The following is a 54,057-nucleotide window of genomic DNA, read 5'->3' as shown; positions in this document are numbered from 1 at the left end:
CGTCGGCCTGTGGGAGTACGACACCGAGCGCGCCGAGATCGTCCACCAGCTGTTCGTCCCGCCCGACGACGCGCTGCGCGAGGCGGTCGCCCGAACCTCGGCCTTCGTCCGGGACGAGCTCGGCGACGCCCGCGGCTTCAGCCTGGACTCGCCGAAGAGCCGTGCGCCGAGGATCGCGGCGCTGCGGGCGGCGTCCCCGGGTGTCCGCGGCTGACCTGCCGGGTAGCGTACCGATCATGTCGACCACCACCACCGACGAAGTCCTGATCGTCACCGGCGCCGGCCGCGGCATCGGCGCCGCCACCGCCCTGCTGGCCGCCCGCCGCGGTTACCGGGTCTGCGTCAACTACCGTACGGACGAGGCCTCGGCGGCCGCCGTGGTGGACGCCGTCCGGGCCGAGGGCGGCACCGCCCTCGCCGTCCGGGCCGACGTCACCCGCACCGCCGAGGTGGAGCGGCTGTTCACCACCGTGGACACCGAACTCGGGGAGCTCACCGGGCTGGTGAACAACGCGGGCACGCTGGAGAAGCAGTGCCGGCTGGAGGACATCGACGAGGACCGGCTGAACCGGATCTGGGCCGCCAACATCACCGGCCCGTTCCTGTGCGCCGCCCAGGCCGTCCGCCGGATGTCCACCCGCTACGGCGGGCGCGGCGGCGCGATCGTCAACGTCGGCTCGGCCGCCTCCCGGATCGGTTCGCCGAACGAGTACGTCGACTACGCGGCCGCCAAGGGCGCGGTGGACTCGATGACCCGCGGGCTGGCACTGGAGGTCGCAGCCGAGGGCATCCGGGTCAACTGCGTCCGCCCGGGCCTGATCCACACCGACATCCACGCGCTCGGCGGCGAGCCCGGGCGGGTCGAGCGGGTCGCGCCGAACCTGCCGATGCGGCGCGGCGGGCAGCCGGAGGAGGTCGCCGAGGCGATCCTGTTCCTGCTCTCCCCGGCCGCCTCGTACACCACGGGGGCGTTCCTGGAGGTCGCCGGGGGCCGCTGAGCCCCCGCCGGGCAGGCCGGCACGGCGGTTCCCGGGGGCGGGGCTTCAGCGGACGGTCCCCTCCGGTTTCCTTCCGCCGATCCGTCCTCGCCCGTACGGTGGAGGCCATGACCGACGCCTTCATCGACATCCCCGGTGTGCGCAACTTCCGTGACGCGGGCGGGATCGGCGCCCTCCGTCGGGGCGTTCTGTACCGCTCCGGGTCCTTCCACACGCTCACCGAGGAGGGCGCCCGGAGACTCAAGGACCTCGGCCTGCGCACGGTGATCGACCTGCGCAGCCCGGTCGAGCTGGAGGTCTGGCCGGACCAGCGGCACGGCCTCGACCACGAGACCCTCAACCTGCCGACCCTGCCCGCCAAGCGCGGGGACGTGGACCGGCCCTGGCCCGAGGACCAGGCCGCCCTGTACACCTTCATGCCCGAGACCGCCGGCCCCTCGCTCGCCGCGCTCATCCGGCGCCTGACCGACCCGGCGGCGCTGCCGGTGCTCGTGCACTGCGCGGTCGGCAAGGACCGCACCGGCCTCACCGTCGCCGTCCTGCAGTCCCTGCTGGGGGCCTCCGACGCCGACATCACCGCCGACTTCCTGCTGTCCAACCTCGGCCTCGGCCTGGACCAGGGCCCCGTCCCGTACGTCGACGAGACCGGCTCCGAGCGGGTCTCCCGCCCGGTCAGCGCCGAGCTCATCGCCTCCTCCCTCGGCTGGATCCGCACCCACCACGGCACCGTCCCGGCCTACCTCCACGCCCACGGCATCACCGAGGCCGAGCTGGACGCCCTGCGCGCCAACCTCTCGGTCTGACCGCGGAGGGCCACCGACGACCGACTACCGACGCTCGAAGCGCCACCACTGGGTCGGTGCGTCGACGTCCTCCCACTGCTGGACGCCCGCGTCCGGCTCCGCCGGGGCGGTCAGCGGCTTGCCGCTGATGAAGCTGGTGACGGTGTACGTCCCCGGCGCGTCGACGTGGGCCTCCAGCAGCCACTCCTGGGCGCCGAAGGCGTTGGCGGACCACAGCTGAATCGGAACGCCGTCCTCCGGGGAGGCGCCGGTGACGTCCAGGCGCTTGCCGCTGGCGGCGCTCTCGATGTGGAACAGCGCGCCGCCCGGGTGCACGGCGGTGAGCTGCCAGAGCTGGGCGTCGGAGCCGTCCTCCGCGCCCACGCGGACGCGGGCGCCGCTGCGCCGGGAGCCCTCGGCGACCTCCAGCAGCAGACCGCTGCCGACGTTGCGGATCCGGTAGCGGCCGTCGGTGATCGCGGGGTCGGCCGCGCTGTCAGTCGCTCGGTCAGTCGCTCGGTCAGTCATGTCCGAAGTCTCCCACCGGGCGCCGACAGGCGGACTCGTACCCGAATACAGCGGCCAGCACGGCCACCACGGCGCCCACCTCGTCCAGCGCCGAGACCGCGGTGCCCAGCGGGACGGTCGCCAGGACCGCGGCGGCGCCGATCAGCCGGGGCAGGTCGGGGCGCAGGCCGAAGAAGCGGCGCACGGCGGTGTTCACCACCAGGTACAGCGTGATGCCCCCGGCCAGCGCGAGGGCCTGCGGGAGGGTGATCGCCGCGTCGGGGTGGGCGACCGCCGACTTCACCCCGGCGGCGAACAGCAGCACGCCGAGCAGCAGCCCGAAGTGGCCGAGGTAGTAGACGGTGACCGCGGCCCGGTTGCGCTCGGCGGAGGGCAGCGCGGCCATGTGGTGCTCGGCGCGCGCGTCGTCGTCGTATCCGAAGTACGCCCACCAGAGGCCGACGCAGACGGTCAGGCTGAGCAGTGCGACCGCGATCAGCTCGGGTCCGAGCTCGGTCGTCCCGGCGCCGACGCCGATGGCGATCACCGACTCGCCGAAGGCGATGATCATGATCAGCCCGTGCCGCTCCACGAAGTGGTCCGAGCGCAGCCGGAACTCGGGCAGCCCGGCCACCCGCTGGGTGACGAACTGCATCGCGAACGCGACCGTCCAGAAGGCGAGTTGGACCGTCCCGGTAAGGTAGCCGCCGGCCACCACCAAGGCACCGATGACCAGGTTGGACGCGCCCATCCGCAGCACCGCGACGGGCGCCACCTCGGCGACGATGAACATCCCGGTGTGCAGGGCGACCACCATCAGGTACGCCCAGCCGAAGGCGGCGCCGCCGCCCTCGAAGGCGTGCGGGACGGACAGCGAGATCACCAGGAAGGCGCCCATCGCCAGCATCAGCAGTCCGCCGCGCCCCCGGGTGCGCGGCGGCAGCGCGTTGGTCAGCCATATGAAGGCGTCGTACATCCACCAGATCAGCCCCAGCATCACCAGCACCTGGGCGAAGCCGCCGAGGGTGAGGTGGTGGACCAGGCTGCCGGTGAGCTGGGTGATGGTGAAGACGAAGACGAGGTCCAGGAAGAGTTCCAGCGGCGCCACCTTCAGGGCGGGCTCGGAGAACTCCTCGGGATCCCGGGCATCAGAAGCATCAGAAGCATCAGGAGCATCAGGGGAAACAGGGGACGCGGTCACCGCGCGAGTATCCCGTCACCGACCCGATGCCCGGGGGCGTTTCCGGCGGACGGGCTCCGCCGCCTATGCTGCGGCAAATGTCCACCGAGCAGAACCCCGAGCGGAACCCGCGGCAGATCCCCGGGCGGAGCCCCGAACAGACTCATGGTCATCTTCCGCCGCAGCGTCAGCAGCCCACCCTCCTCGACGCGGTGGCCGAGTTGGAGGCGGTGGTCGCGGCCGGGGACGACGAGCGCTTCGGCCCGGCCCTGGGCCTGGTCGGCGGGCTGTTCGGCCCCGCCGAGCCCGCCGAGCGGCAGGCGGCCGGACCCCGACTGGCCGCGCTGCTGCCGGACGCCCCGCCGTTCCCCCGGGCCCACCTGGCCATGATCACGGGCGCCTGCGTGGAGTACGGCGCCGACCCGGTGGCCTGCTCCGGCCCGGTGCTGGCCGGCCTGCGCGGGGCGCTGACCGGCGCGCAGCGGCTCGTCGAGCGCTGGGCGCAGACGGGTGGCGGCCCGCTGCCCGACTGGGAGGAGGACGATCCGGCCGAGGCGCACGCCCGGATCGAGGACCCGGCGCACCTCGACGAGTGGAACGCGCACCTGGCCGTGGTCGCCTGGTGGACGCTGCACCTGTGGCAGCAGGCCGCCTGGGCGGTCTACGCGCACGCGCCGGTCCGGGCCGAGGCCCGCGCCTCGGGCGTCACGGCCGTGCTGCTGGAGCTGGCGGGCCGGTACGAGGGCGGGCAGCACGACCTCAAGGGCCTGGCCCACCTGGCGCAGGTGCTCGACGACGAGCCACTGCGGGTGCTCGACCGCCCCACCGGCACCGGCTACCTGCTGCGGATGAGCGGCCTGAGCGACACCTTCCAACTGCACACCCTGCTCGCCGACCTGCTGATCGGCGGCGGTCACCTGCCCGGCACCCCGCAGGACCCGGAGGTGGTGGCGCTGGCCCGGACCGAGTTCCTGGACGGCCGCCGACTGATCGCGACCGGCGCCTTCAACCTGGTCGCGCCGGACGGCTCCTGGCTCTGGAACGAGGGGACGCCCGACGACATCCCGGTGCTGGACGGGGTACGCACCCTGGTGCTGGAGCCGCTGCCGTACGAGCGCACCTGGTCGGCCGGGCGGTTCATCCAGGAGATCCCGGGCGACCTGCGGCTGGAGCAGGTGCTCGACCCGGCGGAGGCGGCGCAGCTGCTGGCCCGGATGGTGCCGGGGATGTCGGTGGTGGGGGCCTTCGGGTAGGAGGCCCCGGCCGGCCGCCGCGTTCGCCGGGTTAGGGTCGGAAGCCGACGCAGCCCCTCCGGCCGCGGCCGTTACGAGTGACGAGTGACGAGTGACGAGTGGAGTCGACGATGGCGAAGGTCCCGAACGTGCTCTCGGCCGCCGCGCCCGCGGCGCTGACCGCGGCGAGCGGTCTGGTCGGCGGTTACGGCGTCGCCCGCTGGAGCGGCCGGCGCGAACTGGGCGGCGCGGTACTGGCGGTGGCCGGTGCCGGGGCGGCCGCGCAGTGGCGCCGGAGCGCGGGCACGGCCACCGCGGCGGCGCTGACCGGCCTGTACGTGGCGGCCTTCGGCGGCTCGCACCCGCTGGCGAAGCGGATCGGCGCCTGGCCGTCCGTCTTCGCGGTCACCGGTGTGGTCGCGGCCGCCTCCACGGCCGCGACGGTGCTGGCCGCCCGCAAGCGGTAGTCGGCCCCTGCCTACCGGACCGCCGCGCCGAACCGGGCCTCGAAGGCCGCCCGGTTCGCCGAGACCGGTGAGCGGTCCCAGACCGCGAACACCACCCGCTCGAAGGCGGCCCCGTACCGGGCCAGCGCGCCCTCGAAGGCCTCGGCGACCTCGGCCGGGTCGTTGCGGAACACCCCGCAGCCCCAGGCTCCGAGCACCAGGGTGCGGACCTCGTGCCGGGCCGCCGCCGCGAGCACCCGGACGGCCCGCTCGGCGAGCACCCCGCGGACGTCCGTACCGGGCGAACGCCGTTCCAGCTGACCGGCGTTGGGCGCGGGCGAGGTCAGGAAGGTGACCGGGTACGGCCGGGCCAACAGGGCCCCGCGCCCGTCCCGGATCACCGGGACGTCCGGCGAGACGATCACCCGGTGGCTGTACCGCAGGTCGGTCGAGGCCCGGTGCGCCTCGTAGTAGTCGGGCGCCTCCAGCAGGCAGGAGTACAGCAGCGCGCTGCGGCACAGGTCCTCCTCCTGGGCGCGGGCGCCGCGCAGGTAGCCGCCGCCGGGGTTGCGCGCGGAGGCGAAGTTCAGCACCCCGACCGGCCCGGCACCGGCCGCGACCAGCCGCCGGGCGGCCTCGATGCTCCCCTCGGCCGTCACCTCGATCCGCCCGGCGGCCGGAGCAGGCCCGGGCTCCCCGGAGGCCAGCAACTCGTCCAGCGCCCGCGGCGCGTACGACACCGTGCGAGCCTTCGCCGCCGTCAACTGCTCCCCCACCGACACGAGTTCGCCGCCGGCCGTCCGGTAGCTCCCCCGCTCGGCGATCTCCTCGTTCACCCGTGCCACTTCATGCAGTCTGCTGCTCATGTCCGTGACGCTACGGGACTACCGCCGTGCCGCGCCACAGGTTATTCTCACTTCCAGAACAACGCCTCGGGGGGCGTGCACACGGAGGTGTCGGGGGGGGTATCGGGGAAACGCGAAGGGCCCGCTCCGGGGGACGGAGCGGGCCCTTCGTGTCATCGGTCAGTCAGTCCGGCCGGCGGTCAACCACCGGCCGTACGACGTCAGTTCTTCCAGCGCGGCTTGCGGTCGTCGCGGCCGCCGAAGCCACCGCGGTCGCGGTCGAAGCCGCCACGGTCCCGGTTGAAGCCACCGCGGTCGGCCTGCGGACGGCCGCCGGAGCGGTGGTCGTCGCGGCGCGAGAACGGACGGCTGCTGCCGCCGCGCTCGTCACGGTCCCGGCCGAAGGACGGGCGGTCGCCGAAGGAGCGGGCCGGACGGTCACCGAAGGAGCGGCCGCCGCGGTCGTCACGGTCGCGGTTGAAGCCGCCGGAACGACGCTCGTCACGGTCGAAGCCACCCGAGCGGCGCTCGTCACGGTCACGGCCACCGCCGAAGCCACCGGACCGACGGTCGTCACGGTCCCGGTTGAAGCCGCCCGAACGACGCTCGTCACGGTCACGGTCACGGTCGCGGTCACGGTCACGCGCGAAGGCCGGACGCTCGGTGCGCGCCTCGCGGTACGACGGGGTGCGCTCCTCCGCCTGCGGCGCGGCCGCGGCGGCGGGGGCCTCGGCGGCGGCCGGGGCCTCGGTCGCGGCCTGCTCGCCCGCCTCCTCGGCGGCCGGGGCCTCGTCCTCGATGCCCAGCTCGGCCCGCTCGCGCGCCGCACGGGCGGCCAAGCGGTCGGCCTCCTCGCGCAGCTCGGTGGCGCGGCGCTGGGCGCGCTCCAGCTGGCGGGTCATGTCGGCGAGCTCACGCTCGGCGGCACCCGCGATGTTCGCGGCGCTCTCGGCCTGCACCTCGGTGAGCGAGCGGGCGCCGGTGATCTTGGCGACCTCGGCGTCGAAGGCGTGGTCCAGGATGTGGCGGCTGGCGTCGACGCCCGCGTCCTCCATCAGGCGGAAGACGCCGCGGCGCTGGTGCGGCAGCACCAGGGTGACGACAGCGCCGGAGCGCCCGGCGCGCGCGGTGCGACCGGAGCGGTGCAGGTAGTCCTTGTGGTCGCCGGCCGGGTCCACGTTGAGGACCAGGTCGATGCCGTCGACGTGGATGCCGCGGGCGGCGACGTCGGTGGCGACGACGACGTTGACGTAACCGTCCTTGAAGTCGCCGAGGACACGGGTGCGGGCGCCCTGGGTCATGCCGCCGTGCAGCGCGTCGGCCTTCACGCCGGCCTCGATGAGCTGCTCGGCGACGCGGTCGGCACCCATCTGGGTGCGGACGAAGATGATCGTGCGGCCCTTGCGGGCGGCGATCGCGTTGGTGATCGGCGCCTTGTCCTTGGGCTTCACCACGAGGATGTGGTGGGTCATGGTGGTGACCGCGCCGGCCGACGGGTCGACCTCGTGGGTGACCGGGCTCTTCAGGTAGCGCTTGACCAGGGTGTCGATCTCGTTCTCCAGGGTGGCGGAGAACAGCAGGCGCTGGCCGCCGGCCGGCACCTGGTCGAGGATTTCGGTGACCTCGGGCAGGAAGCCCATGTCGGCCATCTGGTCGGCCTCGTCGAGCACGACGGTCTGGACGTCAGCCAGCTTGGCGCTGCCGCGGTTCAGCAGGTCGCGCAAACGGCCGGGGGTGGCGACCAGGATGTCGACGCCGCGCTCCAGCGCGTAGATCTGGTTCGACATCGAAGTGCCGCCGCAGACGACCTTGAGCTTGAGTCCGAGCACCGAGCCGAACGGCTCCAGGGCGTCGGCCACCTGCATGGCCAGCTCACGGGTCGGGACGAGGATCAGGCCGCGCGGGTGCTTGGGCTTGGTGCGCTCGCCGTCGGCGAGGCGGGTCAGCAGCGGCAGGCCGAAGCTGAGGGTCTTGCCGGAGCCGGTACGGCCGCGGCCCAGCACGTCCTTACCGGCCAGGGCGTCCGGGATGGTCGCGGCCTGGATCGGGAACGGGGTGGTGACGCCGCGCTTGGCGAGGGCGCGCACGACGTCGTCGTGCAGGCCCAGGTCGCCGAAGGTGATGGTGGGCTCGGCGGCCTCGACGATCTCCTCGACCTCGACGGCGTCGGTGTTCAGCTCGACGTCGGCGGCGTCGGTGGTGGGAGCGGTGGTGTCGGTGACATCGGCGGCGGACTCGCTTGCGGGCATGGCGAAGCGGGCGTCGTCAACGAGAGACATGCAAAACCTTCCGGAAGTGGCACGCGCCAAAGTCCGGGGTTCTGTTTCACAACCGCCTCTATGCGGTCAGCCACGGATCGCCGGAACGCGCCAAGGGCGCCGATGGGAATGGGGCGCCAGTCAAATGGATCAAACGAACGATCTACCACCATAGAGCACCCTCGGGATCGGAGGCAAACGCCCAGGCCAGTTTGCTAATGCGTACCCGCACGCGGACTCGGGGCCGCGGAACCGGAGCTTCCCGAGGAGGGTTCCGGGACCGGCGGGACGGTCGCGGCGGGCGTGGTGTGCTCCGGCTCGGGGGAGCTGGACGGGCGACTGCTCGGGGTGGCCGACGGGGTCCCGGCCGGACCGCCGCCGGAGCGGCCCTCGCCGGTGCCACCCGCCCCGCTGGTGCCGCCGGGGCCCGCGGCGCCTCCGGAGCTGGCCGAGGTGCCGCCCGGGTGCGGCGCGGGGCTCGGCCCGCCACTCGTCGAACCGCCGCCGCCCGGCGCGCTCTCGGGAGCACCCGCCCCCGGCACCGGGACCACGCCGGCGACCGCGCCGTTCGCGCCCGGCGCGACCTCACCCGCCACGGTGGCCGTGGCCCCGGCGGGCGCGTTTTCTGCCTGCAAGCCCCCCGGGCGCTCCGGACGCCCCGAGACGCCCCCCGGGTGCCCGGCGCCCGGCGAGGCCGAGGGACCCGCCGTCGCCCCCGGCCTGCCCGCCGGACCGGCCTGCCCGACCGGGGCCACCCCGCCGTGCTTCTCCTCCGCCGCCGGACCGACCGACATGCAGCCGGTCAGCCCCAGCCCGGCGACCGCCAGCACCGCCGCCGCCCGTACCGCGCGCGACCGCCGCACCGCCGTCTCCCGCAGCACCGTCTCCCGCACCGGCGCGGCCACCCGCGCCCGAACCGCCCGCACCGCAGCCACCGAGCTCCCTCTCCACCGCCCCACCCGGGCCGCCCACTTGCGCGCGGCCGCTCTCGGTGCCCAACGCGCGCCGGGCGCGGCGGGACACGGGCTGTACGGCAGTTCTCGGGCGGCTCCCGGCGGCTCCCGACCGGGCCCGCTCAGCCCCAGAGCGCCGAGGCCAGCTCCGCCCCCGCGTAGACCGCGGCCAGGCCGGCCACCAGGCTGCCGGCCACGTTCGCCACCGCGTACCGCACGGCGCCGGACTCGGCCAGTCGCAGCGTCTCGTACGAGAAGGTCGAGTAGGTGGTCAGCGCCCCGCAGAAGCCCGTCCCGACCAGCAGTTGGACGTGCGAGGAGGCCGCACCGGCCGCCACCGCCCCGGCCAGCAGGCCGAGCACCAGGCAGCCGAACACGTTCACCGTGAAGGTGCCCCACGGGAACACCGAGTCGTGCCGGGACTGCACCGCCCGGTCGGTCAGGTACCGCAGCGGCGCGCCGACCATGGCGCCCACCACCACCAGCAGCCAGTTCACCGCGCTCCCCCGCCCGCGCCACGCTCCGCCGCACGGCCCGTGTACCGGACGACCTCGCAGTGGTCCAGCACCACCAGCCCCTCGGCCACCAGCTCCTCCAGCTGCGGCAGGAACGCCCGCAGCCGCTCCTCCTCGTCCACAATCACCACCGCCACCGGCAGGTCCTCGCTCAGCGACAGCAGCCGCGCCGTGTGCACCAGCGACGAGGCGCCGAACCCCTCGATCCCCCGGAACACGCTCGCCCCGGCGAGCCCGGCCGCCCGCGCCCGGTGCACGACCTCGCTGTACACCGGGCGGTGGTGCCACATGTCGCTCTCGCCCACCATCACGGTCAGCCGCAGCGCCGGCCCGCTCAGCCGGCTCACCGGGCACCCCCGTCGCGGACCGGGCGGTGGATCAGACGCCGGGTCAGCACCGCCGCCGCCCACACCGCGCCGAGCGCGCCCAGCAGGGTCAGCCCCAGGTACGCCAGCCCGGGCCCCGGCCGCCCCGCCTCCAGCAGCCGGCGGATGTCCACCGAGTAGGTCGAGAAGGTGGTGAACCCGCCCAGCACCCCGGTGCCGAAGAACGGCCGCAGCAGCGGGTGCGCCGGACGCCCCTCGGTGATCGCCACCAGGAACACCCCGATCACCGCGCAGCCGACCACGTTGATCAGCAGCGTCGTCCACGGGAACGCCGTCGGCCCGGTCTCCCAGCCCAGCCCGGCCGCGTACCGGGCCACCGCCCCGATCACGCCGCCCACCGCGACCACCGCCACGGCCGGCCCCTGCCCGCGCAGCACCGGCGGCCGGCTCCGCGCCGCCGCCGCGGCCGGCGACCCGGTCCGCACCGGGCCCTCCGCGGCGCTGTCCAACGCGTCCTCCGAAGTCGTCACAGCCCCATCAAACACCGGCGCCCGTTGTCTGGCACACCGTCACCCGAGACCCGACAATGATCCGGTGGAGATGACCCGGGAAGAGTTCGAAACACTGGTCAGCGACGCCCTGGACCAGATCCCCCCGCAGCTCGCCGCCATGATGGACAACGTCGCGGTCTTCGTCGAGGACGAACCCGACCCCGACGACCCCGAACTCCTCGGCCTCTACGAGGGCACTCCGCTGACCGAGCGCGGCGAGTGGTACGCCGGGGTCCTGCCCGACCGCATCCTGATCTACCGCGGCCCCACCCTGCGCCACTGCGAGACCCGCGAACAGGTGGTCGAGGAGGTCCGCACCACCGTCATCCACGAGGTTGCCCACCACTTCGGCTTCGACGACCACGAGCTCGACGAACTCGGCTGGTCCTGACCCGCGCGGGCCCCGACCCCCCCACCCGGCCCAAACCCGTTTTGGCGATCCGCCCCGCATCCCATATGCTTCTCGACGTCCCCGAACGCTGGAAACAGCGGGACAGGCCGCAAGCCCTCATCGTCTAGTGGCCCAGGACGCCGCCCTTTCAAGGCGGTAGCACGGGTTCGAATCCCGTTGGGGGCACGCAGTACCGTAGTAAAGTGCAGTGCCGCAAGACCTTAGTGGTTCGCCACTACAAGGTCCCGTGGAGCAGTTGGTTAGCTCGCCACCCTGTCAAGGTGGAGGTCGCGGGTTCAAGTCCCGTCGGGATCGCTCGTCTCGCAAGAGACGGTGCAGTACGGCCAGGTAGCTCAGTTGGTACGAGCGTCCGCCTGAAAAGCGGAAGGTCGCCGGTTCGACCCCGGCCCTGGCCACCACGCCTGACCAGGCACGATGCCCTCGAAGCAGCTCGCTTCGGGGGCATTTTCGTGTCGTTTGACGCCAACGGCACAGCGGACGGTCAGGACCTCCGCGTCTTTGCCGCAACTCCACCGCCCCTGCCGTCACGCCGCGTCGGCGTGACGGTGGGGCACGAAGCGCATCGTCGTCCTTCCGTCCAGGGGGGCCAGCCGGATGTCGAGGTCTGCCTCCAACGCCTCGGCGAGCCGCGCCAGCAGGGGAAGGGTCGGGGTCGTGTCCCCCAGTTCTACGCGGGAGATGCCAGGCTGCGTCATGCCGGCCCGCCGGGCGAGTTCGGTCTGGGAGATCCCCAGTTGCCTTCGCCTGTCCCGTAGAGCGGCCGACAACTGCTGCCCGTAGTCCACGGCTTCCTCCTGGCTATGCGGCGCGAGCGGCGAAGCTGACTGCTGTGCCCGAGGTCGCCAGATGGACGTCCACGGACACCTCCAGAGCCGCGGCAATCCGGAGAAGCAGGTCGGACGTGACCGGGAGGACTCCACCAACCTCGATGTGTTCCACCTCGTCAGCGGTGCTACCGAGGCGAACCGCCAGATCGTCCTCGCTCAGTCCCAGCTGGGTACGCCGGTCGTAGACGAGCTGGCCGAGTGCCATGGCCAGACGAATCTGCTCTCGCTCGGCGATGATCGCAGGGGGCTCGAACTCCCTGCGAAGCGCGCGCTTGTCCCGAGCCAGCTGCCAGCGTGCGTGGTTCACCGTTCCTCCTCCGCTGTGTTGCGACTGTAGATCTCATGAGCTTCCGGGTGCCCCGTCTCGCACGCCAGCTTGGCGGCCTTGGCTCGTTTGACATCCGTCTCCTCGCGCATCCGGGTCTTGCGAAAGACGGTGAGCAGAACGATGCGGCGTCCAGGCGCCAGCCAGTAGCTGATCCGCACCGCGTTCCCGCTCAGGCCGAGGCGCAGTTCCCGCACCCCATCACCCAGGTTCCGCGAGTGCGGTTCGTCGAGCGTGGTCGGGTACTCGGCAAGGAGATCAGCCTTCTCCTCGACCTGCCGATAGTGCTGCGGAGTGAGACTCGCAAGCCAGAGACGCACCTCCGGTTCCAGCTCGATGGAGTAGCGCTCGCCCATACCAACCACTGTATATCACGCAGATGGTATGGGCCGTCGGTTCGTTTCAAGCGTCCCGTGCGTGCGGGTGGCGTCAACCGCGCAGCACCCGGTCGTCGAGTCTGCGCAGCAGGCCGGGCAGGTGCCGGTGCTCCTCACGGAGCGCGGCCAGCCGCTGCCGGAACTCAAGGCCGCGTCCGACGTGGTCACAGGCGTCTCGGAGCTCGACCAGGAGGGCCACGGCGACGTCGTAGCGGGCCGTCTGCTTACGCGCGACATGGTTCTCGACCTCGCGCCAGATCGCTTCCTCGTTGGTAGCCAGGGCGGTCAGCTTCTTGGCCCGGGCCTCGAATCGAACCCGCTCGGCACCCTGCTGGCGCTCGGTAGCCAGCGTGTGCGCAGCGTCCAGCAACTCGGCGGCGGAGCGCTGCCCCGGCACGGTCGCGACGGGCGGCTCGCCGCGCAGGCGGCGCAAGAGTTCGGCTCCCAGCTGAGGCTCACCCCCCAGCGCGAGACGCAGTAGGAGGCCGTCCTTCTCCTTCTCAGGAAGCGCGGCGATCAGTGGTGCCAGCTCCTTCTTTCCGGGCCTCCTCCGAGGCTCTGGGGCAGGCGGGCTGGCTTGGGCGGCGACCGCGAGCAGGTCAGCGTCGACACGCAGGAAGTCCGCGAACGCTCGCTGCGGTGCGGTGAGCCGGTCGAGCCCAGCCGGGACCGGGGGCTCGACTACTTCCTGGTAAGCCTCCTCGTCGTCGTCCTGCAGCGCCCAGGCGCCGATGGCGGACAGCCACGCGAGGTACAGGGCGCGGTGATCCCCGGAGACCAGCTCGGCCCGTACCCCGGCGATGGCACCGAGCGAGTCCTCGGCGCCCTCCTCCCAGTCCCCACCCTCGTCCTCGCTGCGTAGGTCCAGGACGAGGTGGGTCTTGGTCGTCCATGCCTCGACGCACTCGTCGAAGCAGTACGGCTCCAGCGCCCGCAGCGTGAGCTGCCCCTTGGGCACGCGCAGGATCACCTGATGGGTGCCCCAGTTGGTCAGGTAGAGGTGAGCGTCGTAGTACTGCTCCACCATCCGCCTCGGATCACCGCGGAAGTTGCCCCACTGATATTCGTTGGTGAAGCTGGTCGCGGTGATCCGGGCTCGGGTGGACAGCGCCCGCAGTTGCTCCTGCTCGTCGCTGGTCAGCGGCCGGTCGATCGCCAGGAACTCGTAGTACTGGTACTCACTCATCGCTGCGACCCTAGCGGGACCCCCGACCCCTGATGATGAAATCCGCCAAGCCCGAGGCAGACAGGAAGCGCTGATGGAACCCGAGCAGCCACGCACCGTCGAGCAGATCCGAGGTCTCGTCAGCTGGATCGACCCGGGACGCAAGCTCACCCAGACGGGCAAGGTCACCCTCGCGGATGCGCGGGCCCTGGTCACTCTCCTGGAGACCAGCGACACCATCGACCCGGCCATCGGCGGCAGGACCTTCAAGACCAAGTCCAGCCAGGAGCTGTATCACCTGAACCTGCTGGTGGAATGGGCCAAGGCGGCCCGGCTGCTGCGGGTCGCGAGCGGCCGCCTGGTGCCCGTCAAGAAGAACGCGCGCCTACTGGAGGACCCCGAGCGCGTCCTCGACGCGCTGTTCGAGGCCCTGCCGCGCATCGGCGAGGCGGTGCTGCCCTCCGGGTGGCTCGGCTCGATGTTCGCGGAGGAGTACCCGGCCGGGCTGCGGGCGGTACTGACGAGCCTCTACGCCGCCGACCTCCCGGTGCCGGAGCAGAAGCTGCGGACTGCGGTGTGGGAGACACTGTCCGGGTTTTTCGTCCTCGACGACCTTCCCGAGGACCGTCTTCGCCTCCTGCGTCAGAGCAACGACCGCGACGTGGACCGCCTCCTCGCTGCGCTCAGGGGCCTCGGGGCCGCCCAGCAGACTGGCAAGTCCGTCACTCTCACCTCGGCCGGCCGTCAAGCCATGGCCCGGCTCCGCGGGGAGCTACGCGCTGGTGACCCGGTCTACGAACTCCGCGTCCAGCTCTCCGACGTGAATCGGCCTTCGGTCTGGCGTCTCGTCCAGGTACCGGCAGGCATCCGCCTCGACAGGCTGCACCAGGTCATCCAGGCCGCCATGGGCTGGCAGAACTGTCACCTGCACGCGTTCAGCGCGAACGGCGTCCAGTACGGACGCCGCTCCGGTGAACTGGACTTCGCGGACGAGACCACCGCTGTCCTGGACATCCTGGTCAAGGAAGGTGGACACCTCGATTACGACTACGACTTCGGCGACTCGTGGGAGCACCGCATCACCGTCGAACGCCGGATGACAGCCGAGGCCGACCACCACTATCCCGCCTGCGTGGACGGCGCCGGAGCCTGCCCACCTGAGGACTGCGGAGGCCCGGGCGGGTACGAGGACCTCAAGCGAACCCTCCTGGACTCCACCAACCCGGAGCACGAGGACCTGCTTCGCTGGCTCGGTCTCAAGACAGCAGCCGACTTCGACCCGGCCCACTTCGACCTGCACGAGATCAACCAGCAACTGCGCACCCTCGACTGACGAGCACAGCCTGATCCCGAGACTCCGGGTGACGCCAACGCTGACGCCAACCGCCGTGCACGATGACGTCCGAAGCCGCACTTCTGCGGACGGCGGAAGCGCTCAAATCAGGACACTCCAACGCCCCGGCTTGGCCTGAAAAGCGGAAGGTCGCCGGTTCGACCCCGGCCCTGGCCACAACCGGGAAGCCCCCGTAGCGAATTCGCTACGGGGGCTTTCGCCGTTCCGGACGACCGGGTCCCGACTACGCTGGGTGTCCGACACCGGCGGATTCGGTTCAGGAGGCTTCGCGCTCATGACCCCGGAACACTTCGAGTTGCTCGAGGAAGCCCGCAGGAGCCTGCCCGACGGCTTCAAGGTCGAGCTCTCGGGCGACACCATCACCATGATGGTGAGCCCCTCCGGCATCCACCAACGCAACCTCCTGGTGATCCGCCGGCAGTTCGACGCCCACGCCCCGGCCGGGCTGTTGCCGAGCGAGAACACCGATCTGGTCTCGCCCCAGGTCGGCAAGAGCCGCAACCCCGACCTGACGTACGTTCCGGACGAGGTGCTGGCCACGACCGACAACCAGCTGCCGGCCGAGCTGGCCGCGATCGCGGTCGAACTGGTCTCGCCCTCCAACCCCGAGAACGACTGGGTGGCGAAGCTGCGCGACTACCCGCTGATGCGCATCCCCCTGTACTTGCTGATCGATGCGAGGGAGAAGAGCGTCACCCTGTTCAGCCGGCCGGATGACACCAGGTACCACCGGCGCGAGGACGTCGCGTTCGGCGAGACGCTGCACATCCCGGACCCCTTCGACTTCGAGCTGGTCACCGGGGCCCTCCTGCCGTACTGACGCACTCCTGGGCCGTCAGGCCAGCCGGGCGGCGAGCCAGTCGGCGGTGGCGGGGAGCCAGTCGGGGAGGGCGGTGCCGAGGAGGTGGTTCCCGTGGGGGACGAGGAGCAGCTCGGCGTTCGGGGCCTCTGAGGCGAGGGCGGTGGCGTTGGTCACGCCCGGGATGCGGTCCTCGCCGCCCTCGACCACCAGGAGCGGGAGGGTGATCACCGGGGCGAGGGCGGTCAGGTCGACCCGGGCCGCGAAGGCGCGGGCCTCCTCGGGGCCGCCGCAGCGCTGGGTGAGGGTCTCGGTGACGAACGGCACCAGGTGCTCCCAGTCCAGCTGGTACGGGCCGCTGACCGTCACCGCGGCGCGCAGCCGCGGCTCCCGGGCGGCGGCCGTCGCGGCGTAGTAGCCGCCCAGGCTGAGGCCGATCACGGCGGCGCGGGCGAGGTCCAGGCCGTCGTGGTGGGCGATCGCGTCCAGGGCGCGGCCGACGACCCGGTGGTAGTCCGGCTCGGGCACGCTGGTGGCGGCCAGGACGCCCTGGCCGGGCCCGTCGATCGCGAGCACCGCGACGCCCCGGGCCAGCAGGGCCTCGGCGACCGCGTGGAACTCCTCCTTGCCGGAGTCCATCCCCGGCACGACCACCACCACCGGGGCTTCCCCCGCCGGGGCCGGGCGGCGCAGCCAGCCCGCGAAGCCCTCGCCCTCCACCCGCTCCGCGGTCGGCTCCAGCAGCGCCAGCGCCCGCCGCATCGCCGCGTCGGCCTCGGCGGCGAGCCGGGCGGCGCCGGCCCGGTCGGGGTGCGGCAGCAGCCCCGCGACGTGGAACCAGCGGGCGGCGTCGCGGTAGGCGGTACCGGCGGTGACGGTACGGCCCTCGGCGGCGGCGCGCTCGGCCACGGAGGCGTACCGGCGCCCGGCGGCGGCGAAGGCGGCCGGCCAGTCGTGGAGGGAGGTCAGCGGGGCGGTCACCCGGGCGTACTCGTACGGGTCCAGGCCGGCGCCGTGGGCGCGGGGGCGGTTCGCCTCGATGAAGGCGGGCAACTGGTCGGGGGTGTCGAGGAAGGACACGGTGGGGATTCCTTTCCGGAAGGGGGTTCAGGCGACGGTCAGTACGGCCTTGCCGCGGATCCGGCGCTCGCGCAGGTCGGTGAGCACGGTGGCGGTCTGCTCCCAGGGCGCGATCCGGCCGAGCTCCGGGGTCAGCCGGCCCTGCTCCGCCAGGCGCACCAGGGTGGCCAGGTCCTCGCCGTCGGACACGTCGGAGTCGGCGTAGTGGAAGTGCCGCAGGGTGGCCGACTCGGGGCCCTTGAAGAAGTCGAAGAAGTCGAGCGTGGCGGGCGTCCGGGAGGCCTGGCCGAACCAGATCAGGGTGCCGCGCCGGGCCAGCCGGGCCAGCGCGAGCGGCAGCGCGGCCCCGCCGGTGGACTCCAGCACCAGGTCGTACGGGCCGCGCGCCGCACCGAGCTCGTGCAGCACCTCGGCCGCCCCCAGCTCGGCCAGTCGCCGACCGCGTTCCGGGGAGGCGGTGACGACGGTCAGCTCGGCCCCGGCCGCGGCGGCCAGCTCGGTGAAGTAGTGTCCGACCCCGCCGGAGGCCCCGGTCAGCAGCACCCGCCGCCCGGCCAGCGCCCCGGCGGCCCGCAGCAGCCGCAGCGCGGTGAGGCCGGCCAGCGGCAGCGCGGCGGCCCGGACGGCGTCCAGGCTGTCGGGCAGCTCGGCGAGCGAGGAGGTCGGCACGCACACGTACTCGGCCCACCCCCCTGCCGGCGGATGGCCGACCACCCGCCGGCACGCCCCGGGCCCCGACCCGTCGGCGGCGGCCTGGACGACCAGCCCGGCGACGTCCTTCCCCGGCCGCCACCCGGGCCTGGGCGCCTCCAGCTGGAACGTCTCCCCCCGGTTCACCGAGAAGGCCTCCACCTTCACCAGCGCCTCCCCGGCCCCCGGCCGCGGCTGCTCCACCTCCGCGAACCGCACCGCCCCGCCCGCCGCCACCAGCGCCTTCATCCCCGCACTCCCTCCGCTCGATCGGATCCCCAGCTCACCGCGCCCGCCACCGACCGGTCCAACAACCGCCGACGGCCGACGACAACCGACGGTTGTCGGACCAGGAGGAAGGGGGTGCGACGCACGGCCGAGAGTCGCCGAACACCGCGAGCGCGCCACCCACGGCGCCTCCCGCTCCGCCCCGCCCCCGGCGGGCAACCCCCGCCCCTCCTCCACCGCCTAAGGTGCCCGGGTGGATCTGGATCTGGCGCAGGTGCGGGCGTTCGTCGTCACGGCCGAGGAGTTGCACTTCGGGCGGGCGGCCGGGCGGTTGGGGATCAGTCAGCAGGGGCTGTCGAAGCGGGTGGCCCGGTTGGAGGCGGCGCTCGGGGTGCGGTTGCTGGAGCGGGACGCCCGGGGGGTGGGGCTGACCGGGGCGGGGCGGCGGTTCCTGGAGCCGGCGCGGCGGGTGCTGGCGCAGGGCGAGCGGGCGGTGGCGTCCGTGCAGGGGGCCGGACGGCCGCTGCGGGTGGATGTGTGGGGGCACCTGTACGCGCCGATGCGGACGCTGGCGCGGGCGGTGGACGCGGCGCCGGGGCTGGAGGTGGAGCCGGTGCCGGGGCGGGATCTGCCCGCGGTGGCGGGGGCGTTGCTGCGCGGGGAGTCGGACGCCGGGTTCGGCCGGGTGCACGCCCTGCCGGACGGCGCCGACGCCGGGCTGACGCACCGGCTGGTCCGTCTGGAGCCGGTGGACGCCCTGCTGTCCGCCGACCATCCGCTGGCCGGCCGCGACACCCTGAGCCCGGCGGAGCTGCGCGGCAGTGTGCTGCGCTATCCGGCGGCGGTGGACCGGCTGGACTTCCTGACCCGCTTCGCCGCCCGTTTCGGCATCACCGACCGGGTCGGCTCGACCAATCTGGGCCTGGAGCACTTCGTCGAGCAGGTCCGGGCCGATCCGACCTGTTTCTCGCTGGTCCCCGCCGACGGCCCGCTCCCCGACCGCCCGGGCGTCCGTACCGTCCCGCTGGCCGGCCCGACCCCGCTCTACGCCTGGTCGCTGCTCTGGCGGGCCGACCCGGGCACCGACCCGCACCCCCGGCTGGAGCAGCTGCTGGAGGCGTTCACGACGGAGGCGGCCCGCAGCCGGTGGCTGGAGTACGATCCGGCCCGCGACTGGCTCCCGGACGCCGACGAGGCCGCGCTCACCCCGCCAGGGCCTGGTACGCGAGCACCTCGAAGTCCCGCGCCACCGCCGGTGGGGCGGGGTTCTCGAACATCCGCTGGGTGAGCAGGACACCGGTCAGCCGTTCGGCCGGGTCGTTGAACCACACCGTGCCGAGCCCGCCGTCCCAGCCGTAGCGGCCGGGCGCGGCGAGGCCGGTGCGACTGGTGGCGACGGAGACGCCGAAGCCCCAGCCGGTGAGCTCATCGCGCCCCAACAGCGGTGCGGAGTAAGCGAGTTGGACTGCGTTGAGGTGGTTGGTGGTCATCAGCTCGACGGCCGGCCGGGAGAGGATCCGGACGCCCCCGGCGCCCTCGCCGCCGGCCAGCAGCATCCGGGCGAAGGCGAGGTAGTCGTCCAGCGTCGAGACCAGGTCGCCGCCGCCGTCGTCGAGGCGCGCCTGCCGGGTCCAGGCACTGTCGGCCGGGTCGTCGTACGGGACGAGCCGGCCGCTCGCCCGGTCGCGCACGTACTCGACCGGGAGCCGGTGCAGCTGGTCGGCGGGGACGGTGAAGCCGGTGTCCCGCATGCCGAGGGGGTCGAGGACGCGCTCGCGCAGCACCTCGCCGAGCGGCTTGCCGCAGGCACGCGCGAGCAGGATGCCGAGGACGGTCGAGCCGGTGTGGTAGTGCCAGCCCGCCCCCGGCTGGTGCAGCAGCGGCAACTCGCCGAGGCGGCGCAGGAATTCGTCGGGCTCGGGGTAGTCCGTCCGGGGCGGCCGGACGTCGACGCCACGCTCGGCCGTCGCCCGGGCGATCGGCGCGGACGGCGGGAGCATCGCGAAGCCGTAGCCGAGCCCGAAGGTGAGCAGGTCGCGCAGGGTGATCGGCCGGACGGCGGCCTCGGTGTCGTCGAGCTCGCCGTCCGGACGGCGCAGCACCCGCCGGTCGGCCAGCTCGGGCAGCAGGTCGTCGACCGGGTCGTCCAGCCGCAGCCGGCACTCCTCGACCAGGGTGAGCGCGGCCACCGCGGTGACCGGTTTGGTCATCGAGGCGATCCGGAAGAGGGTGTCCCGCCGCATCGGGGCGCTGCCGGCCGTGTCCAGGCTGCCGAGCACCTCGACGTGGAGGTCGCCGTCCCGGGCCACGGCGGCCACCAGGCCGGGCACCTGGCCCTGTTCGACATGCCGGGACAGGACCCCGTGCAGCCGGCCCAGCCGGCCCTCGGACAACCCCTTCGCGCCGCTCATCGGCCACCGCCTCACCCGTCGTTGACGTCATGTCACCCACCGGCGTCCACTGTGGCGCACGGCACCGACAGTCGGGGGCGGGAAACGGCGGCGGCTCAGTCGGTGCGGAGCCACTGGTCGGTGGTCCGCACGACCGAACCGTCCGCGGCGTAGGCGGTGAAGGTCTTGGCGTCGGAACCCGGCTTCGCCATGATGCCGTACCAGCGGAGCGTGGAGTCCCCGACCGCGACCGGCACCACCTCGGTGGAGCCGCCGGCCTTCCAGGTGATCACGACCTTCGCCACCTCGGGCCTGACCCCTTCGATCACCACCGGTGGCAGGCCGGACTTCTTCCCGTCCTTGAGGCCGAGCGACGCGCCCGCGCCGGCGACTCCCCCGCCCTGCGGCCCACCGGGCTCGTCGATCACGTGCACGGAGTCGTCCGCCTGCCGCTTGCCGTCCACGGTGTAGTAGAGGTTGGCCAGGTCGTAGTGCGGGACCCAGTTGCCGGCGTCGTCCTGCGGGATCAGCGACGGCGGGTTCGGGTTGCCGGTGAGCCGCTCCGCGCGCACCAGCTCGTCCTGCCGGAGGGCGCCCTGCAGGGTGGTGGGGCCCGGCCACTCGGCGACCCAGGCCTGCCAGGTGTGGCCGTTCACGGTGCCCTCGCCGACCTTGACGCGCATCGGGGTGAACGGGTCCCGCGCGGCTCCGGCCGGGGCGCCCGAGGCGGCCGGAGCGGCTGCCGTGGCCGAGGCGGACGGCGTCTCCGAAGGCGTCCCGGGGGTGGCGGAAACCGCAGCGGTGGAAGGGACCGCCGTGGAAGGGCCGGCCACCGCCGCCAAGGAGCCGTCCGTCGCCCGCCCGTACCCGCCGAACGCCGCGCCCGCCCCGGCCACCGCGACGACCGTCGCCGCGGCCGCCGCCCCGGTCAGCAGCCGCCGGCGCCGCAGTCGGCGGCGCCCGCCGGCGACCAGCCGGTCGTACGGAACGGCCCCGATCTCGACGCTCCCGGCCAGGTCGCCCAGCCCGTACGACGCCGCGGCCTCGGCCCCGGCCATGTCCTCGTTGCTCATCTTCCGCCTCCGATGGTCGTCAGCCCGTTGAGTGAGGAAGCCTCCCGGAGCTTGGCCAGCCCCCTGGCCGCCTGGCTCTTCACCGTCCCGACCGAGCAGCCCATCGCCGCCGCGGTCTGGGACTCGCTGAGGTCCTCCCAGTACCGCAGGACCACGGCCTCGCGCTGGCGCGGCGGCAGGGCGGCGAGCGCGGCGAGCAGCACGGCCCGGTCGTCCGGGTCGGGCCCGCTCGGCGCGGGCCGTTCGGGGAGGGCGTCGACCAGGTGCTCGGTCGGTCTGCGCCGGAACCGCCGGGCGTGCTCGTTGATCAGGATCCGGCGCACGTAGGCGTTCGGGTCGTCGGCCGCCCGGACCCTGCCCCAGGCGACGTAGGCCCGCTCCAGCGCCTGCTGGACCAGGTCCTCGGCGCCGTACCGGTCCCCCGCGAGCAGATACGCCGTCCGCAGCAACCGTGACCACGCACTGCCGGTGAACGCCCGGAACTCCTCGTCCCGTGCGGTCTTCTGGGCTCCCATGAGCACCTCCTCAACCCCCCAGAGCCCGGAACCCCCGCCGACCGTTGCCCGCCGTTCGCGATTCCGCGCCGGCGGCTGTGACACTGGAGGGGCTCGAAAACCGAGGTGCGCTCCGCCGTGCCTCCTTGCGAACCTAGAGGGATGCCCGCAGTGAGTTCTCCCGTAGTCCAGTCCGCCCCCGCACCCGCCGAGGGTCCCGGAATCGGTGAGCTGGCCGCCCGCCTGCCCGAGCTGACCCTGCGCGACGAGGTGCGGCTCGGGCGCCGGCTGGAGGGGGCCCGCCGGGTCCGCAAGCCCGAGGCCCGGCAGAAGATCGCCGCCGAGATCGCCGCCGACATCGACCGGGCCGAGCTGCTGGTCGAGCAGCGCCGGAACGCCGTCCCGGAGATCAGCTATCCCGCCGAGCTGCCGGTCAGCCAGAAGAAGGACCACATCCTGGAGGCGATCCGGGACCACCAGGTGGTGATCGTCGCCGGTGAGACCGGCTCCGGCAAGACCACCCAGATCCCGAAGATCTGTCTGGAGCTGGGCCGCGGCGTGCGCGGCCTGGTCGGCCACACCCAGCCGCGCCGGATCGCCGCCCGTACGGTGGCCGAGCGCGTCGCGGAGGAGCTGAACAGCCCGCTCGGCGAGGCGGTCGGCTGGAAGGTCCGGTTCACCGACCAGGTCGGCCAGGACACCCTGGTCAAGCTGATGACGGACGGCATCCTGCTGGCGGAGATCCAGACCGACCGCGATCTGCGACAGTACGACACCCTGATCATCGACGAGGCCCACGAGCGCAGCCTCAACATCGACTTCCTGCTCGGCTACCTCAAGCAGCTGCTCCCGCGCCGTCCTGACCTCAAGGTCGTGATCACCTCCGCGACCATCGACCCGGAGCGCTTCGCCCGCCACTTCGGCGACGCCCCGATCGTCGAGGTCTCCGGCCGTACGTACCCCGTCGAGGTCCGGTACCGGCCCGTCCTGGAGGAGGACGAGGACGGCGACGAGGCCGACCGCGACCGCGACCAGGTCCAGGCGATCTGCGACGCCGCCCAGGAACTGCAGGACGAGGGCCCGGGCGACATCCTGGTCTTCCTCTCCGGCGAGCGCGAGATCCGCGACACCGCCGACGCCCTCACCAGGCTGAAGCTGAAGAACACCGAGATCCTGCCGCTGTACGCCCGGCTCAGCTCGGCCGAGCAGCACAAGGTCTTCCAGCGCTCGCGCAGCCGCCGGATCGTGCTGGCCACCAACGTGGCCGAGACCTCCCTGACCGTCCCCGGCATCAAGTACGTGATCGACCCGGGCACCGCCCGGATCTCCCGCTACAGCCACCGCACCAAGGTGCAGCGGCTGCCGATCGAGGCGATCAGCCAGGCCAGCGCCAACCAGCGCAAGGGCCGCTGCGGCCGCACCTCGGACGGCATCTGCATCCGGCTGTACTCGGAGGAGGACTTCCTCTCCCGCCCGGAGTTCACCGACGCCGAGATCCTGCGCACCAACCTGGCCTCGGTGATCCTGCAGATGACGGCGGCGGGTCTCGGCGACATCGCCGCCTTCCCCTTCCTGGACCCGCCGGACTCCCGCAACATCAAGGACGGCGTGCACCTGCTGCACGAGCTGGGCGCGCTGGACCCGGAGGAGAAGGACCCGCGCAAGCGCCTGACCCAGCTCGGCCGCAAGCTCGCCCAGCTGCCGGTGGACCCGCGGATGGCCCGCATGGTGCTGGAGGCGGACCGCAACGGCTGCGTGCGCGACGTCATGGTGATCGCCGCCGCGCTCTCCATCCAGGACCCGCGCGAGCGCCCCGCCGAGAAGCGCCAGGCCGCCGACGACCGGCACCGCCGGTTCAACTCGGAGACCTCGGACTTCCTCTCCTACCTGGCGATGTGGCGCTACGTCCGGGAGCAGCAGAAGGAGCTCTCCTCCTCGGCCTTCCGCCGGATGTGCAAGGCCGAGTTCCTGAACTACCTGCGGATACGGGAGTGGCAGGACGTCTACACCCAACTGCGCACCGTCGCGAAGCAGTTGGGTGTCACGATCGAAGAGGATCCCACCCGGACCGGCGGTCACGAAGGGGAGCCGGACGCGGACCGGATCCACCAGTCGCTGCTGGCCGGCCTGCTCTCCCACATCGGCCTGTTCGACGTGGAGAAGCGCGAGTACGGCGGTGCGCGCGGCGCCCGCTTCGCGGTCTTCCCGGGCTCCGGCCTGTTCAAGAAGCCGCCGCGCTGGGTGATGTCGGCCGAGCTGGTGGAGACCTCCCGGCTGTGGGCGCGGATCAACGCCAAGATCGAGCCGGAGTGGGTCGAGCCGCTGGCCGGCCACCTGATCAAGCGCAGCTACAGCGAGCCGCACTGGGAGAAGAAGGCCGGCGCCGTCCTGGCGTACGAGAAGGTCACCCTCTACGGGATGCCGGTCGTCGCCCAGCGCAAGGTCAACTACGGGCGGATCGACCCGGAGCTCTGCCGTGAGCTGTTCATCCGCAACGCCCTGGTCGAGGGCGACTGGGAGACCCACCACAAGTTCTTCGCCGAGAACCGCAAGCTGCTCGGCGAGGTCGAGGAGCTGGAGAACCGGGCCCGCCGCCGGGACATCCTGGTGGACGACCAGACCCTGTTCGACTTCTACGACGCCCGGCTGCCCGACGACGTCGTCTCCACCCGGCACTTCGACTCCTGGTGGAAGAAGGCCCGGCACGAGCAGCCGGACCTGCTGAACTTCGAGAAGTCGATGCTGATCAACGACGCCGCGGACGGCGTCACCGAGGCCGACTACCCGGACTACTGGCAGCAGGGCAAGCTGCGCTTCAAGCTGACCTACCAATTCGAGCCGGGCAGCGACGCGGACGGCGTGACCGTCCACATCCCGCTCCCGGTGCTCAACCAGGTCACCGCGGAGGGCTTCGACTGGCAGATCCCCGGTCTGCGGGAGGAGCTGGTCACCGCGTACATCAAGTCGCTGCCGAAGGCGGTCCGGCGCAACTTCGTCCCGGCACCGGACTTCGCCAAGGCGGCGCTGCGCCAGGTGAAGGACCGCCAGGAGCCGTTGCTGCCGTCCCTGGAGCACGCCCTGAAGCGGCTGACGGCGGTCACCGTGCCGCCGGAGGCCTGGGACGACGAGCGGGTGCCGGAGCACCTCAAGGTGACCTTCCGGGTGGTGGACGGCCGCCGCAGGCTCGCCGAGTCCAAGGACCTGGAGGAACTGCGGCTGAAGCTCAAGCCGAAGCTCAAGGAGACCCTCTCCTCGGCGGCCTCCGGCCAGGGCATCGAGCAGGGCGGGCTGACCGCCTGGCCGGCCGGGCTGCCGGTGCTCCAGCGCACCTTCGAGCAGCGCTCCCGCGGCCACTCGCTGCGCGCCTACCCGGCGCTGGTGGACGAGGGCGCGTCGGTGGGCGTCAAGCTGTTCGACACCCCGCAGGCGCAGGAGCAGGCGATGTGGGAGGGCACCCGCCGGCTGCTGATGCTGACCGTCAACTCCCCTGCCAAGTCGATCCAGGGACGGCTGGGCAACCAGGCGAAGCTGGCGCTCTCGCACAGCCCGCACGGGTCGATCACCGCGCTGTTCGAGGACGTGGTGTCGGCCGCGACCGACCGGTTGATGACCCTGGCCGGCGGCCCGGCCTGGGACGAGGCGGCCTTCGGCAAGCTGCACGACAAGGTGCGCGCGGACCTGTACGACCTGTCCGCGGACACCACGCTGAAGACGGCCACCGCGCTGATCGCCTTCCACAAGGCCTCGACCCGGCTGAAGTCGGTGAGCAGCCCGGTGCTGCTGAACGCGGTGAACGACATCCGGCTGCACCTGGCCTCGCTGGTGCACCCGGGCTTCGTGACGGCCACCGGCTGGCAGCGGCTGCCCGACCTCAAGCGCTACCTGCTGGCGGTGGACCGCCGGCTGGAGGCGCTGCCCAACCACCCCCAGCGGGACGCCCAGCAGCTGCTGAAGGTCCAGCAGGTGCAGCAGGCGTACGGGGAGCTGCTGGCGGCGGTGCCGGCCGGGCGGCAGCCGTCCGAGGAGGTGCGGGCGATCCGCTGGATGATCGAGGAGTTGCGGGTCAGCTTCTTCGCCCAGTCGTTGGGCACGCCGAGCCCGGTCTCGGAGAAGCGGATCATGAAGGCGATGGACGCCGCGCGGGCCGCGCTCTGAGCTGCAGGTGGGCCTTCAGGAGCCAGTTCGACCTGGGGGCCCACCATGGGCTACGATCTGTCTTGTTCGCAGCGCGGCAAGCGAGTGAACGAGATCAGAAAACTCTGGTCCCGTGGAGCAGTTGGTTAGCTCGCCACCCTGTCAAGGTGGAGGTCGCGGGTTCAAGTCCCGTCGGGATCGCCGCAGTGCGAGAGGCCCGGAACCGTCAGGTTCCGGGCCTCTCGCCTTTTCGTCGTCCGGTTCCTACCCCGGATTAGGCATAGACCACAAGTGACGGACCGTGTGACCGTCGTCACCCACTCCCTCCGGAGATCGGCCCCGGAGCGGCCTCTCGGAGACCGCACTAATTTAATATGTAAAATTGCACTGCTATTCACTGTAAATCCCCCCCGCCCCATGCGCATCAAATCGTTATGTGGAGTTCAACATTCCGACAGGCCTGAAGGGATCCGGAAGCCGACCCCCGGGCACGACAAAGGGGCCGCTAACCGGACCCGGCGGAGTCCGGTTAGCGGCCCCTTTAAAGAGCCTTTGGCCTATCAGGCCTCAGTGCGCTGAGCGGGAATCCCGGCCAGCAGAGCGCGCACCTCCGCCTCACGGTAACGGCGGTGACCGCCGAGCGTGCGAATCGACGTCAGCTTGCCGGCCTTGGCCCAGCGGGTAACCGTCTTCGGGTCCACGCGGAACATGGTGGCAACCTCTGCCGGCGTCAGCAGCGGCTCAGCATCAGGGGTACGAGCGGTCATGAGCGGCCTCCTCGGGAGAACCGAACCAGGGCGGTTCTATCCTTCAAATTCTGCACCTTGGCCCGCGATGCCCGAAATGGCATAGACGGGCCGAGTCGGTTATAGGACGAACGGCTTGTCCTGGTGTCTACAACTACACCATCCGTCCAGCCCTATCGACCAAACCGCCAAAATTGACCCCTCACGGGTTCAAGGCCGACGGATGGCGATGGACCACCCCATAACGGACAGTCACACGGCAGTGACGTCCGGTTACGAAGGGACCAGACCCTCCATTTCCCCGCAAAGCACGCATCGACTCCAGAACCACCCAAAAGTGGGCATGCTCGCGTGAAGTTGGGCTGGTTGTCCCATTTTTGCACATAGGGGTAAGTTCGCGTCAACGGTGAGTAGTGTCACGTTCGACAGCTATTGACCCGAACCAGGACCTTGGTCATCGGCGTCGTGGACCAAAGACCCCTCACAGTCATACACGGGCGATCGGACGTCAGTTCGCGTACCGCAGCGCCTGCACCCGGCTCCACCGCACCGTCAGCTCCCCGTACACGCGCAAGGCCTCCGCGGTCTCCCCCGCCCGCAGCGCGCGCAGCCCCTCCTCCAGTTCCCCCGCCGAACGGTCCGCCAACAGCCGCTCCGGCCCCAGCAGATGCACCAGCCCCCCGTAATCCAACTCCACCAGCGAGCGCGGGTGGAACTCCTCCAGCCACCGCCCGACCTGCTCCGCCCCCCGCACCAACTCCCCGTCCGGCACCCCCTCGCGCAGCGCCCGGAAGGCCCGCGCCACCCGCCGCCGCGCCTGGGCCATCGGCACCAAGTAGAACAGCGACGCCGGCCGCCCGCGCTCCCCCGCCGTCCCTTCCACACCCACGTCGCCCGGCACGAAGCACCGGTCCTCGTCCCCGAACGGCAGGAACCAGCGCACCGGCACCTCCCACCGGCTGGTCAGGATCCACGGCCGGGCGTCCGGGTGCTCGGCCCGCCAGTGCTCCCGGTCCGCCTCGGCGGCCGCCCGGGCCACCGGCGGCACCGCGGTGTCCAGCAGGGCCACCGGAGCCCCCGCCTGCAGTTCCTCCAGGGCCTGCCAGCTGCGCAGCCTGGTCGCCCACGGGCAGACGTACAGTACGCGGTCCACCACCCGCAGGTACGCCCGCCCGCTCTCCCGCTCCGGCAGTGCCCGGGGCGTCCGGGCGGCCAGCTCCGCGAGCGCCTCCCGCTGCTCCTCCAGCACCGCCTCGGCCACCGGCTGCGCCGCCGCCACGGCGTCCGGTCCGTGCTCCGCCGCGTACGCCTGCCAATGCGCCCGCTCGGGCTCCGGGTACGCGGCCAGCGGCTCGTAGACCCGCAGGTGGGCGGCGTAGGGCGGCTGTACGGAAGTGCGTACGACGGTCACGTCCTGCATGGTCGCACGCGCCGCCCGGCCCCGGGAGGGCGCGCCCCGGAACCGTTCGCGCCCGCACCGCACACCCCCTGCCATCTCACCCCTCGGACAACCGGCACAAGCTCGGACAAGAGGGCGGATCGGCGGCCCGCTCACGACTACTCTTCGCCTTAGGCGCCCGCACCACAGCAGCGGGCCTTCGATACTGGAGTCACCACAGTGACCGACGTACAGACCCCCGCCACGCACTCCGCACCCGGCGTGCTCAGCAGGATCTTCCGTACCGAGCAGGACGGCGCCCCCGGCGACGGCCACGAGCAGGTCGTCCTCTGCCACGACCGTAGCTCCGGACTCAAGGCGATCATCGCCATCCACTCCACCGCGCTGGGCCCGGCCCTCGGCGGCACCCGCTTCTTCCCGTACGCCTCCGAGGAGGCGGCCCTGGAGGACGCGCTGAACCTGTCCCGCGGGATGTCCTACAAGAACGCGCTCGCCGGGCTGGACCTCGGCGGCGGCAAGGCCGTCATCATCGGCGACCCGAACAAGGACAAGAACGAGGCGATGCTCCGGGCCTACGGCCGCTTCGTGGAGTCCCTGCGCGGCCGTTACATCACCGCCTGCGACGTGGGCACCTACGTGCAGGACATGGACGTCATCGCGCGCGAGACCGAGTTCGTGACCGGCCGCTCGCCCGAGCACGGCGGCGCCGGCGACTCGTCGATCCTGACCGCCTTCGGCGTCTTCCAGGGCATGCGGGCCTCCGCCCAGGCCCGCTGGGGCCAGCCGACCCTGCGCGGCAAGCGGGTCGGCGTCGCGGGCGTCGGCAAGGTCGGCCACTACCTGGTCGGCCACCTGGTCGCGGACGGCGCCACCGTCGTCGTCACCGACCCCTTCGAGGCCGCCGTCAACCGCGTGCGCGCCGCCCACCCGGAGGTGGAGGTGGTCGCCGACACCGCCGCCCTGCTCCAGGCCAAGCTGGACGTCTACGCCCCCTGCGCCCTCGGCGGTGCGCTGACCGACGCCACGGTCGCCGCGCTCGGCGAGTTCGGCACCTCCGTCGTCTGCGGCGCGGCCAACAACCAGCTGGCCCACCCGGGCGTCGAGAAGGACCTGGCCGACCGCGGCATCCTGTACGCCCCCGACTACCTGGTGAACTCCGGCGGCGTGATCCAGGTCGCCGACGAGATCGAGGGCTTCAACTTCGAGCGGGCCAAGAACAAGGCCACCAAGATCTTCGACACCACCCTGGAGATCTTCACCCGGGCCGCCTCCGACGGCATCCCGCCGGCGGTCGCCGCCGACCGCCTGGCCGAGAAGCGGATGCGCGAGATCAGCGCGCTGCGCACGGTCCTGCTGCCGCGCGCCCGCCGCGCCTGATCGGACCCGGTGCGGTGATCGGATGCGCGGGGGGTTCCACCCGATGGCCCCCCGCGCATCACGATGTGGAACCGGATTCTCACTTCTCCGCCCGAACGGGTGATCCGAGGTCCCCCTTGGGGGGATAATCAGTCTTGGAACAACGGACCTCAGACACCTCCGGACAGCGTGCAAATCGCCGCAAAACCTCCCCTGACCTGGGAAGACCTGGTCTCGGGTGCAGTCGGTGCGCGCCACGTCACACCGACGACGTACCGTCCAGCGGCGGAAACAGGTACCGTTAATGCTCCAAGGGACGGTCCTCCCATTCGGGCAGGCCGGTCCTGATCATGAACACGTGTCAGACTCGGGGCCGTGAGCCCCATCGTTGAGGGGGTCGACCCATGGGGCGCGGCCGGGCCAAGGCCAAGCAGACGAAGGTCGCCCGCGAGCTGAAGTACAACAGCGGCGGGTTCGACGCTAACCGTCTGTCCAACGAGCTGGGCGTATCGCCGTCCACGCCTTCGATCGAGCCGGAGCCGATCGAGGAAGAGGACGACGACCCGTACGCGGAGTACGCCGCCCGCTACGCCGTCGACGACGAGGACGACAACGAGCCGGGCACCGGGCCGTCGCAGGCCTCCCGCCGCTCGTAATCCACAGCTTCACCGGACCGGTCCGGGCGCCCTGGGCGCCGGGCCGGTCTTCGGCGTTCCCGAGCACCGTCCGTGCCTTCCCGCGTCCGGGGACCACGTCCGGGGCGCAAGAGGGCCCCTCCGGCGCACCGGAGGGGCCCTCCCACGGTCGGGGGCGGATCAAGCCCGCCTCAGCCCGCTCAGCCCGCCGTGAAGCCCTCGTAGGCGCTGTAGAGGGCCGCGCCGCCCTCGTGCTCGTCGGTGCGCTCGACGATGTCACCGAGCAGCCAGGCCTCGACGCCGCGGTCCTCCAGCAGCGACAGCACCACGTCCACCGAGTGCGGCGGGACGACGGCGACCATGCCGACGCCCATGTTGAGCGTCTTCTCGATCTCCAGGGTGGCCACCTTGCCGACCTCGGCGACGGTGCGGAAGACCGGCAGCGGGGTCCAGGTGCCGCGGTCCAGGCGGGCGTGCAGGCCGTCCGGGATGACCCGGGCCAGGTTGGCCGCCAGGCCGCCGCCGGTGACGTGCGAGAAGGCGTGCACCTCGGTGGCGCGGATCAGCGCCAGGCAGTCCAGCGAGTAGATCCGGGTCGGCTCCAGCAGCTCCTCGCCGAGGGTGCGGCCGAACTCCTCGACCTTGCGGTCCAGCTTCCAGCCGGCCTCGTTCAGCAGCACGTGGCGGACCAGCGAGTAGCCGTTGGAGTGCAGGCCGGAGGCGGCCATCGCGATCACCACGTCGCCGGCCCGGACGCGCTCGGCACCCAGCAGCGCGTCGGCCTCGACCACGCCGGTGCCGGCACCCGCGACGTCGTACTCGTCCGGGCCGAGCAGGCCCGGGTGCTCGGCGGTCTCGCCGCCCACCAGGGCGCAGCCGGCCAGCGCGCAGCCCTCGGCGATGCCCTTGACGATCGAGGCGACCCGCTCCGGGACGACCTTGCCGACGCAGATGTAGTCGGTCATGAACAGCGGCTCGGCGCCGCACACCACGATGTCGTCCACGACCATGCCGACCAGGTCGTGGCCGATGGTGTCGTGCTTGTCCATGGCGGCCGCGATGGCCACCTTGGTCCCCACGCCGTCGGTGGCCGAGGCCAGCAGCGGCCGCTCGTAGTTCTTGAAGGCGGAGACGTCGAAGAGGCCGGCGAAGCCGCCGAGACCGCCGACCACCTCGGGGCGGTTGGCCTTCTTCACCCACTGCTTCATGAGCTCGACGGCGCGGTCGCCCGCCTCGATGTCGACACCGGCGGCGGCGTAGGTGGCGCCGTTCTGGTTGGTGGTCACTGCGTGCGGCCCTCTCGGGTCTGGTGGGGGTGGTTCGTTGCAGCGGAGGGGGGCGTCGTCCGCGGACGACGTCCCGACCGCGTCCCCGGGGCGGGAACAGCGGTGGGGCCCCGGTTCGCGGGACCCCACCGTGGGCTCGTTACGGGCGGCGCAGCGCGTCGGCCGCGCCCGCCCCGCCGAGCAGCGACTGGACGCCGTCCAGGTCGCTGCCGCTGGTCGGCTTGCCGCGGACGGCGGGCGGCTGCTGGCCGCCCTTGATCTCGGCCTCCAGCAGGAGCTTGCCGAGCAGCGCCGGGTCCGGCAGCTCCATCGGGTACTCGCCGTCGAAGCAAGCCCGGCAGAGCCTGTCCTTGGGCTGCTTGGTGGCCTCGATCATGCCGTCGATCGAGATGTAGGCGAGCGAGTCGGCACCGAGCGTGCGGCCGATCTCCTCCACCGTCATCCCGTTGGCGATCAGCTCCGCGCGGGTGGCGAAGTCGATGCCGAAGAAGCAGGGCCACTTCACCGGCGGCGAGGAGATCCGGATGTGCACCTCGGCGGCGCCCGCCTCGCGCAGCATCCGCACCAGCGCGCGCTGGGTGTTGCCGCGCACGATCGAGTCGTCCACGACCACCAGACGCTTGCCGGCGATGACCTCGCGCAGCGGGTTCAGCTTGAGCCGGATGCCGAGCTGGCGGATGGTCTGGCTGGGCTGGATGAAGGTGCGGCCCACGTAGGCGTTCTTCACCAGGCCGGAGCCGTACGGGATGCCGCTGGCCTCGGCGTAGCCGATCGCGGCGGGGGTGCCGGACTCGGGGGTCGCTATCACCAGGTCGGCCTCGACGGGGGCCTCCTTCGCCAGGCGGCGGCCCATCTCCACGCGGGAGAGGTGCACGTTGCGGCCGGCGATGGAGGTGTCGGGGCGGGCCAGGTAGACGTACTCGAACACGCAGCCCTTGGGCTTCGCCTCGGCGAAGCGGGAGCTGCGCATGCCGTTCTCGTCGATGGCGATGAGCTCGCCGGGCTCGACCTCGCGGATGAAGGAGGCGCCGCAGATGTCCAGCGCCGCCGTCTCGGAGGCGACCACCCAGCCGCGCTCCAGCCGGCCGAGCACCAGCGGGCGGATGCCCTGCGGGTCGCGGGCGGCGTAGAGGGTGTGCTCGTCCATGAAGACGAGCGAGAAGGCGCCCTTGACCTGGGGCAGCACGACCTTGGCCGTCTCCTCGATGGAGAGGTCCGGGTGACCGGCCAGCAGGGCGGTCACCAGGTCGGTGTCGTTGGTCGCGGCGGTCCGGCCGGAGCGGGAGACGTGCTCCTCTCCGGGCAGTTCGGCGACCATGGCCGCCAGTTCGGCGGTGTTCACCAGGTTTCCGTTGTGCCCGAGGGCCAGCGAACCGTGCACGGTCGCCCGGAAGGTCGGCTGGGCGTTCTCCCAGACCGAGGAACCGGTGGTCGAGTAGCGGGCGTGTCCGACGGCGATATGCCCGTGCAACGACCCCAGCGAGGCCTCGTCGAAGACCTGGGAGACGAGGCCCATGTCCTTGAAGACGAGAATCTGGGAGCCGTTGCTCACTGCGATGCCCGCGGATTCCTGACCGCGGTGCTGCAGGGCGTAAAGGCCGAAGAACGTGAGCTTGGCGACCTCCTCGCCGGGAGCCCAGACACCGAAGACGCCGCAAGCGTCCTGGGGGCCTTTCTCGCCGGGAAGAAGATCGTGGTTGAGTCTTCCGTCACCACGTGGCACGCCTTCGAGTCTAGGGCAGTTGGCACAGGCTTCCGGAACCCGGGACTGGGGGTTTGTCCGGCGGTCTCGGAGTAACGCGCGTAGACAAAACGAAGTAACGCGCGTAGACAAAACCCCTTACGGGCTGGGGATTTCGGGTGGGGGGAATTCCGGCGGATGGCGGTTGGCCTTGTGGTTCGCGCCCGTTGGGGAGTTCGGTGCGCAGTTCCGTGCACGGAGCGGTGGTTGTCGGGGCGGGAGCGAACGTGAGCCTGCTCACCCGGGGTTCAGCCGGGGTTCACGCGGGGCCCCCTCGGCGGGTGCCTTGTCGCGAGCCTGTGCGCGAGCCGTCACTTAAGCCTTCACTTAAGCCTTCACGCGCGCCTGTGCGCGAGTCCTCACGCGGCCGGCAGCAGCAGCCCCCAGGAGCCCGGGTGCACCGTCCAGGTCCGGGCGCGGACCGGCCCGACCGGATGGCCGTCCGCCTCGTAGCCGAAGCCGCGCCCGACCACCGAGACGCTCGCCGCCCGGACGCGCACGAGGGCACCGGACGCGCGGACCACCACCTCCAGCACGCCCGTGCCGCCCGCCGGGCCTGCCGCCGCGCCGCCCGCCGGGCCGTCCCCGCCGCCCGACAGGGACAGCTCGACCAGCCGGACCGGCCGGTGCACGTCCGCGAGCAGCCGGCCGTCCGCCTCGACCCGGACCCGGGGGCTGTGGTCGGCGGCCTCCGGGGCGAGTGCGTTCGCCTGCTCGGCCGCAGCCAATTTCGCCCATAGCGAACGCCAGCCGCCCGCGCGGCCCACCAGACGGCGGGTGGCGCCGCCCGTGATCCGCACCCCGCCGAGCGCCACCCCGCCGCCGTCGTCCACCAGCAGGTCGAAGGCGCGCGGCGCACCCGAGAGCACCGCCCGCGCGGCCCGCACCGGCTCCCCCGGCACCCCGAGCGCCCGGGCCGTCGCGAGCTCCTCCGCACGCCCAACCGGAACCATGCCCACCGGATCGGCGCCCAGCTCACGGTGGCGATGCAGGGCCTGCAGCACCCTCTGCAGGGCGAGATCGGAACCGATCACCACCGGTCGCCGCCGACCCCGGTGTGAAAGCACCCGGTCAAGTTCGGACGGGCTCTCCGGATAGACCACCTTGACGTCCGTACCCCCGCAGAGCACGTCCTTCGCGATCCGCACCGACTCGCCGTCGGTCCGCCGGGCCACCGGGTCGAGGAGCAGCAGAATCGGCTCGGGGCCGCTGGTTGCAGGCGTGGACAGGGACGACACGACCGGTCCTTCCTCAGGTAATCTCTCGGTGCAAGAGCCCCTTGCGCCATTGCGCCAGGGGCTTCGTCTATCTCGGGGCAGACAGCGGCCTACGCAGGATGCCCCAACCGGAAGGGGTGTACGCCTGTGCCGGCACTCGTGCTCGTTGGCGCTCAGTGGGGAGACGAGGGCAAGGGGAAGGCCACCGACCTCCTCGGCGGCTCCGTCGACTACGTCGTCCGCTACCAGGGTGGCAACAACGCCGGTCACACGGTGGTCATCGGTGACCAGAAGTACGCCCTGCACCTGCTCCCCTCCGGCATCCTCAGCCCGAACGTCACCCCGGTGATCGGCAACGGCGTCGTGATCGACCCGGCCGTGCTGCTCTCCGAGCTGGCCGGTCTGAACGAGCGCGGCATCGACACCTCCAAGCTGCTGGTCTCGGGCAACGCCCACCTGATCACGCCGTACCACCGCACCCTGGACAAGGTCACCGAGCGCTTCCTCGGCAAGCGCCGGATCGGCACCACCGGCCGCGGCATCGGCCCGACCTACGCGGACAAGATCAACCGCGTCGGCATCCGGGTCCAGGACCTGTTCGACGAGTCGATCCTGCGCCAGAAGATCGAGGCGGCGCTGCACGACAAGAACCAGATCCTGGTCAAGCTGTACAACCGCCGCACCATCCCGGCCGACCTGGTGGTCGAGGAGTACCTGGGCTACGCGGAGAAGATCAAGCCCTTCCTCGCCGACACCACCCTCGTCCTGGACGAGGCGCTCAAGGCGAACAAGGTCGTCCTGCTGGAGGGCGGCCAGGGCACCCTGCTCGACGTCGACCACGGCACGTACCCCTTCGTGACCTCGTCGAACCCGACCGCGGGCGGCGCCTGCACCGGCGCCGGCATCGGCCCCACCAAGATCGACCGGGTCATCGGCATCCTCAAGGCCTACACCACCCGCGTCGGCTCCGGCCCGTTCCCGACCGAACTGTTCGACGAGGACGGCGAGGCGCTGCGCCGCATCGGCGGCGAGCGCGGTGTCACCACCGGCCGTGACCGCCGCTGCGGCTGGTTCGACGCCGTCATCGCGCGCTACGCGACCCGGGTCAACGGCCTCACCGACTTCTTCCTCACCAAGCTCGACGTGCTGACCGGCTGGGAGCAGATCCCGGTCTGCGTCGCGTACGAGATCGACGGCCAGCGGATCGAGGAACTCCCCTACAACCAGTCGGACTTCCACCACGCCAAGCCGATCTACGAGACGCTGCCGGGCTGGAACGAGGACATCAGCAAGGCGAAGACCTTCGCCGAGCTGCCGAAGAACGCCCAGGCGTACGTGAAGGCGCTGGAGGAGATGTCCGGCGCGCCGATCTCCGCCATCGGCGTCGGCCCGGGCCGGGACGAGACGATCCAGATCAACTCGTTCATCTGAGCCTGACCGCTTCGAGGGCCTCGCGGGACGCACCGTCCCGCGAGGCCCTTCGCTTTGCCCGGCGACGCGCAATTTGCACCAGTACAAACATCCATTGCCTCTAGTGCAAAGTCGCGCTACGTTCGGATCATGACCGCGAAGCTGCCCGCACCCGTCACCCTCACCGGCCACCACATCCGCCTGGAGCCGCTGGAGCACCGCCACCTCACCGACCTCTGGGCCACCGTCGGCTCCGAGCCCGAGGTCTGGCGCTGGACCATGAACCTCCCGCCCGCCACGGAGGAGGAGCTCGGCAGGATCCTCGACACCCGCATCGCGGAGGCCGCCGCCGGGGAGTCGGTGTACTTCGCCGCCGTCGACCTCGCGAGCGGCACCGCCGTCGGCATCACCGGCTACCACGACTTCAGCGCCAAGGACGAGTTCGTGGAGATCGGCGGCACCCTGTACGCCCGCTCGGTCTGGCGCACCGCGGTCAACACCGAGGCCAAGCTGCTGCTGCTCACCCACGCCTTCGAGGACCTGGGCATGGGCCGCGTCTTCTGGAAGACCGACGCCCTCAACGAACGCTCCCGCAACGCGATCCTGCGCCTCGGCGCCCAGTTCGAGGGCGTCTTCCGCCGCCACCGGCTCCGCCCCACCGGCACCTGGCGTGACAGCGCCTACTTCTCGATGCTCGCCGACGAGTGGCCGGCCGCCAAGTCCCGCCTGGTGGAGCGCCTTTCGCGGGGGTGACGGATAGAGCGGCCACCTCGATCACTTGCCACTCACGGCAGCGACGGCCCACACCGCCTTGCCGTAACTGCCGATCAGTTCGACGCCCCACTCCTCCGAGAGGGCTTCGACGATGTCCAGGCCCCGGCCGCTCGCCCGCGAGTCGTCCGGGGCCTGCCGTTGGAGCGGGTTCCCCGAGGCATCGGAAACGGTGATGTGCAGCTTGCCGCAATGGAGTTCGAGCACGACGCTCGGCCGGCCCTCCCCGTGGACCAGCGCGTTGGTCACCAGCTCGGAGACGATGAGGCACGCCGAGTCCGGGTCCAGCCCCATGGCGTGGAGGACGTCCCGGAGGAGCCGCCGGATCGGCCCGACCATCCCGGGAAGGGCCGGCGGGGAGCGGTCGAGCCGGAATTCGGAGACGAGGGGGTCCCTGGCGGGACGGAACTGTGGAAGGCACATGGCTTTCTCCAGCCCTGAGTTGAGTGGAATGCACCTGGAAGAGAAGAGGAACCCCGTGGCCTGCCCCCGCCGACGGTGGAGAAGGGCAGGCGTCGACAGCCTGCACCCCCACACCCGGGGTGCACTTCGGGACCACTGACGCGACTTAACGTAAGCGGCTCACTACATACGGTAGGCCATCCCCCGACAGTCGTGCCACCCGTTCCGTGGCATTAGTGCCCCAAGAATTTGGGGAACATATGCCCCAATTGGCGATGGTCGCGGACCGCCTGAAGTGGACTGCCCGCCGCAGGACGCGGGAGACTCTCCGCATGCCGCCGAGGACCACACCGACCGCCCGCCAGTTGCGCGTTGGCCTGGAGCTGCGAAAGATGCGCGACTCCGCCAGGAAGACCACGGCTGACGCAGCCTCAACTCTCGGCCTGGACCGGACGAAGATCACCCAGATCGAGAAGGGTCTCTACCCCATCTCGCCCGACCGCGTCCGAACCCTTGCCTGTGAGTACCAGGAAGGCGATTCGGCCTACGTCGAAGCACTCGCCGCAGTCGCTGCGGAGCGCGGCAAGGGCTGGTGGGAGGAGTTCCGGGGCGTCCTGCCCGCGAGCCTCCTCGACATCTCGGAACTCGAACACCGAGCCGAGGGCCCGATACGGACCTTCCAGATCGGTCATCCACCAGGCCTGCTCCAGACCGAGGACACCGCCCGCGCGATCTTCGAGTTGGTGCACCCGCGTCTGCCCGCTCGGGACCTCTGGGCGCGGATCGCCCACCGCATGGAGCGGGTCCAGGTCCTCACCAGGCCGGCCGCCGTCGAGTACGACGCGATCGTCCACGAGGCGGCCCTGCGCATGAGGTTCGGTGGAAAGGACGTGGCCCGCGCTCAGCTCGAACACCTCCGCGCGATGACCGAGCGCGCCAACATCACCGTGCGGGTCATCACCTTCGACGCCCCCGGCTTCTCCGGCGCCGGTAACGCCGTCCTCTACGTCGGTGGCGCCGTCCCACGACTGGACACCGTGCAGATCGACTCCGTGCACGGCCCGATCTTCCTTGATGACGCCAACCAGCTGCGGAACTACCGCGAGACGCTCGACGCCATGGAGAGGTCGGCGCTCAGCCCGGCCGACTCGGTCGCCTTCATGGATGATCTCCTGAAGACATCCTGAAAGGGGAACCATGGAAGACCTCGATTGGCGCACCCCTAGCATCTGCGGCGCGGGCAACAACTGCCCCGAGGTCGCGATCACGGCCGATTCAGTCCTCGTCCGCAGCAGCCTCGCCCGCGATGTGCCGCCGGCTCGCCTCACCCACCAGGAGTGGAGGGACCTCCTCGACGGCATAGCCAAGGGCGAGTTCACCGTCTGACAGCTTGTTCCGGCGGCCTCTTGCGCGTCGCAAGAGGCCGCCGGCCAGAAGCGCTGCTGGTCATCCGGTAGTCACGTGACCAGCACCTCGGCCTGCTGGGATTGGGCGAAACCCTGACAGGAGCGGGGTCGGCGGAGCACCATCCGAGCAGTGCAACCAAGCGCAACCGATTCGATGCGGGAGGATCACATGCCACTACGGTTCATTGGCAAGGACGACAAGTCCGGCGACCACGGCTCGCCCACGGTTTGGGTGGACCCCGAGACCTCTGACTTCGTCATCCAGGGCTGAAAAATCGACGCCGCGACCGAGGCTGACTGCTTGGCCGATGCCCCGATCCCGGACCATGAGACCGTGGTCCGCATTCCGGCTCACATGGCGTAGGTTCTCAAGGAGGCGCTAGATGTCGCAGAGCTTGACTAGCTTCGCGGATCTCATCAGGTCAGCGAGGCGGTCGGCGCTGCACCTTGAAATGCGCGATGTTTACTCGGTCGAGAACGAGACCGAGGGTTTCAGGGCGTGGAGGGATGGTCATCGACTAGACCCCAACGACCGCGCGTCCTGGTGGCGTCCGTGGCTTGACCTGGTACAGGAGGTCACCGCAAACGGTGTTGCCGTACGGCGCGCCCGGATCGTCTCCGAGCCGGCCAGTGAGTACATCCGCTATGAGCACTCGTTCACGTTCACCAACGTGGCCGGAGGCGAAGAGTGCGGTGGTTGCCCAGGCGCAATGCGTCCGACCTCGCCCTACCGGGTAACGACTACTGGCTCTTCGACGGCCGGATTGTTCAGTTCAACGTGTTCGACGGCGATGGACGATGGGTCCACACCGACGAGACTGAGGATCCGTCTGTAGCTCAGTTCTGCGCTTCGGCCTTCGAAGCAGTGTGGGAACGGGCAATCCCGCACGCGAAGTTCGCGATCTGATCGCCCACCAATCTCGGCTGGCTCATGTCCTCGTCCCCCCTGTCCACTGCCAAGGTAGCCCGAAAGGCTCTCGCTGACCGGCTGGACCAGATCAGACGTGATGCGGGGAAGACGGGGCTTGAGCTGGCTGAACAGTGCGGGTGGCACAAGTCGAAGTCGTCTCGGATCGCCCGAGGACTGACCGTACCCTCGGATGACGACATCCGCGCATGGTGCCAGGCGTGTGATGCTGAGGATCAAGCCGCTGATCTGATCGCAGCGTCACGCACGGCTGAGTCGATGTATGTGCAGTGGCGAGAGATCCATCGGGACGGCATGAGGCGCGTCCATGAGCGGACTCAACGGACCACGATTTTCCGGGTGTATGCCTCGAACGTCGTGCCCGGCATGGTGCAGACAGCCGGCTACGCGTCCGGGCTTCTCCGGTCCATCACAGAGTTTCAGGGCACTCCTGATGACGTCGAGCAGGCCGTTCAAGCGCGGCTAAGCCGGTCCAGGGTGCTCCGAGAAGGCAATCACCGGTTCGCGCTGATCCTCGAAGAGACAGTGCTCCACCACAGAGTCAGCGATGACGACGAGATGGCTGAACAGCTCCACAGTCTTCTCACGGTCATGAGGCAGCCAAATGTCTCTCTGGGCATCATCCCGTTCCGCGCTCGGCGTTCGATCTGGCCCCTGGAGGCGTTCTACGCCTTCGATGACAGCCTGGTGGCAGTCGAGACCCTGACGGCTGAGATCAACGTGACTGCCCCAGGAGAGATCCGAACGTACCTCAGAGCATTCGACGGGCTCTCCAAGACCGCTGTGCGCGGGCCGGAGGCACGGGCCTGCATCGAGCGGGCTCTCGACTCGTTCAACTGAACCTCTGCAACCGCGTGCAACCGCGTGGACTCTCGCTGTTACTGCTCCCTACCTTCGAAGCACCGATCAGTAGCCGAGCGCGAGGGAGCCAAGGTATGTCCGTGGCGAATGCCCAGCAGCACGACGCGAACCAGCCGTCGAAGCGTCGCCGCACCCACGCGGAGCCCATGGAGCGGATCGAGAACAACCCGGTTCGGAAGGATCTGACGACCGGGCGTCTGGTGGAGCTGGTGGGAGCCGAGGACGGCAGGGCCCTGGTCCGGCCGCTGTTCGAGCCGGACACCCCTCCCCGCCGGGTGCCCGTCGACCAGCTCACCACCCGCATCAGCCTGTGGGGGTGACCGTGGCCGAGCAGTGGGTGCCGGAGGCCGGCCAGCGCGTCTACGAGCGTCGTACCGGCGCCGCCGTGGAGATCATGGAGATCGGCACGACCGGCATCTACGTCCGCCCGTTGCGTGGCGGACTGGAGCGCGTGGTCCGGCGTGCCGACCTGGTCCCGCCGAACGATGCCCCGGGCGGCTTCTTCGACTGGCAGGCCTCGCGCGGGTGAGCCCCGCTTTGAGTCTTCCGCCCAAGTCCTGGGCGGGACGGGGCCGTTCCGTGCGCCGAAGCGATACCGGAAGGTGCAGGCGATGACCGATCACAACCTGTACGACCTCGACCTCTCGCAGGTCGAGTTCAACCGCGCGTGCGGCGGCAACCAGGGCGGGGGCGACGACGGCGAGTCGTGCGTGACCCTCGGCCTGGTCGAGCGCGGCGTCTACGCCCTGGGCGACAGCAAGCGTCCCGACCGCAAGCCGCTGCTGTTCACCGCCAAAGAGTTGACCGAGGCCGGGATCGACCCGGCTCGGTTCGGACTGTCGGTATAGCAGGCGAACCTCCCTGGCCGTCCGCAGCGGCGGCTGCGGACGGCCAGGTAAGGAGCGAGCGATGCACTTCCACGGCTACGAATGGGCCGGTGACGGCCGGCTGCTGGCGAAGGAATCGGAGCGCCGCCCGGCCGAGGGCGGAGGCTTCGGGCTCTCGGAGCTTCCGCCGCTGATGACGGGCTGGTGGCTGCTGCGGCCGGACACTCAGATCCGGGGCACCTGGGAGACGGCGACCGAAGCGGTCGAATGGCTTGCGGGGCGGTACGAGGAGCACACGCCCGGTGGTGATCCCTGGTTACCGACTGAGGCGCGGCGGCAGCGGGCGATTGGGCAACTGGGCCGGGCCTCGGACGTGGTGTGGTCTCGGTGGGTGTCCGACAGCCGATGGTCGGGCCACTACGTGATCGCGTGTTCCAACAAGGCCTGGCCACGTTTCACTTGTCCGGCGAGATGAGGCCTGCGTCCCAGACCGTCTGGGACGCAGGTCTTCGTGGGTGGGGGTGTGGGCTACTCGGGCTTGCCGGGGACGGAATGGCGGGCGGCGAACTCGCGCTTCGCGGGGCGGGGTAGCCGGGGTTGCATGTTGACCAGCCAGACCAGCCAGCCGACGAAGAGGACGGCGAGGAGAAGGGCGGACAACGCGGCGACCAGGAGGGCGTTCATCGGGTTGCGGAAATGCGGTGGGGAAGGGGGTGGGGAAGGCGGAGAGACGAGGGAAGGGGCACGGCTGTCTCCGGTCGGTGATGCCGAACGCCCTTACCATGCATCTGGTGTGTAATTACGGCTGACTGGCAGGGCTGATAGGCGACTTGGCGACTGTTTAGGCGACAACAAGTCAGCGAGTGACACGTACGACCTTAGAGTCAGGGTGCCAGAGTTGCTACCGAGGAGGTGGACGTTCACTCCATCGTGGGGTATCCCCCATTTCGCTAGCTAGGGCCGGGTCGCCACGGCACACTTCACCGGAAGCATCGACCGAAGCCGCGATCCGGAGAAGAGAGTCATGCCACCCCGCTTGTCGCCGACCGTGCGCCAGCAGCGCCTTGGGATCGAGCTGCGCAAGATGCGCGAACGCGTGGGCGTGACGCCCAAAAGCCTGGCCGCCACAATCGGCACCGACCTGCCCAAGATCTCCCAGATGGAGAACGGGAAGTCGGGCATCAGCGCCGAACGGCTGCGGATCTGGGCGCGCGCCTGCAGCTGCGCCGAAGGCCCGTACCTGGACGCCCTGCTCGCGATGACGCAGGACCGGCGGAAGTACTGGTGGGACGGCTTTCGGGGCCGGATGCCGAGCGGGATCGTCGACATCGCGGAGATGGAACACCACGCGGCCTCGCTGTCCATCCTCAACAGCACCTTCGTTCCCGGCCTGCTGCAGACCCCGGCGTACGCGGCCGCGGTGTTCGAGCGGCTCCCCGCGCACGTCCGGCAGGAGGCGGAGGCCCGGATGGCATTCCGGATTCGGCGCCAGCAGATCTTCGTCGACCGTCCGAAGCCGTACAGCGCGATCCTGCACGAGTCCGCGCTGCGGATGCAGTTCGGCGGTCCGGAAGTACTGCGCGACCAATTGCAGAGCCTGCTGGAGAATTCCGAACGGCCCGGGCTGGAAATCCGGGTGATCCCGTTCAGCGTCCCCACCTACACCGGGTCCGGGGAGAGCCTGTATCTCGCCCGCGGGCCGGTCCCGGAGCTGGACACCGTCCAGATCGACCTCTCCCACGGGCCGAAGTTCGTGCACGCCGAAGCCGAATTGGACTCCTACCGCCGGATCAAGGAGAAGACCGCGACGATCGCGCTCGGGACGGACGAGTCCCGGGACTTCATCCGGGCCTTACTGAAAGACTTCTCATGAACGTGTGGCTGAACGTGTGGCGCAAGTCGTCGGCCAGCGGTGAGAGCGCCGACTGCGTCGAGGTCAGAGCCACCGGCGGGCTTGTGGAGATCCGCGAGTCGGACCGGCCCGAGGCGATCGTGCGGACGACGCCGCGCAAGTGGGCGGCGTTCGTCCGCGGGGTGAAGGCCGGGGAGTTCGACCGGTACGCCGACTTCACCCGGCCGTGAGGCCGCCGCCCGTACGGCGCGACCGCTGCGCGGGCCACGGCGGCGGTAGGCTTGGCAGCCCACAGTGGACCCCTGCGCCTGGCACAGCACTCCGGGTGGGGTGCGCGTGCGGGAGAAATCGGAGCATCCGAGGATGGCTCGGCACCTGGTCACCAGCGCCCTTCCGTACATCAACGGGATCAAGCACCTGGGCAACATGGTCGGGTCCATGCTCCCGGCGGACGTCTACTCCCGCTACCTGCGCCAGCGCGGCCACGAGGTGCTCTACATCTGCGCCACCGACGAGCACGGCACGCCCGCCGAGCTGGCCGCGCAGGAGGCCGGGCTGCCGGTCGCCGAGTTCTGCGCCCAGGCGCACGACGCCCAGAAGGCCGTGTACGACGGCTTCGGCCTCTCCTTCGACCACTTCGGCCGCAGCTCCTCGCCGCAGAACCGGGAGATCACCCAGGAGATCGCCCGCGAGCTGCAGCGCAACGGCTTCATCGAGGAGCGCTCGATCCGCCAGGTGTACTCCAACGCCGACGGGCGCTTCCTGCCGGACCGCTACATCGTCGGCACCTGCCCGCACTGCGGCTACGACAAGGCGCGCGGCGACCAGTGCGAGAACTGCACCCGGGTGCTGGACCCGACCGACCTGCTGGAGCCGCGCTCGGCGATCAGCGGCAGCTCCGACCTGGAGGTCCGGGAGACCCGGCACCTGTTCCTGCTCCAGTCGAAGCTGACCGAGGAGGTCGAGCAGTGGATCGCCGCCAACGGCGACGACTGGCCGGTGCTGGCCTCCTCGATCGCCCGCAAGTGGCTGACCGAGGGCCTGCAGGACCGATCGATCACCCGTGACCTGGAGTGGGGCGTCCCGGTGCCGGCCGACGTGTGGCCCGAACTGGCCGCCGAGGGCAAGGTGTTCTACGTCTGGTTCGACGCCCCGATCGAGTACATCGGCGCCACCAAGGAGTGGGCGGACGCGGCCCCGGCCGGGCAGCTGCGGGACTGGAAGTCCTGGTGGTACGAGGCCGACGAGACCGTCCGCTACACCGAGTTCATGGCCAAGGACAACGTCCCGTTCCACACCGTGATGTTCCCGGCGACGATCCTCGGCTCGCGCCGCCCGTGGAAGAAGGTCGACTACGTCAAGGCCTTCAACTGGCTGACGTACTACGGCGGGAAGTTCTCCACCAGCCAGAAGCGCGGCATCTTCACCGACGTCGCGCTGGAACTGCTGCCGGCCGACTACTGGCGCTACTTCCTGATGGCGCACGCGCCCGAGTCGGACGACTCCAGCTTCACCTGGGACCTCTTCGCCTCGGTGGTCAACAAGGACCTCGCCGACACCCTCGGCAACTTCGTCAACCGGGTGCTCTCCTTCAGCCGCAAGCGCTTCGGCGACGACGTCCCCGGCGGGCACGCCCCGGGCGAGGCCGAGCAGCGCCTCGGCGAGCAGATCGCCGCCCTGCTGGCCGAGTACGAGGCCCAGCTGGACGCGCTCAACTTCCGCAAGGCGGCGCAGAGTCTGCGCGCGCTGTGGAGCGCGGGCAACGCCTACCTGGACGAGAAGGCGCCCTGGCTGCAGGTGAAGACCGACCCGGAGGCGGCGGCGCTGACCCTGCGGACGGCGATGAACCTGATCCACCTGTACGCGGTGGTCTCCGAGCCGTTCATCCCGACCGCGGCGGCGGCGATGCGCGGCGCCTTCGCCCTGCCCGAGGACTCGCCGGCGGCCACCCGCAGCTGGGTCGACGCCCAGGAGGCGCGGGCGCTGGACCTGATCCCGGCGGGGACGGCGTTCACGGTGCCGCCGGTGTTGTTCGCCAAGATCACGGACGAGGACCTGGCGACCTGGACGGCGCGCTTCGGCGGCGCCGAGGGCTAGTCGGGAGCTGGTCGGGAGCTGGTCGAGGGCCGGTACGACGAGCAGGCAGGGCCCGGGGGCTTCCCCGGGCCCTGCGGTGCCGGCCTTCCCGGAGGGCGCTTCCTGAGCTACCCGGCCGTCTCCTCCGCGACCCAGGCCAGGTAGCTGGGGCTGCCGGCGACCACCGGCACGGCGATCACCTCGGGCGTCTGGTACGAGTGCCGCCCGGCGACGAACCCGGCCAGGCGGTCGGCGAGTTCGGCCCGGGTCTTGAGGTCGATCCGCCACTCCTCGGCGTCCTGCACCTCGCCCTCCCACCAGTACACCGACCGGACGGGGTACACCTGCGCGCAGGCCGCCAGGCGCTCCCGCACCACCTCGGCGGCCAGGGACCGGGCCTGCTCCTCGCTCTCGTGGGTGGTGGTCACCACGACGAAGCCCTGCTGGTTCGCTGTCATGCGCCGACGGTATCCGTCGCACCGACGGCACCCGGAGCCCCGCCGCCGCGGCCTCGGAAGCGCAGCGACGGGGCGGCTCGGGTGCCCGCGGGCCCGGCCTCAGGGCCGGCGCGCGGTGTGGACGGTCATGGCGGAGAGGTAGAAGGCGTCCGGGCGGTTGAGGATGCCGGTGGGGGCGTCCTCGGCGAGGAGGCCCTCCAGGGTGGCGCGGTCCTCCGGGGCGAGCGCCTCGGCGAGCTGGTCGTGGCGGCGGCCGAGCTGGGCGTGCAGGTACTCGCGGACGGGCCTGACGAGCGGCGCCGGGTGGTCGACCAGGAAGGTGCGGGTGCCACTGGGGACGAGTCCGGCCCGCCGCAGCATGGCCGGCCAGTCCTCGATCTCCTCGGCGGTGTCGGGCAGTTCGGCGCGCATGGCGCTGAAGCCGTCCTCGTGGGCCGCGTCCAGCCGGGCCTGGAAACCGGGCCGGCCGAGTCCGAAGTCCCGGGGCAGGAACCGCGGCGGCAGGCCGCTCTCGGCGACGGCGAGCAGGCCGCCCAGGCGCAGCCGCGCGCCCAGGGCGGTGAGTGCGGCCTGCTGGTCGCCGAGGTGGTGGATCGCGTTGCCGGACCAGATCAGGTCGGCCTCGCCGAGCTTGTCGAACTCGGCGGGCAGATCGGCCTGTTGGGTGCCCAGTCGGCCGCCGGAGCGGGTCCGGGCGCGGTCCAGCAGAGCGGCCGACTGATCGACGGCGACCACCTCGGCCGCCGGGAAGACCTCGGCGAGCAGCCCGGCGATCACCCCGGGACCGCTGCCGACGTCCAGGACCCTCCGTACCCCGCCGTCGCCGGACAGGCCGGACAGCCAGCGCGCGGCCTCGGTGACGGCCGCGGCGCGCAGGTCGGCCTCCTGCTCCAGGTGGGCCGCGAGGGCGTCCCAGTCGAGGTCGGCGGCGGGAACGTGGCCGTGGCCGTGCTGATGGCCTTGACCGTGCTGATGGCCGCGCTGGTGGCCGCGGCCGTGCTGGTGCTGGTGCTGGTGCTGGTGCGAGGACATGGCCTCTCCTCCCGGGTCGTGAGGTCGTGGGGTTGTCGGCGGGGCGACGAAAGCTTCCCGCTCAGGCGGGCACGGCGGCGCCGGACGCGCGGTAGCGGTCGACCGCCAGCAGTGCCGCCGGGGACCAGCCGTCCCGGCTCAGGTGGCCGTGCATGTGGGCGGCGGGGGCGTTGCGCGGCTCGCCCGCGTCCACCACCGCGACCCGCCGTCGGGCCCGGCCCAGCACCAGGGCTGCGTTCAGTCCCGCCGCTCCGGCGCCGACCACCACCACGTCGTGGCGCTCCGTCGTCCTCGTCTCGCTCATGGCGCTCACCTCCCTCGCCAGGCTGCGACCGACCATCCCGTGTCAGCAAGCTTTGTTGCCGGCTCAGCAAACACCTCCCCGCTCACCCCCCTCCAGCCCCTCCCGCTCATGCGCCGGTCCGCCGCCAGTACGAGCGGGTGGCCACCGCCAGCGCGACCCCGTACCCGGCGAACGCGCACATCCCGACCCAGCCGATCTGCAGCGCCTGCCCGGGAGTGGCGAGCGCGCCCACCCGGATCTCGGTCACCCCGGTCGTGCACAGCGACAGGTAGCCGATCCCGACCAGCCCGTACGGCACCAGCGTGGCCGCGCCGATCAGCGCCGGAGTGAGCGGCAGCCAGCGCGGGACGCGACGGCCGCGCAGCAGCAGGGTCCAGCGCGGGAAGACCTGCCCCCAGGGCCGCACCAGCCCCCACAGCAGGAACACCCCGACCGCCGCCAGCAGCACCGTGCCGTCCAGCCCCCACCGCTCCAGGGTGAGCCAGATCCCGGACGAGCCGTTGTGCACGTAGTCCGCGTACATCTGGTCGCCGCTGATCCCGGCGAAACTGCCGCCGAGTGACCAGATCAGCTTCATCACGACGTACGGCACGAAGGCCAACGTCCCTGCCCAGGCCGCGAGTTGGACAGTTTCCGGAGCTGCCGAAGGGGCTCCCGAGGGGGTCTTCGAGCGGGCCGTCGAGGGAGCCGTGGACGGGGTCGTGGACGGCGCCCCCTCCGGGCCGCCGGCCAGCGCCAGCGGTCCGCGGGAGCGCGCGTTGGCGGCCAGCAGCAGCGCCCCGGCCGCCGCCAGTGTCTTGTGCACCGCGGCCGGGACGCTGTCCACGGCCTGCCCGAACAGCAGCGTCACCACGTCCATCAGCAGGCTCCAGGCCGCCACCACGGCCAGCCCGCACAGCACCCACAACACCCGGGTCAGCCATCGCGCCGACCGCAGCCGTACCGCCGCACACCCGGCCGCGACCGCCGCCAGGCCCACCCCGGCGACCACCCACCCCAGCCAGGCTCCGCCGAGCAGCGCGGTCCCGCTCAGCGCGCAGCCCAACCCGAACCCGCCGTAGCCGACTCCCCAACCGGCCACCGCCCAACCGCTCCTGACCCACCCGTGCTTCACCATGGCCCCAGGGTCACCCGCGCCGCCGCACCCCGGCCTCCGCCGGGACGACGATCCGGCTCCCCCGCCGGAGGGATCCCCGGACGCCCCTTGCCTTGGAGCGCACTCCAACTCCTAGCCTCTGAGCCACCACCGCATCACCGACCCACCACCAGGGAGAGCACAACCATGCGCCACCGCGTTCTCGGCGGCACCGGCATCGAGGTGAGCGCCTACTGCCTCGGCACGATGATGTTCGGCGCGATCGGCAACCCGGACCACGACGACTGCGCCCGGATCATCAACGCCGCGCTCGACCGGGGCATCAACTTCGTCGACACCGCCGACATCTACTCGGCCGGCGAGTCCGAGGAGATCGTCGGCCGGACGCTGGCCGCCCGCGGCGACCGCGACGACATCGTGCTCGCCACCAAGGCGCACTTCCCGATGGGCGAGGGCCGCAACCGGGGCGGCAACTCGCGGCGCTGGATCGTCCGCGAGGTCGAGGAGAGCCTGCGCCGGCTGCGTACCGACTGGATCGACCTGTACCAGATCCACCGGCCGGACCACACCACGGACATCGAGGAGACCCTCTCCGTCCTCGGCGACCTGGTCCGGGCCGGCAAGATCCGCGCCTTCGGCTGCTCGACCTTCCCCGCCGAGCAGATCGTGGACGCCCACCACGTGGCCGAGCGCCGCGCCCTGCCGCGCTTCCGCACCGAGCAGCCGCCGTACTCACTGCTCGCCCGCGGGGTGGAGCGGGACGTGCTGCCGGTGGTGCAGCAGCTCGGAATGGGCGCCCTGACCTGGGGCCCGCTGGCCGGCGGCTTCCTCACCGGCCGCTACCGCAAGGGGCAGGAGATCGACCTCACCCGCGGCCGCGCCGCGATCAACCCGGGCCGCTTCGACCCGGCGCTGCCCGCCACGGCCGCCAAGCTGGACGCGGTCGAGGCCTTCACCGAGCTCGCCGGGGAACTCGGCCGCACCCTGCCCGAGCTGGCCGTGGCCTTCCCGCTGGCACACCCCGCGGTCACCTCGGTGATCCTCGGCCCGCGCACCATGGAACAGCTCGACTCCGCCCTCAAGGGCACCGACCTGGTCCTGGACGACGCCGTCCTGGACCGGATCGACGCCATCGTCCCGCCCGGCACGGACCTCTACCAGGCCGACGGCGCCTGGCAGCCGCCGGCCCTCACCACCCCGGGCCTGCGCCGCCGCCCGACCGCCGAGCGCTCGGCGGGCTAGCGCGGCGGCGCGCCGGCACGCGGCGGGCCGGCGGCAGGCTTGACGGGGCTCGGAAGGGCTCGACGGGGCTCACCCCCTCGGCGCGGCGAAGCAGTGGACGAGGACCGTACGGCCGGAGGCCCACCGCTGCTCGCCACTGCCGAGCAGGGTCCAGCCGAGGCGGCGGTAGAGGGCCACGGCGGCGGTGTCGGTGGCGAGCACGTCGAGCACGGGGTGCAGCCCGAGCGCCCGCGCGTGCACCACGGCGCGTGCCAGCAGGTGCGCGCCGACGCCGTGGCCGCGCGCCGTCTGGGCGACGTACAGGCGGCCGATCACGGCGGTCAGTTCCGGCCGCCCGCCGGTCCGCAGGCTCCACAGCCCGGGGGCGGCATCGCCCGGGGCGCTGCGGGAGAGTCCGATGTGCCCGGTGATCCGGCCCGCCGTCTCGGCGACCCAGGCGGCCAGCAGGCCGTCCGGGGTGAGCCAGGCGGCGGGCCGCTCGGGCCAGTCGGCGGGGTAGCCGTCGACGGTGTGGACGTCGGCCAGCACCCGGACGCAGTCGGCGAGGTCGGCGGCGCGGCGCCGTCGGACGCCCGCCCCCGGACCGGTCCGCCGAGATCCGGACGCGACGACGTCGGCGCGTTCTTCAAGGTCAGCCATGCCGGTACGTTACCGGCCGCCCCTCACCGTCGCAGCAGGTCGACGAGCCCGGTCAGGTCCTCCTCGCCGCCGCCGAGCTCCAACCGGCGCTCCATCAGCCGGAAGTAGGGTTCCAGCAGTTCGGAGCTCACCCCCTGCTCCTCGGCGGTGCGCAGCAGCGTGCCCTTGCCCGCGACCTGCATCGCCAGGCTGGACGCCACGTCCTTGGTGTAGTCGCCGCTCTCCAGCTGCTCCGCGGTCCTGGCGGCGGTCCGGGACATCGCGGTGAGGTAGTCGCGGAGCAGCGGCGCGAGCTCGCCCGGCGCGACGGCCTCGCCGCGGATCAGCGCGAAGGCGTGCGTGACCCCGGCGAACATCCCGTACATGGCGCTGAGCAGTGCCACGTCGTGCAGCGCCGCGTACCCGGCGTCCTCGCCCACGTACCGAGTGTCGGCCGGGGCGGCGAGAGTCGCCCGGTGCTCCTCGAACAGCCCGGCGGAACCGCTGTAGAAGACGTACGGCCCGGTCGCCGGGACGCCGATCATCGGCGGGACGGCCATGATCCCGCCGTCCAGGTAGCGGGCGCCGCGCCGCTCGGCCCAGGCGGCGCGGGCGCGGGCCTGCTCGGGGGTGCTGGTGACCAGGTTGACCAGGTCCTTGCCGGCCAGGTCGGCGCCGGCCAGCGCCTCGTCCACGGAGGCGTCGTCGAGCAGACAGACGACGACCAGCCGGTTCGCCGCGACGGCCTCGACGGCGCTGTCGGCGACGGCGGCGCCGCGTACGGCAAGTGCGTCGGCGCGGGCGGCGGTGCGGTTCCAGACGGTCAGCGGGTGCCCCGCGGCGAGCCAGGCCCCGGCCAGCGCGGTGCCCATCGCACCGAGGCCGAGCAGGGTGAGCGGGGTGAGCGGGGTGAGCGGGGCGGGCGGGGTCCGGCGGGATTCCTCAACTGTGTTCTGTGCCATGCCGATCAGCCTCCGCGCCGACCCCGGAAACGATCAAGTACGCACTTCGAAGTGGGTGGTTACCCTGAGGTGAGGATCGAGGTCGGAAGGGGTGGGCATGGCGACCGTGCCGAGGCCTGGGGCGTACGTCTGCGGGATCGACGCCGCGATGGACGTGATCGGCGGCAAGTGGAAGGTGCTGATCCTGTGGGCCCTGGGCGAGCGCCCGTGCTGCCGCTTCGGCGAGCTGCGCCGCCTGGTGCCGGGGATCACCGAGAAGGTGCTGGCCGCCCACCTGCGCGAGCTGGAGGCGGACGGCATCGTGCACCGGAAGGCGTACGACGAGGTGCCGCCCCGGGTCGAGTACGCGCTGACCGAGGCGGGGCGGCACCTCAACGCGGCGCTCGCGCCGCTGGGGCACTGGGGGCGGGAGTACGTCCTGGGCGGGGCACCGCACCCCCGGTGACTCAGTGCTCCTCCGCCACCAGGTGGTCCACGCAGGCCGCGACGGCCAGCAGCAACCCGGTGTCCGCGCCGTCGGCGATCTCCACGCCGTAGGTGTCGCGGACCCGGAACCACTTGCGGGAGATCCGGGCGAGCTCGTCGCCGTCGTGGTTCTCGACCCGGTAGTCCTTGTCGATCAGGTTGCCGTGGATCCTCAGCTCGCCGCCGGAGGCCAGTTCCACCAGGTACTTGTCCCGGAACGGGGTGAACAGCTTCTCCCGGACGGTCGCGATCACCTCGCCGTCGACGTCCTCGATCTTCATCGCGTCGCGGACGGTGAGCATCTTCTCCTTCACCACCGCGACCACCCGCCCGTGCGAGTCCTTCAGCTCGAAGGTGTGCCGCAGCCGCAGCACCTTGCCGTCCACCAGGTACGCCTTGTGCCCCCGGTCGTCCTCGATCCAGTAGTCGTCGCCGACCGCGAACAGCTTCTCCCTGACCAGGTACCGCACCACAGCCTCCTCCGTCGCCGGTGTCGAGCCCCCATTCGAACCGACCCCCGCCCCCCGCAGAGCAGCGCCGCGCCGCGCCGCAGCGGTTCAATACCGCCATGCGACCCGACCTCAGCACCCCGCTGCGCAGCGAGCGCCTCGACCTGCTGCCGCTCGTCCCCGAGCACGCCGACGAACTGTCCGCCGCCCTCGCCGACCCCGCGCTGCACACCTTCACCGGCGGCCGCCCGGCCACCCCCAAGGAGCTGCGCACCCGCTGCGCCCGGCTCGCCGCCGGCTCCCCCGACCCGGCCGAGACCTGGGGCACCTGGGTCCTGCGGCTGCGCGCCGACGACGTCCTGACCGGCTACGTCCAGGCCACCGTCCGCCCGAAGGCCACCGAACTCGCCTGGGTGGTCGGCGCCCCCTGGCAGCGCCGCGGCCTCGCCACCGAGGCCGCCCGCACCCTCCTCGCCCACCTCACCACCCTCGGCACCGCCACGGCCGTCGCCCACATCCACCCCGACCACCTCGCCTCCGCCCACGTCGCCCGCGCCCTGGGCCTGCGCCCCACCCCGCACACCCAGGACGGCGAAACCCGCTGGCAGGCCGACCTTTCGTAACCCTGGCCGCCGAGCCCCGGCCCCACCCGGAATGCCCGCCACCATCGATGGGGTTGGATACAGCCATGGCATCTCGTGCACGTGTACGCGCCCCCGAGCTGGTCGGGGCAGGCGGTTGGCTGAACACCGGCGGCAAGGAGCTCACCCTCGCCGACTTCCGGGGCAAGATCACCGTCCTGGACTTCTGGACCTTCTGCTGTATCAACTGTCTGCACGTCCTCGACGAGCTCCGCGAGCTGGAGGAGAAGCACCGCGACACCGTGGTGATCGTCGGCGTGCACTCGCCCAAGTTCGTCCACGAGGCCGACCACCAGGCCGTCGTCGACGCCGTCGCCCGGTACGAGGTGCACCACCCGGTGCTGGACGACCCGGCGCTCGCTACCTGGAAGCAGTACGCCGTCCGCGCCTGGCCGACGCTCGTCGTGATCGACCCCGAGGGCTACGTGGTGGCCCAGCACGCCGGTGAGGGCCACGCCCACGCGATCGCCCGCCTGGTCGAGGAGCTGGAGGCCGAGCACGCCGCCAAGGGCACGCTGCGCCGGGGCGACGGCCCGTACGTGGCGCCCGAGCCCACCGCCGGGGACCTCAAGTTCCCCGGTAAGGCGGTCCGGCTGCCGAACGGACACTTCCTGGTCGCCGACTCCGGCCACCACAGCCTGGTCGAGCTGGCCGAGGACGGCGAGACGGTGGTGCGCCGGATCGGCGACGGGCAGCGCGGCCTGGTGGACGGCGCCAGCCCCCGGTTCAGCGAGCCGCAGGGCCTCGCGCTGCTGCCGGAGGGCGCCGACTACGACGTGGTCGTGGCCGACACCGTGAACCACGCGCTGCGCGGCGTGCGCCTCGCCGACGGCAGCGTCACCACCCTGGCCGGCACCGGCCGCCAGTGGTGGCAGGGCTCGGAGACCGAGGGCCCTGCCCGCGAGGTGGACCTCTCCTCGCCCTGGGACGTCGCCTGGTTCGACGGCAAGGTGTGGATCGCGATGGCCGGCGTGCACCAGCTGTGGGCGTACGACCCGGCGGACGGCACGGTCGGCGTCGCGGCCGGCACCACCAACGAGGGTCTGGTGGACGGCCCGGCCGCCGAGGCCTGGTTCGCCCAGCCGTCCGGCCTCGCCGTCTCCGCGGACGGCGGGAAGCTCTGGGTCGCCGACTCCGAGACCTCCGCGCTGCGCTTCGTTTCACGTGGAACCATGACGGTCCAAACCGCCGTCGGCACCGGCCTGTTCGACTTCGGCCACCGTGACGGCGCCGCCGACCAGGCCCTGTTCCAGCACCCGCTGGGCGTGACCGTGCTGCCGGACGGCTCGGTGGCCGTCGCCGACACCTACAACCACGCGCTGCGCCGCTTCGACCCGGCGAGCGGCGAGGTCAGTACCCTGGCCACCGATCTGCGCGAGCCCTCCGGCGCGGTGCTGGTGGACGGCGACATCGTGGTGGTCGAGTCGGCCCGGCACCGGCTGACCCGGCTGCGGCTGCCCGAGGAGGCCGTCCAGGTCGAGTCGGTGGCGCACCGCACCCAGCGCGCGGCCACCGAGGTCGCGCCCGGCGCCTTCCGACTGGACGTGGTCTTCGAGGCGCCGAGCGGCCAGAAGCTGGACGAGCGCTACGGTCCGTCCACCCGGCTGCTGGTCAGCGCGACCCCGCCCGAGCTGCTGGTCTCCGGCGCCGGCGCGGACTCCGCCCTCTCCCGCGAGCTGGTGCTCTCCGACCAGGTCACCGAGGGCGTGCTGCACGTCTCGGCGATGGCGGCCTCCTGCGACGACGACCCGGAGATCGAGTTCCCGGCCTGCCACGTGCACCAGCAGGACTGGGGCGTGCCGGTGAAGCTGGTCGCCGACGGCGCCCGCCGCCTCCCGCTGGTCCTGGCCGGGATGGAGTAACCGGACGGGTGAAGAGGCGGGGGAACGGGGGGAGGGAGGGGGCATAGCAGCCGGCACCTTCCCCTTCCATTCCC

General features: G+C 71.8%; 58 protein-coding genes, 4 tRNA genes and 2 pseudogenes (1 of these 64 cut by a window edge). 33 read left to right on the top strand and 31 right to left on the bottom strand.

From position 1 onward, the window contains the following. From ACFQ87_RS04500 to ACFQ87_RS04490, 3 genes are all read left to right on the top strand, one after another. Positions 1-214, top strand: the end of a protein-coding gene (locus tag ACFQ87_RS04500; RefSeq protein ID WP_380609063.1) for a DNA glycosylase AlkZ-like family protein. It extends 998 nt beyond the left edge of the window; the window shows 214 of its 1,212 coding nt (coding positions 999-1,212); its start codon lies off the left edge, out of view; the stop codon is at positions 212-214. Positions 215-236: 22 nt separating this feature from the next. Then, on the top strand, positions 237-998 hold the full coding sequence (locus ACFQ87_RS04495; RefSeq protein WP_380609062.1) for an SDR family oxidoreductase: 762 nt from the start codon (positions 237-239) through the stop codon (positions 996-998). Between the two features lie 107 nt (positions 999-1,105). After that, positions 1,106-1,801, top strand: a complete 696-nt coding sequence (locus ACFQ87_RS04490; protein ID WP_380609061.1) for a tyrosine-protein phosphatase — start codon at positions 1,106-1,108, stop codon at positions 1,799-1,801. A 24-nt stretch (positions 1,802-1,825) separates the two neighbouring features. On the opposite strand, the gene ACFQ87_RS04485 is transcribed toward ACFQ87_RS04490, so the two are convergent. Together ACFQ87_RS04485 and ACFQ87_RS04480 are read right to left on the bottom strand one after the other, a co-directional pair. Continuing rightward, on the bottom strand, positions 1,826-2,308 hold the full coding sequence (locus ACFQ87_RS04485; RefSeq protein WP_380609060.1) for an RICIN domain-containing protein: 483 nt from the start codon (positions 2,306-2,308) through the stop codon (positions 1,826-1,828). After that, positions 2,301-3,488 (bottom strand): low temperature requirement protein A, encoded by a 1,188-nt coding sequence (locus ACFQ87_RS04480; RefSeq protein WP_380609059.1) that lies wholly within the window; start codon positions 3,486-3,488, stop codon positions 2,301-2,303. The genes ACFQ87_RS04485 and ACFQ87_RS04480 overlap by 8 nt, the downstream gene beginning before the upstream one ends. A 77-nt stretch (positions 3,489-3,565) precedes the next feature. Here ACFQ87_RS04480 and ACFQ87_RS04475 point away from each other — a divergent pair, with 77 nt between their 5' ends. Beyond that, a complete protein-coding gene (locus ACFQ87_RS04475; RefSeq protein ID WP_380609058.1) occupies positions 3,566-4,720 on the top strand; it encodes a hypothetical protein in 1,155 nt (384 codons plus the stop codon). Positions 4,721-4,830: 110 nt separating this feature from the next. Next, positions 4,831-5,166: a hypothetical protein gene (locus ACFQ87_RS04470; RefSeq protein ID WP_380609057.1), complete on the top strand. Its 336-nt coding sequence runs from the start codon at positions 4,831-4,833 to the stop codon at positions 5,164-5,166. 11 nt (positions 5,167-5,177) lie between these two features. Here ACFQ87_RS04470 and ACFQ87_RS04465 read toward each other — a convergent pair whose 3' ends face one another. The 6 genes from ACFQ87_RS04465 to crcB (ACFQ87_RS04440) form a co-directional block, all read right to left on the bottom strand. Further along, on the bottom strand, positions 5,178-6,011 hold the full coding sequence (locus ACFQ87_RS04465) for a TIGR02452 family protein (RefSeq protein WP_380609056.1): 834 nt from the start codon (positions 6,009-6,011) through the stop codon (positions 5,178-5,180). Between the two features lie 200 nt (positions 6,012-6,211). Next, on the bottom strand, positions 6,212-8,269 hold the full coding sequence (locus ACFQ87_RS04460) for a DEAD/DEAH box helicase (protein ID WP_380609055.1): 2,058 nt from the start codon (positions 8,267-8,269) through the stop codon (positions 6,212-6,214). Positions 8,270-8,463: 194 nt separating this feature from the next. Continuing rightward, on the bottom strand, positions 8,464-9,183 hold the full coding sequence (locus tag ACFQ87_RS04455; protein ID WP_380609054.1) for a hypothetical protein: 720 nt from the start codon (positions 9,181-9,183) through the stop codon (positions 8,464-8,466). Positions 9,184-9,323: 140 nt separating this feature from the next. Beyond that, positions 9,324-9,698 carry a fluoride efflux transporter CrcB gene (gene crcB, locus ACFQ87_RS04450; RefSeq protein WP_380609053.1) on the bottom strand — a complete coding sequence of 125 codons (375 nt, stop codon included), beginning with the start codon at positions 9,696-9,698 and terminating at the stop codon, positions 9,324-9,326. Then, positions 9,695-10,063: a DUF190 domain-containing protein gene (locus ACFQ87_RS04445; protein ID WP_380609052.1), complete on the bottom strand. Its 369-nt coding sequence runs from the start codon at positions 10,061-10,063 to the stop codon at positions 9,695-9,697. Before ACFQ87_RS04445 ends, crcB (ACFQ87_RS04450) begins: the two co-directional genes overlap by 4 nt. Further along, entirely contained in the window at positions 10,060-10,572 is a 513-nt protein-coding gene (crcB, locus tag ACFQ87_RS04440) for a fluoride efflux transporter CrcB (protein WP_380609051.1), read from the bottom strand. The genes ACFQ87_RS04445 and crcB (ACFQ87_RS04440) overlap by 4 nt, the downstream gene beginning before the upstream one ends. Positions 10,573-10,642: 70 nt before the next feature. On the opposite strand from crcB (ACFQ87_RS04440), the gene ACFQ87_RS04435 reads away from it, so the two are divergent. The 4 genes from ACFQ87_RS04435 (at position 10,643) to ACFQ87_RS04420 (ending at position 11,403) form a co-directional block, all read left to right on the top strand. After that, entirely contained in the window at positions 10,643-10,984 is a 342-nt protein-coding gene (locus ACFQ87_RS04435; protein ID WP_380609050.1) for a metallopeptidase family protein, read from the top strand. A gap of 113 nt (positions 10,985-11,097) precedes the next feature. Beyond that, positions 11,098-11,170: transfer RNA gene (locus ACFQ87_RS04430), tRNA-Glu, on the top strand. Positions 11,171-11,225: 55 nt separating this feature from the next. Then, a tRNA-Asp gene (locus ACFQ87_RS04425) sits at positions 11,226-11,299 on the top strand. 27 nt (positions 11,300-11,326) lie between these two features. Then, positions 11,327-11,403, top strand: a tRNA-Phe gene (locus tag ACFQ87_RS04420). 126 nt (positions 11,404-11,529) lie between these two features. Here ACFQ87_RS04420 and ACFQ87_RS04415 read toward each other — a convergent pair. From ACFQ87_RS04415 to ACFQ87_RS04400, 4 genes are all read right to left on the bottom strand, one after another. Next, complete coding sequence (locus ACFQ87_RS04415) at positions 11,530-11,790, bottom strand: helix-turn-helix domain-containing protein (protein WP_327068229.1); 261 nt, start codon at positions 11,788-11,790, stop codon at positions 11,530-11,532. A 13-nt stretch (positions 11,791-11,803) separates the two neighbouring features. Then, positions 11,804-12,139, bottom strand: coding sequence for a helix-turn-helix domain-containing protein (locus tag ACFQ87_RS04410; protein WP_380609049.1), 336 nt, complete (start codon positions 12,137-12,139; stop codon positions 11,804-11,806). Next, complete coding sequence (locus ACFQ87_RS04405; RefSeq protein WP_380609048.1) at positions 12,136-12,513, bottom strand: type II toxin-antitoxin system RelE/ParE family toxin; 378 nt, start codon at positions 12,511-12,513, stop codon at positions 12,136-12,138. Before ACFQ87_RS04405 ends, ACFQ87_RS04410 begins: the two co-directional genes overlap by 4 nt. Positions 12,514-12,586: 73 nt before the next feature. Further along, positions 12,587-13,720: a hypothetical protein gene (locus tag ACFQ87_RS04400; protein WP_380609047.1), complete on the bottom strand. Its 1,134-nt coding sequence runs from the start codon at positions 13,718-13,720 to the stop codon at positions 12,587-12,589. Positions 13,721-13,793: 73 nt separating this feature from the next. Between ACFQ87_RS04400 and ACFQ87_RS04395 the strand changes: the two genes are divergently transcribed. After that, positions 13,794-15,032, top strand: coding sequence for a plasmid pRiA4b ORF-3 family protein (locus ACFQ87_RS04395; RefSeq protein ID WP_380609046.1), 1,239 nt, complete (start codon positions 13,794-13,796; stop codon positions 15,030-15,032). A gap of 295 nt (positions 15,033-15,327) precedes the next feature. Beyond that, complete coding sequence (locus ACFQ87_RS04390) at positions 15,328-15,873, top strand: Uma2 family endonuclease (RefSeq protein ID WP_380609045.1); 546 nt, start codon at positions 15,328-15,330, stop codon at positions 15,871-15,873. A gap of 15 nt (positions 15,874-15,888) precedes the next feature. On the opposite strand, the gene ACFQ87_RS04385 is transcribed toward ACFQ87_RS04390, so the two are convergent. Continuing rightward, the gene (locus tag ACFQ87_RS04385; RefSeq protein ID WP_380609044.1) at positions 15,889-16,932 is read right to left on the bottom strand and encodes an alpha/beta hydrolase family protein; all 1,044 of its coding nucleotides are present in this window, start codon (positions 16,930-16,932) and stop codon (positions 15,889-15,891) included. A gap of 27 nt (positions 16,933-16,959) precedes the next feature. Further along, positions 16,960-17,871, bottom strand: a complete 912-nt coding sequence (locus ACFQ87_RS04380; RefSeq protein ID WP_380609043.1) for a zinc-binding dehydrogenase — start codon at positions 17,869-17,871, stop codon at positions 16,960-16,962. A gap of 232 nt (positions 17,872-18,103) precedes the next feature. Here ACFQ87_RS04380 and ACFQ87_RS04375 point away from each other — a divergent pair, with 232 nt between their 5' ends. After that, positions 18,104-19,138 (top strand): LysR family transcriptional regulator, encoded by a 1,035-nt coding sequence (locus ACFQ87_RS04375; RefSeq protein WP_380609042.1) that lies wholly within the window; start codon positions 18,104-18,106, stop codon positions 19,136-19,138. Here the strand turns inward: ACFQ87_RS04375 and ACFQ87_RS04370 are convergent. The 3 genes from ACFQ87_RS04370 to ACFQ87_RS04360 all read right to left on the bottom strand — a co-directional run bounded on the left by ACFQ87_RS04370 (position 19,053) and on the right by ACFQ87_RS04360 (position 21,828). Continuing rightward, the gene (locus ACFQ87_RS04370) at positions 19,053-20,261 is read right to left on the bottom strand and encodes a serine hydrolase domain-containing protein (RefSeq protein WP_380609041.1); all 1,209 of its coding nucleotides are present in this window, start codon (positions 20,259-20,261) and stop codon (positions 19,053-19,055) included. The genes ACFQ87_RS04375 and ACFQ87_RS04370 overlap by 86 nt on opposite strands. Before the next feature lie 95 nt (positions 20,262-20,356). Further along, a complete protein-coding gene (locus tag ACFQ87_RS04365; protein ID WP_380609040.1) occupies positions 20,357-21,313 on the bottom strand; it encodes a hypothetical protein in 957 nt (318 codons plus the stop codon). Beyond that, positions 21,310-21,828 carry a SigE family RNA polymerase sigma factor gene (locus tag ACFQ87_RS04360; protein ID WP_380609039.1) on the bottom strand — a complete coding sequence of 173 codons (519 nt, stop codon included), beginning with the start codon at positions 21,826-21,828 and terminating at the stop codon, positions 21,310-21,312. The genes ACFQ87_RS04365 and ACFQ87_RS04360 overlap by 4 nt, the downstream gene beginning before the upstream one ends. Before the next feature lie 141 nt (positions 21,829-21,969). Between ACFQ87_RS04360 and hrpA the strand changes: the two genes are divergently transcribed. After that, positions 21,970-25,962: an ATP-dependent RNA helicase HrpA gene (gene hrpA / locus ACFQ87_RS04355; protein WP_380609038.1), complete on the top strand. Its 3,993-nt coding sequence runs from the start codon at positions 21,970-21,972 to the stop codon at positions 25,960-25,962. A 106-nt stretch (positions 25,963-26,068) separates the two neighbouring features. Further along, positions 26,069-26,142, top strand: a tRNA-Asp gene (locus tag ACFQ87_RS04350). A 359-nt stretch (positions 26,143-26,501) separates the two neighbouring features. On the opposite strand, the gene bldC is transcribed toward ACFQ87_RS04350, so the two are convergent. Both bldC and ACFQ87_RS04340 read right to left on the bottom strand, forming a co-directional pair. After that, positions 26,502-26,708 (bottom strand): developmental transcriptional regulator BldC, encoded by a 207-nt coding sequence (gene bldC / locus ACFQ87_RS04345; protein ID WP_014137253.1) that lies wholly within the window; start codon positions 26,706-26,708, stop codon positions 26,502-26,504. 487 nt (positions 26,709-27,195) lie between these two features. Then, positions 27,196-28,098, bottom strand: coding sequence for a hypothetical protein (locus ACFQ87_RS04340; RefSeq protein WP_380609037.1), 903 nt, complete (start codon positions 28,096-28,098; stop codon positions 27,196-27,198). Positions 28,099-28,305: 207 nt separating this feature from the next. Between ACFQ87_RS04340 and ACFQ87_RS04335 the strand changes: the two genes are divergently transcribed. Together ACFQ87_RS04335 and ACFQ87_RS04330 are read left to right on the top strand one after the other, a co-directional pair. Further along, positions 28,306-29,463, top strand: coding sequence for a Glu/Leu/Phe/Val dehydrogenase dimerization domain-containing protein (locus ACFQ87_RS04335; RefSeq protein ID WP_380609036.1), 1,158 nt, complete (start codon positions 28,306-28,308; stop codon positions 29,461-29,463). A 383-nt stretch (positions 29,464-29,846) separates the two neighbouring features. After that, on the top strand, positions 29,847-30,098 hold the full coding sequence (locus ACFQ87_RS04330; RefSeq protein ID WP_380609035.1) for a DUF3073 domain-containing protein: 252 nt from the start codon (positions 29,847-29,849) through the stop codon (positions 30,096-30,098). 179 nt (positions 30,099-30,277) lie between these two features. Here ACFQ87_RS04330 and purM read toward each other — a convergent pair whose 3' ends face one another. The 3 genes from purM to ACFQ87_RS04315 all read right to left on the bottom strand — a co-directional run bounded on the left by purM (position 30,278) and on the right by ACFQ87_RS04315 (position 34,342). Then, positions 30,278-31,363, bottom strand: a complete 1,086-nt coding sequence (gene purM / locus ACFQ87_RS04325) for a phosphoribosylformylglycinamidine cyclo-ligase (protein WP_380609034.1) — start codon at positions 31,361-31,363, stop codon at positions 30,278-30,280. Positions 31,364-31,502: 139 nt separating this feature from the next. Beyond that, positions 31,503-33,086, bottom strand: coding sequence for an amidophosphoribosyltransferase (gene purF, locus ACFQ87_RS04320; protein WP_380609033.1), 1,584 nt, complete (start codon positions 33,084-33,086; stop codon positions 31,503-31,505). A gap of 377 nt (positions 33,087-33,463) precedes the next feature. Further along, positions 33,464-34,342 carry a diacylglycerol kinase gene (locus tag ACFQ87_RS04315; RefSeq protein WP_380609032.1) on the bottom strand — a complete coding sequence of 293 codons (879 nt, stop codon included), beginning with the start codon at positions 34,340-34,342 and terminating at the stop codon, positions 33,464-33,466. Between the two features lie 126 nt (positions 34,343-34,468). Here ACFQ87_RS04315 and ACFQ87_RS04310 point away from each other — a divergent pair, with 126 nt between their 5' ends. Both ACFQ87_RS04310 and ACFQ87_RS04305 read left to right on the top strand, forming a co-directional pair. Next, positions 34,469-35,752, top strand: a complete 1,284-nt coding sequence (locus tag ACFQ87_RS04310) for an adenylosuccinate synthase (protein ID WP_380609031.1) — start codon at positions 34,469-34,471, stop codon at positions 35,750-35,752. A gap of 129 nt (positions 35,753-35,881) precedes the next feature. Continuing rightward, positions 35,882-36,484 (top strand): GNAT family N-acetyltransferase, encoded by a 603-nt coding sequence (locus ACFQ87_RS04305; RefSeq protein WP_380609030.1) that lies wholly within the window; start codon positions 35,882-35,884, stop codon positions 36,482-36,484. A gap of 21 nt (positions 36,485-36,505) precedes the next feature. Here ACFQ87_RS04305 and ACFQ87_RS04300 read toward each other — a convergent pair whose 3' ends face one another. After that, positions 36,506-36,925 (bottom strand): ATP-binding protein, encoded by a 420-nt coding sequence (locus ACFQ87_RS04300; RefSeq protein WP_380609029.1) that lies wholly within the window; start codon positions 36,923-36,925, stop codon positions 36,506-36,508. 311 nt (positions 36,926-37,236) lie between these two features. Between ACFQ87_RS04300 and ACFQ87_RS04295 the strand changes: the two genes are divergently transcribed. The 8 genes and pseudogenes from ACFQ87_RS04295 (at position 37,237) to ACFQ87_RS04260 (ending at position 41,401) form a co-directional block, all read left to right on the top strand. Continuing rightward, positions 37,237-38,091, top strand: coding sequence for a helix-turn-helix domain-containing protein (locus ACFQ87_RS04295; RefSeq protein WP_380609028.1), 855 nt, complete (start codon positions 37,237-37,239; stop codon positions 38,089-38,091). A gap of 10 nt (positions 38,092-38,101) precedes the next feature. Beyond that, complete coding sequence (locus tag ACFQ87_RS04290; RefSeq protein ID WP_380609027.1) at positions 38,102-38,290, top strand: DUF397 domain-containing protein; 189 nt, start codon at positions 38,102-38,104, stop codon at positions 38,288-38,290. A gap of 403 nt (positions 38,291-38,693) precedes the next feature. After that, positions 38,694-39,199: pseudogene (locus ACFQ87_RS04285) on the top strand (DUF6879 family protein); the annotation flags it as partial. Between the two features lie 42 nt (positions 39,200-39,241). After that, positions 39,242-40,078, top strand: a complete 837-nt coding sequence (locus ACFQ87_RS04280; RefSeq protein ID WP_380609026.1) for a helix-turn-helix domain-containing protein — start codon at positions 39,242-39,244, stop codon at positions 40,076-40,078. Between the two features lie 95 nt (positions 40,079-40,173). Beyond that, positions 40,174-40,419 carry a hypothetical protein gene (locus ACFQ87_RS04275; protein WP_380609025.1) on the top strand — a complete coding sequence of 82 codons (246 nt, stop codon included), beginning with the start codon at positions 40,174-40,176 and terminating at the stop codon, positions 40,417-40,419. Next, the gene (locus ACFQ87_RS04270; RefSeq protein WP_380609024.1) at positions 40,416-40,628 is read left to right on the top strand and encodes a hypothetical protein; all 213 of its coding nucleotides are present in this window, start codon (positions 40,416-40,418) and stop codon (positions 40,626-40,628) included. The genes ACFQ87_RS04275 and ACFQ87_RS04270 overlap by 4 nt, the downstream gene beginning before the upstream one ends. Before the next feature lie 82 nt (positions 40,629-40,710). After that, on the top strand, positions 40,711-40,947 hold the full coding sequence (locus ACFQ87_RS04265) for a DUF397 domain-containing protein (protein WP_380609023.1): 237 nt from the start codon (positions 40,711-40,713) through the stop codon (positions 40,945-40,947). Between the two features lie 61 nt (positions 40,948-41,008). Further along, positions 41,009-41,401: a hypothetical protein gene (locus ACFQ87_RS04260; protein ID WP_380609022.1), complete on the top strand. Its 393-nt coding sequence runs from the start codon at positions 41,009-41,011 to the stop codon at positions 41,399-41,401. A 53-nt stretch (positions 41,402-41,454) separates the two neighbouring features. On the opposite strand, the gene ACFQ87_RS04255 is transcribed toward ACFQ87_RS04260, so the two are convergent. After that, on the bottom strand, positions 41,455-41,610 hold the full coding sequence (locus ACFQ87_RS04255) for a hypothetical protein (protein WP_380609021.1): 156 nt from the start codon (positions 41,608-41,610) through the stop codon (positions 41,455-41,457). A gap of 340 nt (positions 41,611-41,950) precedes the next feature. Here ACFQ87_RS04255 and ACFQ87_RS04250 point away from each other — a divergent pair, with 340 nt between their 5' ends. From ACFQ87_RS04250 to metG, 3 genes are all read left to right on the top strand, one after another. Then, positions 41,951-42,799, top strand: coding sequence for a helix-turn-helix domain-containing protein (locus ACFQ87_RS04250; protein WP_380609020.1), 849 nt, complete (start codon positions 41,951-41,953; stop codon positions 42,797-42,799). Further along, entirely contained in the window at positions 42,796-43,008 is a 213-nt protein-coding gene (locus ACFQ87_RS04245; protein ID WP_380609019.1) for a DUF397 domain-containing protein, read from the top strand. Before ACFQ87_RS04250 ends, ACFQ87_RS04245 begins: the two co-directional genes overlap by 4 nt. 133 nt (positions 43,009-43,141) lie before the next feature. After that, the gene (metG, locus tag ACFQ87_RS04240; protein ID WP_380609018.1) at positions 43,142-44,875 is read left to right on the top strand and encodes a methionine--tRNA ligase; all 1,734 of its coding nucleotides are present in this window, start codon (positions 43,142-43,144) and stop codon (positions 44,873-44,875) included. A gap of 107 nt (positions 44,876-44,982) precedes the next feature. Here metG and cutA read toward each other — a convergent pair whose 3' ends face one another. The 4 genes and pseudogenes from cutA to ACFQ87_RS04220 form a co-directional block, all read right to left on the bottom strand. After that, entirely contained in the window at positions 44,983-45,312 is a 330-nt protein-coding gene (gene cutA, locus ACFQ87_RS04235) for a divalent-cation tolerance protein CutA (RefSeq protein WP_380609017.1), read from the bottom strand. 99 nt (positions 45,313-45,411) lie between these two features. Next, positions 45,412-46,344, bottom strand: coding sequence for a class I SAM-dependent methyltransferase (locus tag ACFQ87_RS04230; protein ID WP_380609016.1), 933 nt, complete (start codon positions 46,342-46,344; stop codon positions 45,412-45,414). A 94-nt stretch (positions 46,345-46,438) separates the two neighbouring features. Beyond that, positions 46,439-46,648: pseudogene (locus ACFQ87_RS04225) on the bottom strand (FAD-dependent oxidoreductase); the annotation flags it as partial. A gap of 106 nt (positions 46,649-46,754) precedes the next feature. Then, positions 46,755-47,765 carry a hypothetical protein gene (locus tag ACFQ87_RS04220; RefSeq protein WP_380609015.1) on the bottom strand — a complete coding sequence of 337 codons (1,011 nt, stop codon included), beginning with the start codon at positions 47,763-47,765 and terminating at the stop codon, positions 46,755-46,757. 165 nt (positions 47,766-47,930) lie between these two features. Between ACFQ87_RS04220 and ACFQ87_RS04215 the strand changes: the two genes are divergently transcribed. After that, positions 47,931-48,986: an aldo/keto reductase gene (locus ACFQ87_RS04215; protein ID WP_380609014.1), complete on the top strand. Its 1,056-nt coding sequence runs from the start codon at positions 47,931-47,933 to the stop codon at positions 48,984-48,986. Positions 48,987-49,055: 69 nt separating this feature from the next. Here the strand turns inward: ACFQ87_RS04215 and ACFQ87_RS04210 are convergent, their stop codons facing one another. Then, positions 49,056-49,625, bottom strand: coding sequence for a GNAT family N-acetyltransferase (locus ACFQ87_RS04210; protein ID WP_380609013.1), 570 nt, complete (start codon positions 49,623-49,625; stop codon positions 49,056-49,058). A 23-nt stretch (positions 49,626-49,648) separates the two neighbouring features. Continuing rightward, positions 49,649-50,566 (bottom strand): NAD(P)-dependent oxidoreductase, encoded by a 918-nt coding sequence (locus ACFQ87_RS04205; protein ID WP_380609012.1) that lies wholly within the window; start codon positions 50,564-50,566, stop codon positions 49,649-49,651. Positions 50,567-50,663: 97 nt separating this feature from the next. Here ACFQ87_RS04205 and ACFQ87_RS04200 point away from each other — a divergent pair, with 97 nt between their 5' ends. After that, the gene (locus ACFQ87_RS04200; RefSeq protein ID WP_380609011.1) at positions 50,664-51,011 is read left to right on the top strand and encodes a winged helix-turn-helix transcriptional regulator; all 348 of its coding nucleotides are present in this window, start codon (positions 50,664-50,666) and stop codon (positions 51,009-51,011) included. A 1-nt stretch (position 51,012) separates the two neighbouring features. Here the strand turns inward: ACFQ87_RS04200 and ACFQ87_RS04195 are convergent, their stop codons facing one another. Further along, complete coding sequence (locus tag ACFQ87_RS04195) at positions 51,013-51,501, bottom strand: LURP-one-related/scramblase family protein (protein ID WP_380609010.1); 489 nt, start codon at positions 51,499-51,501, stop codon at positions 51,013-51,015. A gap of 98 nt (positions 51,502-51,599) precedes the next feature. Here ACFQ87_RS04195 and ACFQ87_RS04190 point away from each other — a divergent pair, with 98 nt between their 5' ends. Both ACFQ87_RS04190 and ACFQ87_RS04185 read left to right on the top strand, forming a co-directional pair. After that, positions 51,600-52,103 (top strand): GNAT family N-acetyltransferase, encoded by a 504-nt coding sequence (locus tag ACFQ87_RS04190; protein WP_380609009.1) that lies wholly within the window; start codon positions 51,600-51,602, stop codon positions 52,101-52,103. Between the two features lie 65 nt (positions 52,104-52,168). Further along, positions 52,169-53,983, top strand: coding sequence for an NHL domain-containing thioredoxin family protein (locus ACFQ87_RS04185; protein ID WP_380609008.1), 1,815 nt, complete (start codon positions 52,169-52,171; stop codon positions 53,981-53,983). Positions 53,984-54,057: the final 74 nt, after the last annotated feature.

The organism is Kitasatospora sp. NPDC056531 (genome assembly GCF_042794375.1).
Lineage (GTDB): Bacteria > Actinomycetota > Actinomycetes > Streptomycetales > Streptomycetaceae > Kitasatospora.
This window is presented reverse-complemented; position numbering and strand designations above follow the sequence as displayed.

Bases quoted from the DNA above. Each gene is read 5' to 3' on its own strand.
- ACFQ87_RS04295 (WP_380609028.1), top strand. From the start codon at position 37,237: ATGCCGCCGAGGACCACACCGACCGCCCGCCAGTTGCGCGTTGGCCTG.
- ACFQ87_RS04330 (WP_380609035.1), top strand. From the start codon at position 29,847: ATGGGGCGCGGCCGGGCCAAGGCCAAGCAGACGAAGGTCGCCCGCGAG.
- ACFQ87_RS04215 (WP_380609014.1), top strand. From the start codon at position 47,931: ATGCGCCACCGCGTTCTCGGCGGCACCGGCATCGAGGTGAGCGCCTAC.
- ACFQ87_RS04365 (WP_380609040.1), bottom strand. From the start codon at position 21,313: ATGAGCAACGAGGACATGGCCGGGGCCGAGGCCGCGGCGTCGTACGGG.
- ACFQ87_RS04190 (WP_380609009.1), top strand. From the start codon at position 51,600: ATGCGACCCGACCTCAGCACCCCGCTGCGCAGCGAGCGCCTCGACCTG.
- ACFQ87_RS04185 (WP_380609008.1), top strand. From the start codon at position 52,169: ATGGCATCTCGTGCACGTGTACGCGCCCCCGAGCTGGTCGGGGCAGGC.
- ACFQ87_RS04405 (WP_380609048.1), bottom strand. From the start codon at position 12,513: ATGGGCGAGCGCTACTCCATCGAGCTGGAACCGGAGGTGCGTCTCTGG.
- ACFQ87_RS04280 (WP_380609026.1), top strand. From the start codon at position 39,242: ATGTCCTCGTCCCCCCTGTCCACTGCCAAGGTAGCCCGAAAGGCTCTC.
- ACFQ87_RS04245 (WP_380609019.1), top strand. From the start codon at position 42,796: ATGAACGTGTGGCTGAACGTGTGGCGCAAGTCGTCGGCCAGCGGTGAG.
- ACFQ87_RS04370 (WP_380609041.1), bottom strand. From the start codon at position 20,261: ATGAGCGGCGCGAAGGGGTTGTCCGAGGGCCGGCTGGGCCGGCTGCAC.
- ACFQ87_RS04470 (WP_380609057.1), top strand. From the start codon at position 4,831: ATGGCGAAGGTCCCGAACGTGCTCTCGGCCGCCGCGCCCGCGGCGCTG.
- cutA (WP_380609017.1), bottom strand. From the start codon at position 45,312: ATGACAGCGAACCAGCAGGGCTTCGTCGTGGTGACCACCACCCACGAG.
- ACFQ87_RS04495 (WP_380609062.1), top strand. From the start codon at position 237: ATGTCGACCACCACCACCGACGAAGTCCTGATCGTCACCGGCGCCGGC.
- ACFQ87_RS04465 (WP_380609056.1), bottom strand. From the start codon at position 6,011: ATGAGCAGCAGACTGCATGAAGTGGCACGGGTGAACGAGGAGATCGCC.
- hrpA (WP_380609038.1), top strand. From the start codon at position 21,970: ATGCCCGCAGTGAGTTCTCCCGTAGTCCAGTCCGCCCCCGCACCCGCC.
- ACFQ87_RS04380 (WP_380609043.1), bottom strand. From the start codon at position 17,871: ATGAAGGCGCTGGTGGCGGCGGGCGGGGCGGTGCGGTTCGCGGAGGTG.
- ACFQ87_RS04200 (WP_380609011.1), top strand. From the start codon at position 50,664: ATGGCGACCGTGCCGAGGCCTGGGGCGTACGTCTGCGGGATCGACGCC.
- ACFQ87_RS04265 (WP_380609023.1), top strand. From the start codon at position 40,711: ATGACCGATCACAACCTGTACGACCTCGACCTCTCGCAGGTCGAGTTC.
- ACFQ87_RS04475 (WP_380609058.1), top strand. From the start codon at position 3,566: ATGTCCACCGAGCAGAACCCCGAGCGGAACCCGCGGCAGATCCCCGGG.
- ACFQ87_RS04290 (WP_380609027.1), top strand. From the start codon at position 38,102: ATGGAAGACCTCGATTGGCGCACCCCTAGCATCTGCGGCGCGGGCAAC.
- ACFQ87_RS04275 (WP_380609025.1), top strand. From the start codon at position 40,174: ATGTCCGTGGCGAATGCCCAGCAGCACGACGCGAACCAGCCGTCGAAG.
- ACFQ87_RS04300 (WP_380609029.1), bottom strand. From the start codon at position 36,925: ATGTGCCTTCCACAGTTCCGTCCCGCCAGGGACCCCCTCGTCTCCGAA.
- ACFQ87_RS04435 (WP_380609050.1), top strand. From the start codon at position 10,643: ATGACCCGGGAAGAGTTCGAAACACTGGTCAGCGACGCCCTGGACCAG.
- ACFQ87_RS04260 (WP_380609022.1), top strand. From the start codon at position 41,009: ATGCACTTCCACGGCTACGAATGGGCCGGTGACGGCCGGCTGCTGGCG.
- bldC (WP_014137253.1), bottom strand. From the start codon at position 26,708: ATGACCGCTCGTACCCCTGATGCTGAGCCGCTGCTGACGCCGGCAGAG.
- ACFQ87_RS04460 (WP_380609055.1), bottom strand. From the start codon at position 8,269: ATGTCTCTCGTTGACGACGCCCGCTTCGCCATGCCCGCAAGCGAGTCC.
- ACFQ87_RS04210 (WP_380609013.1), bottom strand. From the start codon at position 49,625: ATGGCTGACCTTGAAGAACGCGCCGACGTCGTCGCGTCCGGATCTCGG.
- ACFQ87_RS04305 (WP_380609030.1), top strand. From the start codon at position 35,882: ATGACCGCGAAGCTGCCCGCACCCGTCACCCTCACCGGCCACCACATC.
- ACFQ87_RS04490 (WP_380609061.1), top strand. From the start codon at position 1,106: ATGACCGACGCCTTCATCGACATCCCCGGTGTGCGCAACTTCCGTGAC.
- ACFQ87_RS04205 (WP_380609012.1), bottom strand. From the start codon at position 50,566: ATGGCACAGAACACAGTTGAGGAATCCCGCCGGACCCCGCCCGCCCCG.
- ACFQ87_RS04360 (WP_380609039.1), bottom strand. From the start codon at position 21,828: ATGGGAGCCCAGAAGACCGCACGGGACGAGGAGTTCCGGGCGTTCACC.
- ACFQ87_RS04230 (WP_380609016.1), bottom strand. From the start codon at position 46,344: ATGTCCTCGCACCAGCACCAGCACCAGCACCAGCACGGCCGCGGCCAC.
- ACFQ87_RS04395 (WP_380609046.1), top strand. From the start codon at position 13,794: ATGGAACCCGAGCAGCCACGCACCGTCGAGCAGATCCGAGGTCTCGTC.
- ACFQ87_RS04220 (WP_380609015.1), bottom strand. From the start codon at position 47,765: ATGGTGAAGCACGGGTGGGTCAGGAGCGGTTGGGCGGTGGCCGGTTGG.
- ACFQ87_RS04400 (WP_380609047.1), bottom strand. From the start codon at position 13,720: ATGAGTGAGTACCAGTACTACGAGTTCCTGGCGATCGACCGGCCGCTG.
- ACFQ87_RS04250 (WP_380609020.1), top strand. From the start codon at position 41,951: ATGCCACCCCGCTTGTCGCCGACCGTGCGCCAGCAGCGCCTTGGGATC.
- ACFQ87_RS04485 (WP_380609060.1), bottom strand. From the start codon at position 2,308: ATGACTGACCGAGCGACTGACCGAGCGACTGACAGCGCGGCCGACCCC.
- metG (WP_380609018.1), top strand. From the start codon at position 43,142: ATGGCTCGGCACCTGGTCACCAGCGCCCTTCCGTACATCAACGGGATC.
- ACFQ87_RS04390 (WP_380609045.1), top strand. From the start codon at position 15,328: ATGACCCCGGAACACTTCGAGTTGCTCGAGGAAGCCCGCAGGAGCCTG.
- ACFQ87_RS04255 (WP_380609021.1), bottom strand. From the start codon at position 41,610: ATGAACGCCCTCCTGGTCGCCGCGTTGTCCGCCCTTCTCCTCGCCGTC.